The 55838-nt window shown below is 45.5% G+C and carries 70 protein-coding genes (2 of these 70 cut by a window edge); 14 read left to right on the top strand and 56 right to left on the bottom strand.

The annotated features are described in order from the left end of the window. From A136_RS00865 to A136_RS00850, 4 genes are all read left to right on the top strand, one after another. Positions 1 to 1043, top strand: the 3' portion of a protein-coding gene (locus A136_RS00865) for a lysophospholipid acyltransferase family protein (RefSeq protein WP_017058880.1). It extends 712 nt beyond the left edge of the window; only the last 1043 of its 1755 coding nucleotides appear in the window; the start codon falls outside the window, past its left edge; the stop codon is at positions 1041 to 1043. A 71-nt stretch (positions 1044 to 1114) separates the two neighbouring features. Further along, positions 1115 to 1681: a Crp/Fnr family transcriptional regulator gene (locus A136_RS00860; RefSeq protein WP_017058879.1), complete on the top strand. Its 567-nt coding sequence runs from the start codon at positions 1115 to 1117 to the stop codon at positions 1679 to 1681. A 57-nt stretch (positions 1682 to 1738) separates the two neighbouring features. After that, positions 1739 to 2191, top strand: coding sequence for a GNAT family N-acetyltransferase (locus A136_RS00855; protein WP_017058878.1), 453 nt, complete (start codon positions 1739 to 1741; stop codon positions 2189 to 2191). Continuing rightward, positions 2191 to 3039 carry a DMT family transporter gene (locus tag A136_RS00850; RefSeq protein ID WP_017063713.1) on the top strand — a complete coding sequence of 283 codons (849 nt, stop codon included), beginning with the start codon at positions 2191 to 2193 and terminating at the stop codon, positions 3037 to 3039. The genes A136_RS00855 and A136_RS00850 overlap by 1 nt, the downstream gene beginning before the upstream one ends. Before the next feature lie 59 nt (positions 3040 to 3098). On the opposite strand, the gene A136_RS00845 is transcribed toward A136_RS00850, so the two are convergent. Further along, positions 3099 to 3683, bottom strand: a complete 585-nt coding sequence (locus A136_RS00845) for a LysM-like peptidoglycan-binding domain-containing protein (protein ID WP_017058876.1) — start codon at positions 3681 to 3683, stop codon at positions 3099 to 3101. Positions 3684 to 3895: 212 nt separating this feature from the next. Here A136_RS00845 and A136_RS00840 point away from each other — a divergent pair, with 212 nt between their 5' ends. Both A136_RS00840 and A136_RS00835 read left to right on the top strand, forming a co-directional pair. Further along, positions 3896 to 4516, top strand: coding sequence for an FKBP-type peptidyl-prolyl cis-trans isomerase (locus A136_RS00840; protein ID WP_008220519.1), 621 nt, complete (start codon positions 3896 to 3898; stop codon positions 4514 to 4516). 134 nt (positions 4517 to 4650) lie between these two features. Then, the gene (locus A136_RS00835) at positions 4651 to 5145 is read left to right on the top strand and encodes a DUF2780 domain-containing protein (protein WP_017058875.1); all 495 of its coding nucleotides are present in this window, start codon (positions 4651 to 4653) and stop codon (positions 5143 to 5145) included. Between the two features lie 286 nt (positions 5146 to 5431). On the opposite strand, the gene rplQ is transcribed toward A136_RS00835, so the two are convergent. The 38 genes from rplQ to fkpA all read right to left on the bottom strand — a co-directional run bounded on the left by rplQ (position 5432) and on the right by fkpA (position 28286). Beyond that, positions 5432 to 5812: a 50S ribosomal protein L17 gene (gene rplQ / locus A136_RS00830; protein ID WP_004729812.1), complete on the bottom strand. Its 381-nt coding sequence runs from the start codon at positions 5810 to 5812 to the stop codon at positions 5432 to 5434. A gap of 24 nt (positions 5813 to 5836) precedes the next feature. Continuing rightward, positions 5837 to 6829 (bottom strand): DNA-directed RNA polymerase subunit alpha, encoded by a 993-nt coding sequence (locus A136_RS00825; RefSeq protein WP_004729813.1) that lies wholly within the window; start codon positions 6827 to 6829, stop codon positions 5837 to 5839. 22 nt (positions 6830 to 6851) lie between these two features. Then, positions 6852 to 7472, bottom strand: coding sequence for a 30S ribosomal protein S4 (rpsD, locus tag A136_RS00820; protein WP_004738777.1), 621 nt, complete (start codon positions 7470 to 7472; stop codon positions 6852 to 6854). A gap of 31 nt (positions 7473 to 7503) precedes the next feature. After that, on the bottom strand, positions 7504 to 7893 hold the full coding sequence (rpsK, locus tag A136_RS00815) for a 30S ribosomal protein S11 (protein ID WP_004738778.1): 390 nt from the start codon (positions 7891 to 7893) through the stop codon (positions 7504 to 7506). A 19-nt stretch (positions 7894 to 7912) separates the two neighbouring features. Then, complete coding sequence (gene rpsM, locus A136_RS00810; protein WP_004738779.1) at positions 7913 to 8269, bottom strand: 30S ribosomal protein S13; 357 nt, start codon at positions 8267 to 8269, stop codon at positions 7913 to 7915. Positions 8270 to 8417: 148 nt separating this feature from the next. Beyond that, positions 8418 to 8531, bottom strand: coding sequence for a 50S ribosomal protein L36 (gene rpmJ / locus A136_RS00805; RefSeq protein ID WP_000868186.1), 114 nt, complete (start codon positions 8529 to 8531; stop codon positions 8418 to 8420). Positions 8532 to 8572: 41 nt separating this feature from the next. Next, the gene (gene secY / locus A136_RS00800) at positions 8573 to 9907 is read right to left on the bottom strand and encodes a preprotein translocase subunit SecY (RefSeq protein ID WP_004738781.1); all 1335 of its coding nucleotides are present in this window, start codon (positions 9905 to 9907) and stop codon (positions 8573 to 8575) included. 20 nt (positions 9908 to 9927) lie between these two features. Continuing rightward, positions 9928 to 10362 (bottom strand): 50S ribosomal protein L15, encoded by a 435-nt coding sequence (rplO, locus tag A136_RS00795; RefSeq protein WP_004736758.1) that lies wholly within the window; start codon positions 10360 to 10362, stop codon positions 9928 to 9930. Positions 10363 to 10367: 5 nt separating this feature from the next. After that, a complete protein-coding gene (gene rpmD / locus A136_RS00790) occupies positions 10368 to 10544 on the bottom strand; it encodes a 50S ribosomal protein L30 (RefSeq protein ID WP_004736756.1) in 177 nt (58 codons plus the stop codon). A 7-nt stretch (positions 10545 to 10551) separates the two neighbouring features. Continuing rightward, the gene (rpsE, locus tag A136_RS00785) at positions 10552 to 11052 is read right to left on the bottom strand and encodes a 30S ribosomal protein S5 (RefSeq protein ID WP_017061307.1); all 501 of its coding nucleotides are present in this window, start codon (positions 11050 to 11052) and stop codon (positions 10552 to 10554) included. Between the two features lie 14 nt (positions 11053 to 11066). Beyond that, the gene (rplR, locus tag A136_RS00780; protein WP_004738784.1) at positions 11067 to 11420 is read right to left on the bottom strand and encodes a 50S ribosomal protein L18; all 354 of its coding nucleotides are present in this window, start codon (positions 11418 to 11420) and stop codon (positions 11067 to 11069) included. 9 nt (positions 11421 to 11429) lie between these two features. Continuing rightward, on the bottom strand, positions 11430 to 11963 hold the full coding sequence (rplF, locus tag A136_RS00775; RefSeq protein WP_017063712.1) for a 50S ribosomal protein L6: 534 nt from the start codon (positions 11961 to 11963) through the stop codon (positions 11430 to 11432). Between the two features lie 10 nt (positions 11964 to 11973). Beyond that, a complete protein-coding gene (rpsH, locus tag A136_RS00770; protein WP_017061309.1) occupies positions 11974 to 12366 on the bottom strand; it encodes a 30S ribosomal protein S8 in 393 nt (130 codons plus the stop codon). A 29-nt stretch (positions 12367 to 12395) separates the two neighbouring features. Then, positions 12396 to 12701, bottom strand: coding sequence for a 30S ribosomal protein S14 (gene rpsN / locus A136_RS00765; RefSeq protein WP_004738789.1), 306 nt, complete (start codon positions 12699 to 12701; stop codon positions 12396 to 12398). A gap of 16 nt (positions 12702 to 12717) precedes the next feature. Continuing rightward, positions 12718 to 13257, bottom strand: a complete 540-nt coding sequence (rplE, locus tag A136_RS00760) for a 50S ribosomal protein L5 (RefSeq protein ID WP_004738790.1) — start codon at positions 13255 to 13257, stop codon at positions 12718 to 12720. Between the two features lie 24 nt (positions 13258 to 13281). Further along, on the bottom strand, positions 13282 to 13599 hold the full coding sequence (gene rplX, locus A136_RS00755) for a 50S ribosomal protein L24 (RefSeq protein ID WP_004738792.1): 318 nt from the start codon (positions 13597 to 13599) through the stop codon (positions 13282 to 13284). An 11-nt stretch (positions 13600 to 13610) separates the two neighbouring features. Further along, positions 13611 to 13982: a 50S ribosomal protein L14 gene (rplN, locus tag A136_RS00750; RefSeq protein WP_004736740.1), complete on the bottom strand. Its 372-nt coding sequence runs from the start codon at positions 13980 to 13982 to the stop codon at positions 13611 to 13613. Between the two features lie 162 nt (positions 13983 to 14144). Next, positions 14145 to 14399: a 30S ribosomal protein S17 gene (gene rpsQ / locus A136_RS00745; protein WP_004736739.1), complete on the bottom strand. Its 255-nt coding sequence runs from the start codon at positions 14397 to 14399 to the stop codon at positions 14145 to 14147. Beyond that, a complete protein-coding gene (gene rpmC / locus A136_RS00740) occupies positions 14399 to 14590 on the bottom strand; it encodes a 50S ribosomal protein L29 (RefSeq protein ID WP_004736737.1) in 192 nt (63 codons plus the stop codon). Before rpmC ends, rpsQ begins: the two co-directional genes overlap by 1 nt. After that, positions 14590 to 15000, bottom strand: coding sequence for a 50S ribosomal protein L16 (gene rplP / locus A136_RS00735; protein ID WP_004736736.1), 411 nt, complete (start codon positions 14998 to 15000; stop codon positions 14590 to 14592). Before rplP ends, rpmC begins: the two co-directional genes overlap by 1 nt. An 11-nt stretch (positions 15001 to 15011) precedes the next feature. Further along, entirely contained in the window at positions 15012 to 15710 is a 699-nt protein-coding gene (gene rpsC, locus A136_RS00730; protein WP_004736734.1) for a 30S ribosomal protein S3, read from the bottom strand. Between the two features lie 18 nt (positions 15711 to 15728). Then, entirely contained in the window at positions 15729 to 16061 is a 333-nt protein-coding gene (gene rplV / locus A136_RS00725) for a 50S ribosomal protein L22 (protein ID WP_004736732.1), read from the bottom strand. Positions 16062 to 16071: 10 nt separating this feature from the next. After that, a complete protein-coding gene (rpsS, locus tag A136_RS00720) occupies positions 16072 to 16350 on the bottom strand; it encodes a 30S ribosomal protein S19 (protein WP_004736729.1) in 279 nt (92 codons plus the stop codon). Positions 16351 to 16369: 19 nt separating this feature from the next. After that, positions 16370 to 17194 (bottom strand): 50S ribosomal protein L2, encoded by an 825-nt coding sequence (rplB, locus tag A136_RS00715; protein WP_010435149.1) that lies wholly within the window; start codon positions 17192 to 17194, stop codon positions 16370 to 16372. A gap of 14 nt (positions 17195 to 17208) precedes the next feature. Further along, positions 17209 to 17511 carry a 50S ribosomal protein L23 gene (gene rplW, locus A136_RS00710; RefSeq protein ID WP_004736765.1) on the bottom strand — a complete coding sequence of 101 codons (303 nt, stop codon included), beginning with the start codon at positions 17509 to 17511 and terminating at the stop codon, positions 17209 to 17211. After that, entirely contained in the window at positions 17508 to 18110 is a 603-nt protein-coding gene (gene rplD, locus A136_RS00705) for a 50S ribosomal protein L4 (protein ID WP_004738803.1), read from the bottom strand. The genes rplW and rplD overlap by 4 nt, the downstream gene beginning before the upstream one ends. A gap of 16 nt (positions 18111 to 18126) precedes the next feature. Next, positions 18127 to 18756 (bottom strand): 50S ribosomal protein L3, encoded by a 630-nt coding sequence (rplC, locus tag A136_RS00700; RefSeq protein WP_004736763.1) that lies wholly within the window; start codon positions 18754 to 18756, stop codon positions 18127 to 18129. 14 nt (positions 18757 to 18770) lie between these two features. Next, complete coding sequence (rpsJ, locus tag A136_RS00695; protein ID WP_004736761.1) at positions 18771 to 19082, bottom strand: 30S ribosomal protein S10; 312 nt, start codon at positions 19080 to 19082, stop codon at positions 18771 to 18773. A 446-nt stretch (positions 19083 to 19528) separates the two neighbouring features. Beyond that, positions 19529 to 20713, bottom strand: a complete 1185-nt coding sequence (gene tuf / locus A136_RS00690) for an elongation factor Tu (protein ID WP_010435158.1) — start codon at positions 20711 to 20713, stop codon at positions 19529 to 19531. A 147-nt stretch (positions 20714 to 20860) separates the two neighbouring features. Next, entirely contained in the window at positions 20861 to 22957 is a 2097-nt protein-coding gene (gene fusA / locus A136_RS00685; protein ID WP_017061101.1) for an elongation factor G, read from the bottom strand. 166 nt (positions 22958 to 23123) lie between these two features. Further along, entirely contained in the window at positions 23124 to 23594 is a 471-nt protein-coding gene (gene rpsG, locus A136_RS00680; RefSeq protein WP_010435163.1) for a 30S ribosomal protein S7, read from the bottom strand. A 107-nt stretch (positions 23595 to 23701) separates the two neighbouring features. Continuing rightward, on the bottom strand, positions 23702 to 24076 hold the full coding sequence (rpsL, locus tag A136_RS00675; protein ID WP_004737194.1) for a 30S ribosomal protein S12: 375 nt from the start codon (positions 24074 to 24076) through the stop codon (positions 23702 to 23704). A 182-nt stretch (positions 24077 to 24258) separates the two neighbouring features. Next, the gene (gene tusB, locus A136_RS00670; RefSeq protein WP_017063711.1) at positions 24259 to 24534 is read right to left on the bottom strand and encodes a sulfurtransferase complex subunit TusB; all 276 of its coding nucleotides are present in this window, start codon (positions 24532 to 24534) and stop codon (positions 24259 to 24261) included. A gap of 8 nt (positions 24535 to 24542) precedes the next feature. Next, complete coding sequence (tusC, locus tag A136_RS00665) at positions 24543 to 24899, bottom strand: sulfurtransferase complex subunit TusC (RefSeq protein WP_017063710.1); 357 nt, start codon at positions 24897 to 24899, stop codon at positions 24543 to 24545. Then, a complete protein-coding gene (tusD, locus tag A136_RS00660) occupies positions 24896 to 25285 on the bottom strand; it encodes a sulfurtransferase complex subunit TusD (RefSeq protein WP_017063709.1) in 390 nt (129 codons plus the stop codon). The genes tusC and tusD overlap by 4 nt, the downstream gene beginning before the upstream one ends. Then, positions 25279 to 26004 (bottom strand): helix-turn-helix transcriptional regulator, encoded by a 726-nt coding sequence (locus A136_RS00655; RefSeq protein WP_004729851.1) that lies wholly within the window; start codon positions 26002 to 26004, stop codon positions 25279 to 25281. The genes tusD and A136_RS00655 overlap by 7 nt, the downstream gene beginning before the upstream one ends. A gap of 144 nt (positions 26005 to 26148) precedes the next feature. Next, positions 26149 to 27342, bottom strand: coding sequence for an ISL3 family transposase (locus tag A136_RS00650; protein ID WP_017063708.1), 1194 nt, complete (start codon positions 27340 to 27342; stop codon positions 26149 to 26151). A gap of 167 nt (positions 27343 to 27509) precedes the next feature. Further along, positions 27510 to 28286 (bottom strand): FKBP-type peptidyl-prolyl cis-trans isomerase, encoded by a 777-nt coding sequence (fkpA, locus tag A136_RS00645; RefSeq protein ID WP_017061105.1) that lies wholly within the window; start codon positions 28284 to 28286, stop codon positions 27510 to 27512. A 131-nt stretch (positions 28287 to 28417) separates the two neighbouring features. On the opposite strand from fkpA, the gene A136_RS00640 reads away from it, so the two are divergent. Then, positions 28418 to 29395 carry a WD40 repeat domain-containing protein gene (locus tag A136_RS00640; RefSeq protein WP_017063707.1) on the top strand — a complete coding sequence of 326 codons (978 nt, stop codon included), beginning with the start codon at positions 28418 to 28420 and terminating at the stop codon, positions 29393 to 29395. A gap of 5 nt (positions 29396 to 29400) precedes the next feature. Then, complete coding sequence (locus tag A136_RS00635; RefSeq protein ID WP_009848930.1) at positions 29401 to 29628, top strand: SlyX family protein; 228 nt, start codon at positions 29401 to 29403, stop codon at positions 29626 to 29628. Positions 29629 to 29808: 180 nt separating this feature from the next. Here A136_RS00635 and A136_RS00630 read toward each other — a convergent pair whose 3' ends face one another. The 5 genes from A136_RS00630 to kefG form a co-directional block, all read right to left on the bottom strand. Next, positions 29809 to 30774: an isoaspartyl peptidase/L-asparaginase family protein gene (locus tag A136_RS00630; protein WP_017063706.1), complete on the bottom strand. Its 966-nt coding sequence runs from the start codon at positions 30772 to 30774 to the stop codon at positions 29809 to 29811. 189 nt (positions 30775 to 30963) lie between these two features. Next, the gene (gene slyD / locus A136_RS00625) at positions 30964 to 31554 is read right to left on the bottom strand and encodes a peptidylprolyl isomerase (RefSeq protein ID WP_017063705.1); all 591 of its coding nucleotides are present in this window, start codon (positions 31552 to 31554) and stop codon (positions 30964 to 30966) included. A gap of 94 nt (positions 31555 to 31648) precedes the next feature. Further along, on the bottom strand, positions 31649 to 31849 hold the full coding sequence (locus A136_RS00620) for a YheV family putative zinc ribbon protein (RefSeq protein ID WP_029235155.1): 201 nt from the start codon (positions 31847 to 31849) through the stop codon (positions 31649 to 31651). A 156-nt stretch (positions 31850 to 32005) separates the two neighbouring features. Continuing rightward, positions 32006 to 33802, bottom strand: a complete 1797-nt coding sequence (kefB, locus tag A136_RS00615) for a glutathione-regulated potassium-efflux system protein KefB (protein ID WP_017063703.1) — start codon at positions 33800 to 33802, stop codon at positions 32006 to 32008. Next, a complete protein-coding gene (gene kefG / locus A136_RS00610) occupies positions 33789 to 34373 on the bottom strand; it encodes a glutathione-regulated potassium-efflux system ancillary protein KefG (protein WP_017061111.1) in 585 nt (194 codons plus the stop codon). Before kefG ends, kefB begins: the two co-directional genes overlap by 14 nt. Positions 34374 to 34547: 174 nt before the next feature. Between kefG and A136_RS00605 the strand changes: the two genes are divergently transcribed. From A136_RS00605 to crp, 6 genes are all read left to right on the top strand, one after another. Next, on the top strand, positions 34548 to 36470 hold the full coding sequence (locus A136_RS00605; RefSeq protein WP_017061112.1) for an ABC transporter ATP-binding protein: 1923 nt from the start codon (positions 34548 to 34550) through the stop codon (positions 36468 to 36470). Next, complete coding sequence (locus tag A136_RS00600; protein WP_017061113.1) at positions 36467 to 36937, top strand: TIGR02444 family protein; 471 nt, start codon at positions 36467 to 36469, stop codon at positions 36935 to 36937. Before A136_RS00605 ends, A136_RS00600 begins: the two co-directional genes overlap by 4 nt. A 206-nt stretch (positions 36938 to 37143) precedes the next feature. After that, positions 37144 to 38136, top strand: coding sequence for a hydrolase (locus A136_RS00595; protein WP_019825349.1), 993 nt, complete (start codon positions 37144 to 37146; stop codon positions 38134 to 38136). Between the two features lie 95 nt (positions 38137 to 38231). Then, entirely contained in the window at positions 38232 to 38444 is a 213-nt protein-coding gene (locus A136_RS00590) for a YheU family protein (RefSeq protein ID WP_010435208.1), read from the top strand. Between the two features lie 77 nt (positions 38445 to 38521). Next, a complete protein-coding gene (locus A136_RS00585) occupies positions 38522 to 39391 on the top strand; it encodes a phosphoribulokinase (protein WP_010435210.1) in 870 nt (289 codons plus the stop codon). A gap of 239 nt (positions 39392 to 39630) precedes the next feature. Then, on the top strand, positions 39631 to 40263 hold the full coding sequence (crp, locus tag A136_RS00580) for a cAMP-activated global transcriptional regulator CRP (protein WP_004729651.1): 633 nt from the start codon (positions 39631 to 39633) through the stop codon (positions 40261 to 40263). Positions 40264 to 40440: 177 nt separating this feature from the next. On the opposite strand, the gene A136_RS00575 is transcribed toward crp, so the two are convergent. The 12 genes from A136_RS00575 to aroB all read right to left on the bottom strand — a co-directional run. Next, positions 40441 to 41232: a DUF1338 domain-containing protein gene (locus A136_RS00575; protein ID WP_017063701.1), complete on the bottom strand. Its 792-nt coding sequence runs from the start codon at positions 41230 to 41232 to the stop codon at positions 40441 to 40443. 213 nt (positions 41233 to 41445) lie between these two features. After that, positions 41446 to 42903: a succinylglutamate-semialdehyde dehydrogenase gene (astD, locus tag A136_RS00570; protein ID WP_017063700.1), complete on the bottom strand. Its 1458-nt coding sequence runs from the start codon at positions 42901 to 42903 to the stop codon at positions 41446 to 41448. A gap of 39 nt (positions 42904 to 42942) precedes the next feature. Next, positions 42943 to 43962: an arginine N-succinyltransferase gene (gene astA, locus A136_RS00565; protein WP_017063699.1), complete on the bottom strand. Its 1020-nt coding sequence runs from the start codon at positions 43960 to 43962 to the stop codon at positions 42943 to 42945. Positions 43963 to 44069: 107 nt separating this feature from the next. Beyond that, positions 44070 to 45281: an aspartate aminotransferase family protein gene (locus tag A136_RS00560; RefSeq protein WP_017063698.1), complete on the bottom strand. Its 1212-nt coding sequence runs from the start codon at positions 45279 to 45281 to the stop codon at positions 44070 to 44072. 464 nt (positions 45282 to 45745) lie between these two features. Beyond that, a complete protein-coding gene (locus A136_RS00555; protein WP_009848915.1) occupies positions 45746 to 46324 on the bottom strand; it encodes an aminodeoxychorismate/anthranilate synthase component II in 579 nt (192 codons plus the stop codon). Between the two features lie 200 nt (positions 46325 to 46524). Then, positions 46525 to 49119: an ExeM/NucH family extracellular endonuclease gene (locus A136_RS00550; protein ID WP_017063697.1), complete on the bottom strand. Its 2595-nt coding sequence runs from the start codon at positions 49117 to 49119 to the stop codon at positions 46525 to 46527. Between the two features lie 385 nt (positions 49120 to 49504). Beyond that, a complete protein-coding gene (gene trpS / locus A136_RS00545) occupies positions 49505 to 50521 on the bottom strand; it encodes a tryptophan--tRNA ligase (RefSeq protein ID WP_016796005.1) in 1017 nt (338 codons plus the stop codon). A gap of 150 nt (positions 50522 to 50671) precedes the next feature. Beyond that, positions 50672 to 51358, bottom strand: coding sequence for a phosphoglycolate phosphatase (locus tag A136_RS00540; RefSeq protein WP_017061120.1), 687 nt, complete (start codon positions 51356 to 51358; stop codon positions 50672 to 50674). A gap of 102 nt (positions 51359 to 51460) precedes the next feature. Beyond that, positions 51461 to 52135 carry a ribulose-phosphate 3-epimerase gene (gene rpe, locus A136_RS00535; RefSeq protein WP_010435263.1) on the bottom strand — a complete coding sequence of 225 codons (675 nt, stop codon included), beginning with the start codon at positions 52133 to 52135 and terminating at the stop codon, positions 51461 to 51463. Between the two features lie 200 nt (positions 52136 to 52335). Next, a complete protein-coding gene (locus tag A136_RS00530) occupies positions 52336 to 53184 on the bottom strand; it encodes a Dam family site-specific DNA-(adenine-N6)-methyltransferase (RefSeq protein WP_017061122.1) in 849 nt (282 codons plus the stop codon). 69 nt (positions 53185 to 53253) lie between these two features. Next, entirely contained in the window at positions 53254 to 54771 is a 1518-nt protein-coding gene (locus A136_RS00525) for an SPOR domain-containing protein (protein ID WP_017063695.1), read from the bottom strand. Positions 54772 to 54850: 79 nt separating this feature from the next. Beyond that, a protein-coding gene (gene aroB / locus A136_RS00520) for a 3-dehydroquinate synthase (protein WP_017061124.1) crosses the window boundary here: on the bottom strand, positions 54851 to 55838 show its 3' portion. It continues 101 nt past the right edge of the window; the window shows 988 of its 1089 coding nt (coding positions 102-1089); its start codon lies beyond the right edge, outside the window; the stop codon is at positions 54851 to 54853.

The following is a 55838-nucleotide window of genomic DNA, read 5'->3' as shown; positions in this document are numbered from 1 at the left end:
CGTATTCAGAGATAAAATCGTTTGAAAAAGAGATGGATATCGTCAACTACCTACGACTTAATACCTATCTAATGAGTCAACAAGATAGTCCGAACACGCCAATCCACGCGCCCTCTTTCGATACCCAAGTGATAGCGCCTATTCCACCAGAAGTCTTATCAATAGAGATAGACTCACTCCCTGAAGAGATGAAACTGCTCGAGCAAGGGAACTTTGAGGTCTACTGCACACCAAGCCAATCCATTCCTAACTTAATGCGCGAGATTGGTCGAGTAAGAGAAGAAAGCTTTAGAGAAGTCGGAGAAGGCAGCGGGCTGGCCTGTGATTTAGATGAGTATGACCTTTACTACCATCAACTGTTTGTGTGGAATAAAACCAAGGCAGAACTGGTTGGCGCGTATCGACTCGGTATGGTCGACAAACTCATCGCTGAGCACGGGCTTGATCAGCTCTACTCTCGTAGCCTGTTTAACTACAACCAAGAATTCATTGATACTCTAGAAAACAGCATTGAGCTTGGGCGATCGGTAGTAAGTAAACCTTACCAAAAGAGCCTGAACTCACTGTTACTATTGTGGAAAGGCATTGCGACCTTTGTGTCTCGTCACCCTCAATATACCCATCTGTTCGGCCCAGTCAGTATCAGCAATGATTACAGCCACAATGCGCGTCTGTTGATCGCGACCACGTTATCAATCCACCATTATGATGAGGAAAAGGCGAATTTGGTTTCACCTTCGTCACCACTCAATACCAGCAGTCATGTGTTCTGGCAAAATCACCTGCTCTCTTCACTGGCGAGTGTGCCTCTGCTCTCTAAAGTGTTAGCACGCATGGAGCAAGGTAAAGGCCTGCCGGTACTGCTGCGCCAATATCTAGGGATGAACGGTAAACTGGTGTGTTTTAATGTCGACCCATCGTTTAATGATGCCTTGGATGGCTTGATTGTGGTGAACCTTAAAAAGGTACCACTGAAGACTCTGGGTAAATACATGGGCAGAGAGCTTGCTCAAGATTACCTAGAGCAACACGCACGCCGCTGATTTATCCCGCTCTGTACCTCTCTCCAAATAAGTGCGATGATTTCGGCACTTATTTGGGTTAGGTTATTTTCATGCACACCTCTTTTATCGAACAACTACAAAGCTTCGACTTCTCTGAAAGCCAGATTGAATCTCTAGTTGCTGTCGCCAAGCCACTTGAGTTGCCAACCAGACACATCTTGATCAATCAAGGTGAGATGGCGAGTTCAATCTACTTTGTACTTGAAGGCTTGTGCCATGCCTGCTACCTCACTGATGATGGTAAGCAATACAGTAAAGAGTTCTATTGGGAACAAGATTGGATCATCGGCTTTGAGAGTCTGATAAAAAGCCAAGCGTCCCCTTACCTATTAGAAACGCTGACTCCCATCACCATGTTAGAGCTGCCAATGAATGCGGTTATCGAGTGGCGTGCATCAAATAATCCTTTGTATTTAAAGCTGTTAGAAACACAGCTGATGCATAAGGAAAACAAAGAACGCTTCATGCTGCTCTATACACCAGAGCAACGTTATCAGCTGTTCTGCGAGCACTATCCCGACCTTGAGCAGCGCTTAAATGACAATCAAATTGCCGCTTATCTAGGAATCACCGCAATCAGCCTGAGCAGAATTAAAGGTCGAATTAACAATAGTTAATGCCAACAATCATCACGCATAGTACATTCAGAGCATCGATAATCTCTGGATGTAAACATGATCACTTGGCACTCAATTCCTTTTTCTGAACTCTCAACACAACAGCTTTATCAACTACTTAAATTAAGAGTCGATGTATTTGTGGTCGAGCAGACTTGTCCTTATCCAGAGCTGGACGGTAAAGATACACTCGCGGGTGTTGAGCACCTGCTTGGCTATGCTGATGAAGAGTTGGTAGCGTGTGCACGTTTATTACCACCAGGTACCTCTTACGACAACACCAGCATCGGTCGAGTCGCAACCAAGCAATCGGCAAGAGGTGGTGGCTTGGGGCATCAATTAATCAAAGAAGCATTAACACGCTGCGAGGCTCTTTGGCCAAATACGGCCATTGATATTGGCGCGCAGCAACACCTAGAAAACTTCTATGCGAGCCACGGCTTCAACACCATCTCGGATATGTATCTCGAAGATGACATTCCTCATATAGACATGAGATTAGAAAAATAATGACGAATATCACTGCCGGTATTCTATTGTTGGTTGCAGGTAACTTGTTTGCCTCGCTTTCCGACGTAGCGGTAAAGCTGTTAAATGGCGAAGTACCGCCCTTACAGTATATTTTTTTCCGACAGTTGATATCTCTGGTCATCATCACCCCTTTGTGGCTACAGCAGAAAAAAGAACAACGGCGCTTACAGCAGGCTAAGGTAACCTTCATTCGAGGTCAGTTAATTCTGATCGGCAGTGGGTGCATGGTGGTCGCGATCACTCACTTGTCTTTGGCAACCGCCAACGCAGTATTTTATGTCGCGCCTTTACTGATGTTGCCGCTCTCAATGTTGCTATTGAAAGAGCAACCGGCACTCGGCAAGGTTATCGGCACAACCATAGGTTTTATTGGTGCATTGATTGTCTTGAGGCCATCACAATTTCATTGGGCGGCACTGTTTGCTTTGGGGACAGCACTCACCCTAGCACTATTTAATGTACTCGTAAGAAAGCTTCCTAGTGAGCAAACGGTGGTCACTACGCTGTGGTGGACAACCTTATTCTCTATTCCAGCCTCATTAGTACTGTGCTTCTTATACTGGCAGCCAGTGTCTGTGGAGCATTTGGGATACATAGCCCTGAGTGCGACGCTAATCTTAAGTTACAACGGCCTTGCGGTTGCTGCCTATCAAAAAGCACACTCTAGCCAAATTGCCTTGGCTGAGTATTCAGGATTGGTGTTTGTCGCGCTAATAGGTGCAATATGGTTCGATGAGATTCCGGATACATTAACCTTTATCGGAATCATGCTTATCATCTTGCCACTCGCCCCTTTCAAGCGACCAAAAAAAAGAGCTAATGCTTAGCTCTTTTCTATCGTTTATCTGTGTCTGGTGAAGCGCTTTAACTCAGGCTCACTATTCATCTACTTACTGCGACCAAAGCCACCATCGGATAAGCGGAAGAACATCACCGAAGTGTCGCCTTTCTCTAGCTGAAGAATGTCCAACTGCCCAGTTTCAGCAAGTTTGAAACGAACCAGCTGGCCTTTACGAATCTGACTGAGCGGCTTATCTGCACCTTCAATTCGCACTAACGCATTCAAGTCAGACAATGGCAAATCGTTGTTTCGAAAAACCTGCGCTAACGTATCCCCTTGCTTAACAAGGTACTCCTGCCAATTTTTGTTACTCGGTTCTAATGAGCCGTTCTTGGCATTTTGCTGTTCGCTTAAGCCGACGGTGTTTATTTCAAGCTCAACGCGCGATGTTGTTGGAGCTGTGTCTACTTTAGGTTCTGGTAGCGGCACAAAAAGTAATATCAGTACGATCGGAGAAATCACCATCAACAGTCTTTGGTGTAACTTCGGCAATGAACCCCAAGTTTGCGCTGTCGAGGTTTTCATTTTCTTCACATCGATCGAACTCAATTTCTCTTTGACCTGATTCAGTCGATCCTTGAATTCTGCTAAGTGGTCAACTTTCTGTTTTTTCTTTTGACGACGATTCATACCACTGCGTCCTATACATTGAATAACTACAGTATAAAAACCAAAGTACCAACAGTATAGATCTTTCCGTCACAACAAGGCCCAAAGCGAGAAAATTGACATGGCTGTGATTTGGGCACGGTAAAGCGCAAGTGATCAGGACTAGCCGTTTCTTCACGCTGCTAATACTGGTATTCTTACCCTTTTCGTACTGACAAAAAGAGTGACTTTTCATGTCTGAAGTAAAATTTGAAACTGTAGAGCAAAAAGCTAGCTACGGTATCGGTCTACAAATGGGCCAACAACTTGCTGGTTCTGGTCTTGAAGGCCTAAACGTTGACGCAATCGCTGCTGGTATCGCAACAGCTCTAGTTGGCGACATGCCAGCTATCGAAGTTGACGAAATCAACAACGCACTACAAGAGCTACACACTCGTGGTGAAGCTGCACGTCAAGAACTAGCTAAAGCTGCTGCTGCTGACGGCGAAGCTTTCCTAGCTGACAACGCTCTTCGTTCAGAAGTAACGGTTCTTGAGTCTGGTCTTCAGTACGAAGTACTAACTGAAGGTACTGGCGAAATCCCAACTGCAGACAAGCAAGTACGTGTTCACTACCACGGCGAACTAACTGACGGTACTGTTTTCGACAGCTCTGTATCTCGCGGTCAACCTGCTGAATTCCCAGTAACTGGCGTAATTCAAGGTTGGGTACAAGCTCTACAAATGATGCCTGTTGGCTCTAAGTGGAAGCTATACATCCCTCAAGATCTAGCATACGGTGAGCGTGGCGCAGGTGCTGCAATCCCACCATTTGCTGCTCTAGTATTTGAAGTAGAACTTCTAGCAATTCTTTAATTTTTATAAAAACCTTTAGTAAAACAAAATACTATAGGTAAATAAAATTGAAATAATCCAACGGCGATGTGACTACATCGCCGTTTTTCGTTTATAGTGAAAGAGTAAATTACTTTATTACTTAAGGACGAATAATGAAGAAAGTACTCATCACAGTTTTAAGCAGCCTTGCTGTTGTCTCTTGCGCTAGCACTAGCGACTCTGAACAAACCAGTTCATCATCAGATACCAACTATTCCCAACTATCCCAAACTGCACTGATGGCTGCAGTGAATATGTGGTCTCAGCAGAACGAAACAACACCGCTTGTGGATACGGTAGCTGACCAAGCTTCTGTTACCAGCGACCAAGCAGTTGGCGGTATTGGTTCAATGTTAGCCCTTGCACAAAACTCTCTTGGCACAGCCGACAACAAAGAACTCGCGACACTTATTCCGGGTATGTCGAGCCTTGAGTCTACTGGTCTATCATCGCTACTAAGCTCACAAGGTGCCGTTGAAAGTGCGTTTTCTGGATTAGGTATGGATCCATCAATGGTTACAACATTTGCACCCATCATTCTTCAAGCACTGCAGTCACAAGGTGCAACGAGCGGCCTGATGGATTCACTTTCAGCTATATGGCAATAATCGTTAGTTATTAATAGCTAGCTTAAAATCTAATAAGGGCACTTCGGTGCTCTTTTTTGTGCGTGGAAGAAAAGATATTTGAGATACGAGATACGAGATACGAGATACGAGATACGAGATACGAGATACGAGATACGAGATACGAGACATTTTTGAAAATTGGAGCAGATAAGACAAGCAAAAAGTGCCAAACATCATGGTGCAATTTCTATTATCTTTTCCTTGTTCTACAGACACAAAAAAGCCGAGCTAATGCTCGGCTTTTGTATTAAGAATCTAGTATAGATTACTCAGCAGCTTCTTCAGCAGCTGGGCGGTCTACAAGCTCAATGTAAGCCATTGGAGCTTTATCACCAGTACGGAAACCACATTTAAGAATGCGAGTGTAACCACCTTGGCGAGCCGCGAAACGCGGGCCTAGTTCATTAAATAGTTTTGCCACAACTTCGTTATCACGAGTGCGAGCAAATGCAAGACGACGGTTAGCAACACTGTCTGTCTTAGCTAGGGTAATCAATGGCTCAATTACGCGACGTAGTTCTTTTGCTTTAGGCACGGTAGTTTTAATAACTTCGTGACGAACAAGAGAGCTAGCCATGTTGCTGAACATCGCTTTGCGATGACTGCTGTTGCGGTTGAGTTGACGACCACTTTTACGATGGCGCATGACCTAATCCTTCTAACTTTTCGATTAATCTTCAGCGATTGACGCTGGTGGCCAGTTTTCTAGACGCATGCCTAGAGAAAGACCACGTGAAGCAAGCACATCTTTAATCTCTGTAAGAGATTTCTTACCAAGGTTTGGCGTTTTAAGTAGCTCAACCTCAGTGCGCTGTACAAGATCACCGATGTAGTGAATCGCTTCTGCTTTCAAACAGTTAGCAGAGCGAACTGTTAGTTCAAGATCGTCTACAGGACGTAGTAGGATAGGATCGAATTCTGGCTTCTCTTCCTTCTCCTCAGGTACACGTACATCACGAAGATCTACGAACGCATCCAATTGTTCAGCTAAAATAGTAGCTGCACGACGGATTGCTTCCTCAGGTTCTAGAGTACCGTTCGTTTCCATATCGATAACAAGCTTGTCTAAATCAGTACGTTGTTCTACACGTGCCGCTTCTACAGCGTAAGCGATTTTATCAACCGGGCTGTAAGTAGCGTCAACTAGTAGACGACCGATAGGACGCTCATCTTCTTCAGTATGGATACGAGCTGAAGCTGGAACGTAACCACGACCACGTTCTACTTTGATACGCATAGCGATCTCAGCGTTGTCATCCGTTAGGTGACAAATTACGTGCTCAGGGTTAGCGATCTCTACATCACCATCGTGGGTGATGTCACCTGCAACAACAGGGCCTGAGCCTGATTTGTTCAGTGTAATAAACACTTCATCTTTGCCTTCAGCAACGCGTACAGCCAAACCTTTAAGGTTTAGAAGGATTTCCAGGATATCTTCCTGAACGCCTTCTTTAGTGCTGTATTCGTGTAGCACACCTTCAATTTCAACTTCTGTTACGGCACAACCCGGCATAGAAGATAGAAGAATGCGGCGAAGAGCATTACCTAGAGTGTGGCCGAAACCGCGCTCTAATGGCTCAAGAGTTACTTTCGCGTGTGTCGTATTGATCTGTTCAATGTCAACAAGACGCGGCTTAAGAAATTCTGTTACAGAACCCTGCATTGTGTCCTCTCTTTTTTTAACCTTACTTAGAGTAAAGTTCGACGATCAAGTGTTCATTGATGTCAGCTGATAGGTCAGAACGCTCAGGCATACGCTTGAATGTACCTTCCATTTTGCCAGCATCTACTTCAATCCAAGTTGGCTTTTCACGTTGTTCAGCAACTTCTAGAGCCGCTTTAATACGAGATTGCTGTTTAGCTTTCTCGCGGATAGAAACAACGTCGTTTGCCGCTACTTTGAAAGAAGGAACGTTTACAACTTTACCGTTAACTAGAATAGACTTGTGGCTAACTAGTTGACGAGATTCAGCACGAGTGGCGCCAAAGCCCATACGGTAAACTACGTTATCAAGACGACCTTCAAGAAGCTGAAGCAGGTTTGCACCTGTGTTGCCTTTAAGACGTGCAGCTTCTTTGTAGTAGTTGCGGAATTGTTTTTCTAGAACGCCGTAGATACGACGAACTTTTTGCTTCTCACGAAGCTGAACGCCATACTCAGATAGACGACCGCGACGAGCGCCGTGTACACCTGGTGCGTTATCAATTTTACACTTGGTATCGATCGCACGGACACCAGACTTAAGGAATAAGTCAGTACCTTCGCGACGGCTAAGCTTAAGCTTAGGACCCAAATATCTTGCCATGATCTTTCTCCAATATTCCTAGAAACGAAACTTAAACGCGACGTTTCTTAGGTGGACGACAACCGTTATGAGGGATTGGTGTCGCATCAACAATGTTAGTGATACGGAAACCAGCAGCGTTCAGTGCACGAACAGTAGATTCGCGACCTGGACCTGGACCCTTAACCATAACTTCCAAGTTCTTTAGGCCATATTCTTTAGCCATTTCACCACAACGCTCAGCTGCAACTTGTGCTGCGAACGGAGTAGATTTACGAGAACCACGGAAACCTGAACCACCTGCTGTAGCCCATGCAAGAGCGTTGCCTTGACGGTCAGTGATAGTTACGATTGTGTTGTTGAAAGAAGCATGAATGTGCGCTACGCCATCAGCTACTTGCTTGCGTACGCGCTTACGCGCGCGAGTTGGTTGTTTTGCCATTGTACTCTACCTTATCCGACTATTTCTTGATCGGCTTGCGCGGACCCTTACGGGTGCGAGCGTTGGTTTTAGTACGCTGTCCACGTAGTGGTAGACTGCGACGATGACGAAGACCGCGGTAACAGCCAAGGTCCATAAGACGCTTGATGTTCATCGATACTTCACGACGTAGATCACCTTCTACAGTGTACTTAGCTACACCATCACGCAGTTGATCGATCTGCTCTTCAGTTAGTTCACTGATCTTAGCATCTTCAGCAATACCCACTTCAGCTAGAATAGCTTGAGAGCGAGTTTTACCGATACCGTAGATTGCAGTAAGTGCAATTACAGAATGCTTATGATCAGGAATGTTAATGCCGGCTATACGGGCCATTATTCACTCCTAAGGGGTTCATAAAAGAATTATCCGCAGCAAAGCCCGTTATGGATACGCTGCGGCATACTACTTCTTTTGCACGCAAAAGGTAGGCCGAGGAATATACTCGACTCTACCTTGTATTTCAAGTAAAAATTTCTGCTAATTAGCCTTGGCGTTGCTTATGCTTTGGCTCACTGCAAATCACGCGAACGACACCGTTACGCTTGATAACTTTACAGTTACGGCAGATTTTTTTAACGGAAGCACGAACTTTCATTGCTAAACTCCGTAAATGGAATCGAAATTGTTACCACCGAATTAACGGCCGTAACCCTTCAGATTCGCTTTCTTTAACACAGAATCATACTGTTGTGACATCAGATGAGTCTGTACCTGTGCCATGAAATCCATGATAACTACCACTACGATTAGTAGTGATGTGCCGCCAAAGTAGAAACGAACGTTCCACGCGACCATCATGAACTCAGGAATCAGACATATAAAAGTAATGTATAGAGCGCCCGCAAGGGTTAGTCTAGTCATCACTTTATCGATATATTTCGCTGTCTGCTCACCTGGGCGGATACCGGGTACGAATGCACCAGACTTCTTCAAGTTATCAGCTGTTTCACGTGGGTTAAACACCAACGCTGTATAGAAGAAACAGAAGAAGATTATAGCTGCTGCATAAAGCATTACATACAAAGGTTGACCTGGGCTAAGAGCTAATGACACGTCAGTTAACCAACCGAACGCGCTGCTTTCACCATTTTGACCAAACCACTGCGCTAATGTTCCTGGGAACAAAATAATACTTGATGCGAAAATCGCTGGAATAACACCTGCCATATTAATCTTAAGAGGCAAGTGAGAGCTTTGTGCTGCAAAAACTTTACGACCTTGTTGACGTTTCGCATAGTTAACGACGATACGACGTTGACCACGTTCCATGAAAACTACGAAGTAAATAACAGCAAAAGACAATACAGCAATCAACAGCAGAAGAAGCACATGCAATTCACCTTGACGCGCTTGCTCGATTGTTTGACCGATTGCAGAAGGCAATCCAGCAACAATACCTGCAAAAATCAGAATGGAAATACCATTACCGATTCCTCGCTCAGTGATTTGTTCACCTAACCACATTAAGAACATGGTACCAGTTACTAAACTCACGGTAGCAATAAGCGTAAACATGGTTTGGTTGATAACAACCAGATTGTCGACCATGTTTGGTAAGCCTGTTGCGATACCAATAGCTTGGAATGTTGCAAGTACAAGCGTGCCGTAGCGTGTATATTGGCTTATCTTACGACGGCCTGCTTCACCCTCTTTCTTGAGTTCCGCTAACGCTGGATGAACTACAGTTAGCAATTGGACTACGATCGATGCCGAAATGTACGGCATGATACCCAATGCTAATATAGATGCACGCTCAAGAGCACCACCGGAGAACATGTTAAACATTTCTACGATGGTACCTTTTTGCTGATCGAACAAATCGGCAAGTACAGCTGCGTCAATACCAGGGATCGGCACAAAAGAGCCGGCTCGGAATACTAAAAGTGCACCAATTACGAATAATAAGCGCGACTTTAGTTCACTTAAGCCGCTCTGAGCACTACGAAAATCTTGTCCTGGTTTCTTAGCCATCTGTACCTCGTTCCTCGAGATTATTCCTCGATTTTACCGCCTGCAGCTTCGATTGCAGCTTTAGCGCCTTTAGTCACGCGTAGACCTTTAACAGTCACAGCTTTGCTTAGGTCACCAGAAAGAACGATCTTAACAAACTCGATGTTCTTAGTGATAACGTTAGCAGCTTTAAGGCTGTTAAGATCAACTACGTCACCTGTTACTTTCGCTAGCTCAGCTAGACGAACTTCAGCAGACACTAGGCTCTTACGAGAAGTGAAACCGAATTTAGGTAGACGTTGTTTTAGAGGCATTTGACCGCCTTCAAAACCTGGACGAACAGAGCCGCCAGAACGTGACTTTTGACCTTTGTGACCGCGGCCACCTGTTTTACCAAGGCCAGAACCGATACCACGACCTACACGCTTCTTAGAAGGTTTAGAGCCAGCAGCCGGTGATAGAGTATTCAAACGCATTCTGATTACTCCTCAATCTTAACCATGTAGTAAACCTTGTTGATCATACCGCGTACGCACGGTGTATCTTCAAGTTCTACTGTATGGTTGATGCGACGAAGACCTAGACCTTTAAGACACGCTTTGTGCTTAGGTAGGCGACCAATTGAGCTTTTAGTTTGAGTTACTTTAATAGTTGCCATCGTGTGCTTACTCCGAAATAGATTCAACAGTTAGACCACGTTTAGCAGCAACCATTTCTGGTGACTTAACGTCTACTAGAGCACCAATCGTTGCACGAACGATGTTGATCGGGTTCGTTGAACCGTATGCTTTAGAAAGTACGTTATGTACGCCCGCAACTTCAAGTACAGCACGCATTGCACCGCCGGCAATAACACCTGTACCTTCTGCAGCTGGCTGCATGTAAACTTTAGAGCCCGAATGACGACCTTTCACCGGGTGGTGAAGAGTGCCTTCGTTAAGCGATACTGTAACCATGTTACGGCGCGCTTTTTCCATTGCTTTTTGAATCGCAGCAGGTACTTCACGAGCTTTGCCGTAACCGAAACCTACGCGACCGTTACCGTCACCAACTACTGTTAGTGCAGTAAAGCTCATGATTCGACCACCTTTAACCGTCTTAGATACACGGTTAACTGCGATCAGCTTTTCTTGCAAATCATTAGCTTGTTGTTGTTCTTTAGCCATCTTCCAACCCTACCTTAGAATTTCAGACCAGCTTCGCGAGCAGATTCTGCTAGCGCCGCTACTCGACCGTGGTATTGGAAACCAGAACGATCAAATGCAACTGAAGCTACGCCTTTTTCAAGAGCGCGCTCAGCAACAGCTTTACCAACTGCTTTAGCTGCATCAACGTTACCAGTGTTCTTAACTTGCTCACGGATCGCTTTTTCTACAGTAGAAGCAGCTGCGATAACCTCAGAGCCGTTTGCCGCGATAACTTGTGCGTAAACATGGCGAGGAGTACGGTGTACTACCAGGCGAGTTGCACCAAGTTCTGCAATCTTACGACGTGCACGTGTAGCACGACGGATGCGAGATGCTTTCTTATCCATAGTGATACCTTACTTCTTCTTAGCTTCTTTAGTACGCACATTTTCATCTGCGTAACGAACACCTTTGCCTTTGTAAGGCTCAGGAGCACGGTAAGAACGAATGTCAGCCGCAACTTGACCTACTACTTGCTTATCGCAACCAGTAATGATGATCTCAGTTTGGCTAGGGCACTCAGCTTTAATACCTTCAGGTAGAGCGTGCTCTACTGGGTGAGAAAAACCAAGAGTTAGAGCTACAGAGTTGCCTTTCATAGCAGCACGGTAACCAACACCCTTAAGAGTTAGCTTCTTAGTGAAGCCCTCAGTAACACCCACAACCATGTTATTAACTAGAGCGCGAGCTGTACCAGCTTGTGCCCATGCGTTAGTAACACCTTCTTTCGGACCGAAAGTTAGGTTGGTTTCTTCCTGTGCAATAACTACGGCGCTGTTAAGAACGCGAGTAAGCTCACCTTTGCTACCTTTTACAGTAACTTCTTGGCCGTTTAGTTTCACCTCTACGCCAGCTGGAATAGCGACAGGTGCTTTAGCAACACGAGACATAATCTACTCCTTAAGCTACGTAACAGATGATTTCACCGCCAAGACCTGCTTTACGAGCAGCACGGTCAGACATCAGACCCTTGGAAGTAGAAACAACTGCAATACCAAGACCACCCATCACTGTAGGTAAAGAGTCTTTATTTTTATAAACTCTTAGACCAGGACGTGATACACGCTTGATTTGCTCGATTACAGGTTTAGCTTGGAAGTACTTAAGAGTAACTTCTAGCTCAGGTTTTGCTTCGCTGTTAACAGCGAAGTCTACGATGTAACCTTCAGCTTTAAGTAATGCAGCAATTGCAACTTTAAGCTTTGAAGAAGGCATTTTTACAGCAACTTTGTTTGCTGCCTGACCGTTACGAACTCGGGTCAGCATATCCGAAATCGGATCTTGCATGCTCATAAGATTTACTCCAAATGATTAAGTGGCAATTACCAGCTAGCCTTACGAAGACCCGGAATCTCGCCTTTCATGCAAGCTTCACGAACCTTAATGCGGCTTAGACCGAATTTACGTAGGTAACCGTGTGGACGACCAGTTTGGTTGCAACGGTTGCGCTGACGTGATGCACTTGAATCACGTGGAAGAGATTGCAGTTTAAGAACCGCATTCCAACGATCTTCTTCAGATGCGTTTACATCGCTAATGATAACTTTTAGCGCAGAACGCTTTTCAGCGAACTTAGCTACTAGTTTTGCACGTTTAGCTTCACGTGCTTTCATTGATTGTTTAGCCATAACAGTAACCCTACCCTTACTTACGGAATGGGAAGTTAAAGGCAGCCAGCAGAGCTCGGCCTTCCTCATCGGAACCCGCAGAAGTCGTGATAGTGATATCAAGACCGCGGACACGATCGACTTTATCGTAGTCGATTTCCGGAAAGATGATTTGCTCGCGAACGCCCATGCTGTAGTTACCGCGACCGTCAAAAGACTTAGCGCTAACACCACGGAAATCACGTACACGTGGAAGTGCGATAGAGATTAAACGCTCTAAAAATTCCCACATGCGCTCACCACGCAAGGTTACTTTACAACCAATTGGGTAGCCTTCACGAATTTTGAAACCAGCTACAGATTTACGCGCTTTAGTGATAAGTGGCTTTTGACCAGAGATCGTTGCCATATCAGCTGCTGCGTTTTCTAGCAGTTTCTTATCGTTGATTGCTTCACCAACGCCCATATTTAGGGTGATTTTCTCAATCCTAGGGACTTGCATGACGCTTGTGTAGCTGAACTCTTTGGTAAGCTCAGCGACTACAGACGACTTGTAGTAATCATGCAGTTTCGCCATAGTAGAACTCCAAATTACTTCTAATTAGTTAGAAACAGTTTCGCCGTTAGATTTGAAGAAACGAACTTTCTTGCCATCTTCGATACGGAAACCGATACGGTCTGCTTTACCAGTAGCCGCGTTAAAAACAGCAACGTTAGAAGCATCAATAGCTGCTTCTTGTTCAACGATGCCACCTTGTTGACCTAGAGCCGGAACCGGCTTTTGGTGTTTCTTAACAAGGTTGATGCCTTCAACGATAACTTTACCAGTTGTCAGAACCTTAGTTACTTTACCTTTCTTGCCTTTATCTTTACCAGCAAGAATGATTACTTCGTCATTACGACGGATTTTAGCTGCCATATTGCCGCTCCTTACAGAACTTCAGGTGCTAGTGATACAATCTTCATGAATTTCGCGTTACGAAGTTCACGAGTCACAGGACCAAAGATACGTGTGCCGACTGGTTGCTCAGTAGTGTCATTTAACAATACACAAGCATTACTGTCGAAGCGAATGACAGAACCGTCTGGGCGACGAACGCCTTTACGGGTGCGCACTACTACCGCCTTCAGAACATCACCTTTCTTTACTTTACCGCGAGGAATCGCTTCCTTCACTGTAACCTTGATGACGTCACCGATATGTGCATAACGGCGGTGAGAGCCACCCAGAACCTTAATACACATTACCTTGCGCGCGCCAGAGTTATCTGCTGCGTCAAGTGTACTTTGCATCTGGATCATTGTTAGTGCTCCGCTAAATATTAAAACTAGACCCTCTCGGGTCGGGCTGCCTCTTTAAAAGGGACGCGAATTGTACCACCCTTTTTTTAAATTGGGTAGACAAAAAACAAGCGGCTCCAAAAAATTATTTGGAGCCGCTTATAAGTTATAGAATTACAAAGATTAAATCTTCGCTTTTTCTAGAACTTTAACCAATGTCCAAGACTTAGTCTTAGACAGAGGACGACACTCAGCGATTTCAACTTTGTCGCCTAGGCCACAAGTGTTGTCTTCGTCGTGTGCGTGTACTTTAGTCGTGCGTTTGATGAACTTACCGTAAATTGGGTGTTTTACAGTGCGCTCAATAGCAACAACGATAGACTTGTCCATCTTGTCACTTACTACACGGCCTTGCTGGATGCGGTTAGTTTCGCTCATTATGCGCCTGCCTTTTCAGTCAAAACAGTTTTCACACGTGCGATGTCACGGCGTACAGCTTTTAGAGTATGAGTTTGCTGTAGTTGACCAGTTGCAGCTTGCATGCGCAAGTTGAACTGTTCACGTAGCAAATTCAATAGCTCAGCGTTAAGCTCTTCAACGTTCTTTTCGCGTAGATCTTGTGCTTTCATCACATCACCTGCTTAGTTACAAAAGTAGTTTTAACAGGCAGTTTACGTGCCGCTAGGCGGAACGCTTCACGTGCCAACTCTTCAGGTACGCCATTCATCTCGTACATAACTTTGCCTGGTTGGATTTGAGCAACCCAGTACGCAACTGAACCTTTACCTTTACCTTGACGAACTTCAAGAGGCTTTTCAGTAATCGGTTTGTCTGGGAATACACGGATCCAGATTTGACCTTGACGCTTAATGTGACGTGTCATAGCACGACGTGCCGCTTCGATTTGACGTGCAGTCAGACGACCACGGCCAACAGCTTTAAGACCGAATTCGCCGAAGCTTACTTCAGTACCTTTAGCTAGACCACGGTTACGACCAGTCATAACCTTGCGGAACTTAGTACGTTTTGGTTGTAGCATCGTTCGACTCCTTACTTACGGCCTTTACGCTGCTTCTTAGGCTTATCGCCTTTTGGCTCTACTGCGTTAGCAGCTGGCATACCGCCTAGAATCTCACCTTTGAAGATCCAAACTTTAATGCCGATCACACCGTATTGAGTGTGAGCCGAAGAAGTTGCGTAATCAATGTCTGCACGTAGAGTGTGTAGAGGCACACGGCCTTCACGGTACCACTCAGAACGTGCGATTTCAGCACCGCCAAGACGGCCGCCTACTTGTACTTTGATGCCTTTAGCGCCTAGACGCATAGCATTTTGTACCGCACGCTTCATTGCACGACGGAACATAACACGACGCTCTAGTTGAGACGCGATGCTATCAGCTACAAGCTGACCATCTAGCTCAGGCTTACGTACTTCAGCGATGTTAATTTGCGCTGGTACACCTGCGATTTTAGCTACAGCTGCGCGTAGCTTCTCTACGTCTTCACCTTTCTTACCGATAACAACGCCAGGACGAGCAGTGTGAATAGTCACACGGATGCTCTTAGCTGGACGCTCGATAACGATACGAGATAATGATGCTTTTTGTAGTTCCTTTGTAAGGAACTGACGTACCTTGAAGTCGCCGTCTAGGTTGTCAGCGAATTCGTTGGTATTAGCAAACCATGTAGCATTCCAAGGCTTAACGATGCCAAGACGAATACCATTAGGATGTACTTTCTGACCCATTGCTTACTCTCCTAGTCTTTAGCGATCTGCTACAACAATAGTGATGTGGCTTGAACGCTTCAAGATACGATCCGCACGACCTTTAGCACGAGGCATAATACGCTTCATGATAGGGCCCTCATCTACGAAGATTTTAGCGACATTTAGATCGTCGATATCTGCACCTTCGTTATGTTCCGCGTTAGCGATAGCTGACTCAAGAACCTTCTTAACTAATACAGCAGCTTTTTTGTTGCTGAAAGTTAGAATTTCTAGAGCTTGGTCTACCGACTTACCGCGAATTTGGTCTGCAACTAAGCGAGCTTTCTGTGGAGAAATACGAGCAAAGTTATGTTTAGCTAAAGCTTCCATCATCTACTCCTTATTTCTTCTTAGCTTTCTTATCTGCAGCATGACCGCGATAAGTACGAGTTGGTGCAAATTCGCCCAGTTTGTGACCGATCATTTCTTCGGTAACGAAAACTGGAACGTGCTGACGACCATTATGGACAGCGATGGTCAAACCAATCATTGTTGGGATGATCATTGAGCGACGGGACCAAGTCTTAATAGGCTTTTTGTCTCCGCTTTCCACCGCTTTCTCTACCTTCTTCAGCAAGTGTAGGTCAATAAAAGGACCTTTCTTGAGAGAACGTGGCATGGCGATTCCTCTTTATAAATTATTTAGTGCGACGACGTACGATGTACTTGTCAGTGCGCTTGTTCTTACGAGTCTTGAAGCCCTTAGTAGGAACGCCCCAAGGAGAAACTGGGTGACGACCACCAGATGTGCGGCCTTCACCACCACCATGTGGGTGATCCACCGGGTTCATTACTACACCACGTACGGTTGGACGTACGCCGCGCCAGCGTGAAGCACCAGCTTTACCAAGTTCACGTAGCATATGCTCAGAGTTACCAACTTCACCGATCGTTGCACGACCTTCAGAAAGAACTTTGCGCATCTCACCAGAACGTAGACGGATAGTTACGTATGCACCATCGCGAGCGATGATTTGAGCATAAGCACCAGCCGAACGAGCTAGTTGAGCACCTTTACCAGGCTTAAGTTCAACACAGTGTACAGTAGAACCTACTGGGATGTTGCGCATCGGCAGAGTGTTACCTGCTTTGATTGCAGCATCTACGCCAGATTGAATCTGGTCGCCTGCGTTAACACCTTTAGGTGCAATGATGTAACGACGCTCACCGTCTGCGTACAGAACTAGAGCGATGTTAGCACTACGGTTTGGATCGTATTCTAGACGCTCAACTTTCGCTGGGATGCCATCTTTAGTACGTTTGAAGTCAATTACACGGTAATGGTGCTTATGACCACCACCGATGTGACGTACTGTAATACGACCGTTGTTGTTACGACCACCGTTCTTAGAGTTTTTCTCTAGAAGTGGTGCGTATGGCTTACCCTTGTGTAGGTCAGCGTTAACAACTTTAACGACGTGACGACGACCAGGGGAAGTCGGCTTACATTTAACAATAGCCATTTTTACTACTCCTGTTATTCCGCGCCGCCAACGAAGTCAAGATCTTGACCTTCTTTCAAAGTAACGTAGGCTTTCTTAACGTCTGAACGACGGCCTTCACGCATACCTTGACGTTTGGTCTTACCCTTTAATACAAGAGTATTTACAGACTTAACTTCAACTTCAAATAGCTTTTCTACAGCTGCTTTGATCTCTTTCTTAGTTGCATCTTTAGCTACTTTGAAAACGATAGTGTTCGCTTTCTCAGCTGCCATAGTTGCTTTTTCAGAGATGTGCGGAGCACGTAGAACTTTTAAGATACGCTCTTCAGTGATCATGCTAGCATCTCCTCAACTTGCTTAACTGCGTCAGCAGTCATTAGAACCTTGTCGAAAGCGATTAGTGATACTGGATCAACACCAGCAACATCACGTGCATCTACTTTGTATAGGTTACGAGCAGCTAAGAATAGATTTTCATCTACTTCGCCAGTCACAATCAGAACGTCGCTTAGCTCAAGCTCTTTAAGCTTAGCTACAAGTTCTTTTGTTTTTGGTGCTTCTACAGAGAAGTTATCAACAACGATTAAACGCTCTTGACGAACTAGCTCAGAAAGAATGCTCTTCATAGCACCGCGGTACATTTTTTTGTTTACTTTTTGGCTGTGATCTTGTGGTTTCGCAGCAAAAGTAACACCACCTGTACGCCAGATTGGGCTACGAATTGTACCAGCACGTGCGCGGCCAGTACCTTTTTGACGCCATGGCTTAGCGCCACCGCCAGATACTTCAGAACGAGTCTTTTGAGCACGAGTACCTTGACGAGCACCTGCTGCATATGCAACAACTACTTGGTGTACAAGAGCTTCGTTGAAGTCACGTCCGAAAGTAGTCTCGGAAACAGTTAGTGCATCAGCACCTTTAACCATCAATTCCATTACTTACTCCTAGACGTTATGCTTTAACAGCAGGTTTTACGATCACGTTTCCGCCTGTTGAGCCCGGTACTGCACCTTTAATAAGGAGTAGATTGCGCTCAGCGTCAACACGTACGATCTCTAGGTTTTGAGTCGTTACACGCTCAGCACCCATGTGACCTGCCATTTTCTTGCCTTTAAACACGCGGCCTGGAGTTTGACATTGGCCAATTGAACCCGGTGCGCGGTGAGACAAAGAGTTACCGTGAGTCATATCTTGAGTAGAGAAGTTCCAACGCTTGATAGCGCCTTGGAAGCCTTTACCTTTAGATGTACCAGTAACGTCTACTTTTTTAATTTCGTTGAAAAGTTCTACGTTTAGCTCAGCGCCAACTTCAAACTCTTCGCCGTTTTCTAAACGGAATTCCCAAAGACCGCGACCTGCTTCTACACCCGCTTTCGCGAAGTGACCAGCTTCAGGTTTAGTTACACGGTTAGCTTTCTTAGCACCAGTAGTTACTTGGATTGCTGCGTAGCCGTCTGTCTCAAGAGTTTTAACTTGAGAAATACGGTTCGCTTCAACCTCAACAACAGTTACTGGGATAGAAACGCCTTCTTCAGTAAATACGCGGGTCATACCCACTTTACGTCCGACTAGACCAATCATTATTCTTATCTCCCTTAACCTAGGCTGATTTGAACATCAACGCCAGCTGCAAGATCAAGACGCATTAGAGCATCAACAGTTTTATCTGTTGGCTCAACGATGTCGATCAAACGCTTGTGAGTACGGATTTCGTACTGATCACGTGCATCTTTGTTGACGTGTGGAGAGGTAAGAACAGTGAAACGCTCTTTACGAGTAGGAAGTGGAATAGGACCACGAACCTGTGCGCCAGTACGTTTTGCTGTTTCAACGATTTCCGCAGTTGAAGCATCGATTAGCTTGTAATCAAACGCTTTAAGGCGGATACGAATACGTTGGTTCTGCATGAGACAGAGCTCCAATTATTAAAAATTACACAAACAATATCGCCACTCAAACCCGATAAAACGAGAGAATGCCGATTGATTTATGTGAAACCGTAGCACCCAAAATTAGGACGCATTGTCAGTTAACTTTTGAAGTAAACAAGAAGTTTACTATTTTTATTAACCGCGAACATAAGCTGAGTATACATTACTAGGTAAGACCTACTCCTCAGTGCTCATTGGTTCACAACCAGCGTTAGCCAGTGCGATGCATTATACAGATCACACTTTAGTATGCAAGTAGTGTTGGAAAAATAATCGCAATTTATTGGAAGTTGGTTTTGTATCGAGAGGGAAGAAGATAGATGGAAGGTAATATTTCTTTTGAGAAAACAAAAGGGAAGCCGAAGCTCCCCTTTTCAGATGCGTGCTCTTCTAATGAAGAGAGTGCAAAAATCTAAATGCTATTAAGCGAAGATTTTAGCTACAACACCAGCACCAACTGTACGGCCACCTTCGCGGATTGCGAAACGTAGACCTTCGTCCATTGCGATTGGAGCGATTAGCTCAACAGTCATTTGAACGTTGTCACCTGGCATTACCATTTCTACGCCTTCTGGTAGAGTGATGTCGCCTGTTACGTCAGTTGTACGGAAGTAGAACTGTGGACGGTAACCTTTGAAGAAAGGAGTGTGACGGCCGCCTTCGTCTTTAGAAAGTACGTATACTTCAGACTCAAACTTAGTGTGTGGGTTGATAGAACCTTTCGCAGAAAGTACTTGACCACGTTCAACGTCATCACGCTTAGTACCACGTAGAAGTGCACCAACGTTCTCACCTGCACGACCTTCGTCAAGCAGTTTACGGAACATTTCAACACCAGTACAAGTAGTAAGAGTAGTCTCTTTGATACCAACGATTTCTACTTCGTCACCTACACGTAGGATACCGCGCTCGATACGACCAGTTACAACAGTACCACGACCTTGAATTGAGAATACATCTTCAATTGGTAGTAGGAACGGTTGGTCAACTGCACGCTCTGGCTCAGGAATGTAAGAATCTAGTGCTTCTGCAAGCTCAACGATCTTGTCTTCCCACTGCTTCTCGCCGTTTAGTGCGCCAAGTGCAGAACCTTGGATAACTGGTAGGTCATCACCTGGGAAGTCGTATTCAGAAAGAAGTTCACGAACTTCCATCTCAACTAGCTCAAGTAGCTCTTCGTCATCTACCATGTCACATTTGTTCATGAATACGATGATGTAAGGGATACCAACTTGACGACCAAGTAGGATGTGCTCACGAGTTTGAGGCATAGGGCCGTCAGTCGCAGCAACAACTAGGATACCGCCGTCCATTTGTGCAGCACCAGTGATCATGTTTTTAACATAATCCGCGTGTCCTGGACAGTCTACGTGTGCGTAGTGACGTGCTGGAGTATCGTACTCAACGTGAGAAGTTGCGATTGTGATACCGCGCTCACGCTCTTCTGGAGCGTTATCGATAGATGCGAAATCTTTAGCAACACCACCGTACACTTTTGCAAGAGTAGTACAGATAGCAGCAGTTAGAGTTGTTTTACCGTGGTCAACGTGGCCGATAGTACCAACGTTTACGTGCGGTTTCGTACGTTCAAATTTTTCTTTAGACACAATCGTGTTCCTTCCTAGTTATGATTCGCCACGTTCATTATTGAGCGAGACGCGCCAGAAATTGCTATTTTATGCGCCAACTCTCGTTAGCGCAATATTTGGACGCATTGTTCTTTCAAAAAATGAAAAAAAATGCCTTCCTTTTGTTTAACCACGCTCTGCAATGATTGCTTTTGCAACATTGTTAGGCACTTCAGCGTACTCACTAAACTCCATAGAGTAAGAAGCACGACCTTGTGTCGCAGAACGTAAATCAGTTGCGTAACCGAACATGACAGACAACGGAACTTGTGCACGAATTATCTTCAGGCCAGCTGTCCCCTCGTCCATACCTTCGATGATGCCGCGACGACGGTTAATATCGCCAACAACGTCACCCATCCAGTCTTCTGGAGTAGTTACTTCAACTTTCATCATAGGCTCAAGCAGAACCGGTTGCGCTTCAAGTGCACCCGTTCTGAAAGCCATAGAGGCAGCGATTGTAAACGCCATCTCACTTGAATCTGTTTCATGGTAAGAACCATCATATAGTGTAGCTTTGATATCCAAAACTGGATAGCCAGCAAGCACACCATTGTTCATCTGCTCTTCAACGCCTTTAGCAACTGAAGCGATAAACTCTTTCGGTACGATACCATTGGCAATTTCATCCACAAAGACAAAGCCTTCGCCAGCTTCTGATGGTTCTAGTTTCAGCCATACGTGACCGTACTGACCTTTACCACCATGTTCACGGATAAATTTACCTTCCGCTTTCGCTGTACCACGAATAGTCTCACGGTAAGCCACTTGCGGGTTACCAACGTTGCAGTTCACGCTAAATTCGCGCTTCATACGGTCAACGATGATATCTAAGTGTAGTTCACCCATACCAGAAATCAGAGTCTGGCCAGTTTCCGCATCCATATCAACGCGGAACGATGGGTCTTCCGCTGCTAGTTTACCTAGAGCGATAGTCATTTTATCTTGATCAGCTTGAGAGCTTGGCTCTACAACGATCTGAATAACTGGGTCTGGGAACTCCATGCGCTCAAGAACAATCTTATGGTTCTGGTCACAAAGGGTTTCACCAGTAGTCACATCTTTCAGGCCAATGATGGCTGCGATGTCACCTGCTCGTACTTCTTTTACTTCTTCTCGCTTGTTTGAGTGCATTTGAACAATGCGACCCAAGCGTTCACGTTGTTTCTTCACAGAGTTATAAGCTGTTTTACCGCTTTCAACAACACCAGAGTAAACACGGATGAAAGTTAAAGTACCAACGAATGGGTCTGTTGCAATCTTAAATGCTAGCGCTGAGAACGGTTCTTTGTCGTCTGCGTGACGCTCTGCTTCGTTCTCATCTTCATCGATACCTTTAATTGCAGGTACATCGACTGGAGAAGGAAGGAAATCAACAACTGCATCTAGAACAGCTTGTACACCTTTGTTTTTGAATGCACTACCACAAGTAGCAAGTACGATTTCATTATTAAGGGTACGAGTACGAAGACCTTGTTTGATTTCAGCTTCTGTTAGTTCACCTTCTTCAAGGTACTTATCCATCAGCTCTTCATTTGCTTCTGCAGCAGCTTCAACAAGTTCTGTACGATATTCTTCAGCCATTTCTTGCATGTCTGCAGGAATATCTTCGTACGTGAAAGTCATGCCTTGGTCAGCTTCATTCCAGTTAATTGCCTTCATCTTGATAAGATCGACAACGCCTTGGAAGTTTTCTTCAGCACCAATGTTCAGTTGAATTGGAACAGGAGTTGCGCCTAAGCGGTCCTTGATCTGTTCAACTACGCGCAAGAAGTCAGCGCCGGTACGGTCCATTTTATTAACGAAAACCATACGTGGAACTTGGTACTTATCAGCTTGACGCCATACTGTCTCTGACTGAGGTTCAACACCAGATGAGCCACAGAACACAACAACTGCACCATCAAGCACACGCAGAGAACGTTCTACTTCGATTGTGAAGTCAACGTGTCCAGGAGTGTCGATGATGTTAATACGGTGGTCCGAGAACTGAGCTTCCATACCACGCCAAAACGTAGTGGTTGCTGCTGAAGTGATCGTAATACCGCGCTCTTGCTCTTGCTCCATCCAGTCCATGGTTGCTGCACCATCGTGAACTTCACCGATTTTGTGAGAAAGACCGGTATAGAACAGAATACGTTCACTTGTGGTTGTTTTACCTGCATCTACGTGAGCAACGATACCGATATTACGGTATTGCTCTATAGGAGTTTTACGAGCCACGGTTGAATCCTCTTATTAGAGACTTAGGGACTATTGCTATGTCTAGATTAGGCGTTAAAAGCGATGCTTCGCTAAAAATTGCTTGCCCTAGAAATAGCAATAGTTCCTAGCATAAGCATAGGAACTAAAGAAGTGCTGCAAGGAACCTTGCAGCACTAAAAAGGTATTACCAACGGTAATGTGCGAACGCTTTGTTTGCGTCAGCCATGCGGTGAACGTCTTCACGTTTCTTAACCGCAGTACCTTTGTTCTCAGACGCGTCTAGCATTTCAGCAGCTAGGCGTTGAGCCATAGATTTTTCACCACGCTTACGCGCAGCTTCAACTACCCAACGCATAGCAAGAGCGTTACGGCGAACCGGACGAACTTCTACAGGTACTTGGTAAGTTGAACCACCTACACGGCGAGATTTAACTTCTACCGCTGGGCGAACATTTTCAAGAGCTTCTTCAAATACAGCTAAGTGGTCTTTACCAGACTTCTCAGCCATTGAATCTAGTGCAGTGTAAACGATTTTTTCTGCAGTAGATTTCTTTCCGTCAACCATAAGGATGTTAACGAATTTTGCCAGCAATTCAGATTTGAACTTAGGATCTGGAAGGATCTTACGCTGACCTATTACGCGACGACGTGGCATGGATATTCTCCGTTGTCTTCTTCAGGTTTTTTCCAAAACTTTTCAGAATAATAAATAAAATAGTGTTTGGCCTTACTTAACGATTTCTTTTTAAAAAAGAGAATCAATTAAGACTTAGGACGTTTCACACCGTACTTAGAACGACCTTGTTTACGGTCGTTAACGCCAGCACAGTCAAGTGCGCCGCGAACAGTGTGGTAACGAACACCCGGAAGGTCTTTTACACGACCGCCACGGATTAGTACAACACTGTGCTCTTGTAGGTTGTGGCCTTCACCGCCGATGTACGAAGTTACTTCGAAACCGTTAGTTAGACGTACACGACATACTTTACGTAGTGCCGAGTTAGGTTTTTTAGGTGTAGTAGTGTAAACACGAGTACATACACCACGTTTTTGTGGGCACGCTTCTAGTGCAGGCACGTTGCTTTTAACAACTTGCTTTACACGAGGTTTGCGAACCAACTGGTTAATAGTTGCCATTAACTAGCTCCTGAAATTTACTTGAAAGTAAGCTTTGTGAAAAATCTATCCCTAATCACAAGTCGTAATTAGGGACGCAAAATTCTATTCAGCAGTGGGAGGTGTGTCAAGAAATATACAGATCTTTTTTAGCCGTCTAGAGCTCAGGATGGTCTACTTTTAACCAAACTGATAAAACACAGCTACCAAGTGACTGATTTGTCGTTCAAAACCGTCAGTTTAACGAAGCCATCGAAGTCAACTTGATCAATGGTACTTGAGACAAGTAGTTGTAAACCTCGGCTATCGAGATCTGGTTTTAACACCGACACCTGCTCTACTGCGCAGATTTGAGTGAATAACTCATGATTGGGAAGGCAAACATACACCGCATCTTCCACCAAAAGATACTGATCTTGTGGCTGAGAATAGGTCAATGCGAGTTTAAGTTTGTCGACTGATTTTACAATATGAAGCATAGCGTCCCCTAGAAAGTCAGTATCTGTTGGCACTGAGCTAACTTCTGCGTTAACTCGTCGGCTTCAACGGTGGTCACATCGATCAGCAGGTTGTCTGCTGAAAGACCAAACTGACTCAGACTACGCTGACACACATACACCTGTTCGATGTCGTACAGGTCCATAAGTTTGAATGCAGAGATGTAGTCACGCGATAGTGTTTCGTCGGGCTGCTGCGCTTTGAGAAGCTGTGTCACGCCATCGCCAACAAAGAACACGGCAATGTCTTCACTATATGCGGACGCAGCAAGCAGGGCGTCTAACCCTTCTCTACCCGCAGCGGTCGTATGAGGGAAACTGTTAAATATAAAGGCTAACTTTCTCAAAACTGCACAACCCTATCTTGCGTTAGTAGCGCTTCCGATAAGCTCCCTAATCCGGCTTGAGTAAATCCAGTGGCTAGGTTAGAGGCACTTAGTTGATGTTGCTCTGCTTCTTCAGAGCTAATCACTCCGCGTCTTAGCGCAGCTGCCACACAGGTTTCAAGGCTAACATCGTGTTCATCAGCCAGCTTTTGCCAAGCAGAAGCTAAATCAAATTCATCGTTAGCCGGTACGGTAAGGTCTGAGCCGTTACTGACGCCATCTTGATAGAAGAACACACTGTGAAGTTTGTGGCCCTGTTTAATCAGAGCCACGGCAAACTGGTAGGCACTTCTTGCTGACTGTGAGCCATAGACTGGCCCATTCACTAGGAGTGTATAGCTTAGCAACCCTCTTCATCCTCTGTTTTACGTTGGCGGATGTATAGGTACACGGTGTGCTTAGAGATGTTCAGTCGCTCAGCAACGCGGTTGATCGCGTCTTTAATATCGAAAATACCTTTGTCGTACAGCTCCATCACGATCTGACGGTTCTTAGTATTGTTCGATACCGATTTGTCAGCGTTAATTTCTTCAATGGTGCGTTCAACCGTTTGGTCGACAAGTTCTTCAACGTCACTAGCGAAGTTAACCGATGATGCGGCTTCGTCTGCGTCTTGTGTAGGCATGAACGATTGCAGCACTTGTGAGAATGGCGCGTCTAGATTCACGTTAATACACAGTAGGCCAATCACTCGGTCTTCACCGTTGCGGATAGCAACCGTGATCGACTTCATCAACACTCCGCCTTTAGCGCGAGTGAAGTATGAACGTGAGAAGTTACGCTTAGAACCTTCAATATCTTTTAGCATCTTCAATGCAAGATCGGTGATCGGCGAGCCAACCTGACGACCTGTATTTTCGCCGTTGGCAATTTTAATCGCAGAAGTATTGAGGTCTTCTAAAGAGTGCAAAACGATTTCACAAAACGGACCAATAAGGCTCGCAATACCGTCAACAACGGCCTCATAAGATCTTAGAATGATTTTATCGTGTTCACTGAATGGCATAACGTGGACTGATTCCATTTCAAGTAACACATCTGCATTGACTGTTTCTGTAGTAGTCACTTATTCCTTACCTTCGTGTGAAAAATCAACAAATTTATGTAAGTTTATCAGAAAATTTTAATTGCACACCTAGCTAACATTGCAACTAGTGATTTAGAACAAGTTTAAAAATCAAATACTCATCTTCAAATCATAAAAAAAGGTTCATCGCGGCTTTCCGGGGAAAGCCGCTTTTATCTTCAAGAAGAAGTAGTCGGTATCTCGATACCCATACCCCATTCGCTTGATTAGCTTTATCTTGTTGTTTATCCCTTCTAGGGTGCAGGTGTTTAGCGGATAACTTGCCGATGCGATAATACCGTGAAGATAAGGACTCAGTTTTCGTGCGAACTCTTTCAATGGCTTAATTCCACTCTCTTGTACTTGTGCCCACCAAGCCTCCCAGAGCCCTTTAGCATGTGCTTCTGATTCACAATACCAAAGCTCTTTGAGTTGTGCCCCGAGTATATAAGTGGTCATTAAGTCCTTATTGATATTCAATATTTCTGTAAGATAGCTGTCTTGCCGTGGATTTAAGTTGCCTCTATTTTTCAACAACACCCAGCGTGAGCGCTTGACCCATTGCCTCGCTTTTTTATCTTGCTTGAGTTTGTTGGCTTGGTCGACTCTGACTCTATCCATTACCTCACGACCGAACTTAGCAACAACATGGAATAAGTCGTAAACGATTTTTGCGTTCGGGCAGTGCGCTTGAACTTCAAGGTCAAAAGCCGTATTCATGTCCATCGCGACCGCTTCGATATTATTGCCATGCTTGCCTAACAGCTCGAAGAACGGTCGTATGTCCTTGCGGCTACGGCCTAACCCTATCCAAATGACTTGATGAGTCTTAGCGTCAGCAATGACCGTGGCATACCTATGCCCTTTAAAGATAGCGAACTCGTCCATGACGAGTTGCCTTAGCTCTTCCCATTTCACTGACGGCACCACTTGTCGAAGTCGGCGTTTATCTATCTCTTTAATGGTGTGCCAATGTACGCTCGTTAACTGGGAGATATGCTTAATGGGAAGAAGAGGCAGCAGTTGTTCTATATAACTTTTTAGGCGCTTCGTTATACGAGCATAAGGCTCTAACCAAGATAGAGACTCTGTTTTGATGCCGCAGTCACGACACTTAATTCTTCGTGTTTGAACGGAAAGTTCAACAGGAACACCGAGCAACATGGCTTCTTTCACATGACGCCATTGATACTCGTGGATAGCTTCGGCTTCAAGACCACAAAGGCACTTAGCCTCAGAGTTAGGTTTAAGAGTCAGGGTAATAAGTGATGCTGTCTGGTGAGACTTTACTATTTGAAAGCCTTCCCAGAATGAAGATAGGAAAGTATGATTCGGCATGAAAACGGTAGTTTGTGTATGATTTTTGTTTGGCGACTAAACCATATCACTTACTACCGTTTTTGTTTTTAGTTCCCGCTAATCCGCGATGAACCTAAAAAAAGCCTAACTCAAAGTTAGGCTTTTTATTCAATCAACGTATTTTAGTACGAGGCTTTTAACCGATATTACTGTGCAGGAGCTGCTTCAGCATTATCGATGTTTAGTAGTTCTACTTCGAATACTAGCGTTGAGTTAGCAGGGATAGTCGGTGTGTCTTGCTCACCGTATGCTAGCTCTGGTGGGATAACGAACTTGTACTTAGAACCAACTTGCATCAGTTGTACGCCTTCAGTCCAGCCTGGGATTACGCGGTTTAGTGGGAATGTTGCTGGTTCGCCACGATCGTAAGAGCTGTCGAACTGAGTACCGTCTGTTAGCGTACCTTTGTAGTGTACTTGAACGGTATCAGTGTCTTTTGGAGAAGCGCCTTCACCAGCAGTCATTACTTGGTAAAGTAGACCAGATTCAGTTTGCTTAACGCCTTCAGTTTTAGCGAACTCAGCGCGGAAGTCATCACCGGCTTTCTTCACTTCTGCAGATTTTTCTGCCGCTTGTGCTTGCATCGTTTCAGCAACACGCTTGTCTAGAGCTTCAAGAGCTGCGCGAGTTTCTTCTTCGTTAAGTGCTGTTTTCTCTGCGAATACGTCTTCGATACCTTGAAGAACCATATCTTTGTCTAGGTTGATACCTAGCTCGCTTGGCTTATCAATGCTTGTGCTTAGGTAGTTAGCGAAAGATACACCGATTGCGTAAGCCGCTTTGTCATCTTCTGTTTTAAAGTTTACTGCTTCAACTTTAACTTCTTCTACCTGTGGAGCTTCTGCCTTTGGTTCTTCTTTCTGACAACCAACTGCTAGCATAACCGTTGCGGCAAGCAGTGATACTTTTAAAACTGATTTCATTGAATTCTCCAATTAATGGCCAAGCCATTGGTTATTGTGCACAAATCTAATGATTAGATTGGTGTGAATACGTTAGTTATAACAATATACTAGTCATATGTCTTTCGACACAAACCGGATTATTAGATGTGATGCGAATATTTTTCCACTCATTGCTATGTACAATTGTCATCACCTTGTTAAATGGTTGCTTTTTCTTCCAAGATGATGAGCAGCGTTGGGAAATTGAGCCCAATGGTGCCACCAGCTTTGCACTCAGCAGAGATGGACGCTTCGCCCTGCTCTACTCTCAGCAAAAGCAACTGCTCCTTTGGGACCTCGCCGAAGACCAAGAGTTGGCTCAGCTTGGTCCACAAGACCAGTTAGAAAACCAAGTATCGCGTATCCGTATCTCGGACAATGGCCGTTTTGCCATTACCGCTAGCCAGATGAACTTCGCCGTTTGGGACTTATCTTGGACTCAAGCACAAGGGCTCTGGTCTATCTCCGACGGCTTGATTCGCGATGTCGATATCTCTAGCAATGGTGAAAAAGTACTGCTTGGCCTTTCTAATGGAAAAGCCATCTATGTGGACTTAGTCACCGGACGCCGTCTGGAGTTCCTTGCTCACCGAGAAAAAGTGAATTCAGTCTCCCTCTCTTCTAATGGCCGCTACGCATTATCAGGCGGCAACGACTATAAAGCCTACCTGTGGGATACCGAGTCAGGCTTGGTATTACGCACCTTTGAGCATGAACAAAGAGTAGTACGAGTCGCGCTACAACGCGATGGCGAGCTGGCTTTTACCTCTGATGGCGGCAATCAAGCGATGATTTGGGATCTTGAAACGGGCGAACCTCAAGCGCAATTGCAAAGCTGGTCTCGACAGTTGATTTTCTCGAGTGCGCGTTTTTCTGATGACGGCAGTATGTTGGTGACGGGCACACCATCCAGCCAAGTGAGTGTGTGGAATACTCAGGATGGCAAGCGAATTTCTCGCCACGATGCTGAGCCATTAAAAGATGCTCGCCCTCCTCGTGCGGTAGTGTATGATGCAGCCTTTGATGATAAGAACCGTGTGATATCGGGCACCTCTGCGGGCATTGCCCAAGCTTGGAATGTGGATTAAGAACGATGACAGAAAAGCGAGTTGAACAACTAGAAAGCCGCGTAAATGACCTAGAGTGTCAGCTAGCTTTCCAAGAACAGACCATTGAAGAACTCAATGAAGCGCTTAGCCAACAACAAATGTTAATCACGAGAATGCAAGATCAGATGAAGTTCGTGGTTGGCAAAGTAAAAAATATGGATGGCTCTAATCTAGCTGACGCATCAGAAGAGACGCCACCTCCACACTATTAAGTGCGGTTCAAAATAACCAATTAAATCTAACGACGCATATCGTTAGTTTCTCGTCCTCAATGTGTAAACACATTTCAGGACGGGACATAGAAAACTAAGAGGGCGACAGATACTTATCTGTCGCCCTTTTGTTTATTTCATCTCAGTGAATAAGCTAAAGCCAATTAAGCCGATACCAACTTAGTCGTCGGCATAAATCTTCACTTCAACACGACCTTGAGTATCAACGCTTGCACGATACATTCCTGAGCTGTTCATACCAAAATGAATATCGCCTTGGCCATCGATCGCGATCAAGCCACCTTCTCCACCCATGGTTTTCAATTCACCTTGAATGATCGTTTCACAAGCGGTGTGCACATCTTCTTTCAGATAACGCATTCGGGCTGCGACATCGCTGGCGACCATTTTACGTAGGAAGAACTCACCCATCCCGGTTGTTGAGACGGCAACGTTGCCATTTTCAGCGATGGTTCCCGCCCCAATAATCGGAGAATCACCCACGCGACCGTATTTCTTATTGGTCACGCCACCGGTACTGGTTGCTGCTGCTAAGTTACCCGCTTGGTCTAATGCGACTGCACCGACCGTGCCGTACTTTTTGTCATCTGGGTATTTCTCAGCTTGCTGTTCATCATATTTCGCTTCAGACAGAGCAAAGATGCCTTTCTCTTTCATCGACTGAAGTTGATCATAGCGGCGCTCAGTAAAGAAGTAGTCTTGCTCAGTAAAGGTGTACTCATGCTCAAACGCAAACTTCTCGGCACCTTCACCAATCAGCAGCACATGGTCGATTTTCAGCATCACATCACGCGCAAGCTCTATTGGATTTTTGATATGGCGAACCCCTGCAATAGCACCCGCATCCATTTCGCGGCCGTGCATCACAGAAGCGTCCATCTCAACAAATTCATCATGCGTTAAAACAGAGCCCTTACCGGCATTAAAGTGCGGGCTGTCTTCCATCACCTTAACCGATGCCACTACCGCATCCAGAGCATCACCACCCGCTTGCAATATTTGATAACCAGCCAAAACCGATTTTTCCAAAGCCTCGGTAATACCCGCTTTTAATTCATCGCTCATTTGCTCTCGCAAGATGGTTCCTGCACCACCATGAATGGCAATTGAAAAAGGTTGTGACATGCGAATTCTCCACTGACGTCGTCTTATAATGTTGTGCTATCAATACCACATCCATGGTTCTATGTCTGATAGCGAAAACCAAACTTTTTGCGAATACTTGGCTCAGTAGATAAATGCGAGACTCCTAAACGCAAAAAGCCTCCACAAGGGAGGCTTTCAAGATTCTTAAACTAAACCGTTAATTCGGTATTAGTGAGAACCACAGCTACCGCCGCCGCAGCAGCCGTCTTTTTTCTCTTCACCGTGGTCATGGCCTTCGCCACCACAGCAACCGCCTTCGTGGTCATGATCGTGGTCGTGACCGCCACAGCCGCCTTCTTGGTGTACGTGACCGTGTTGAACTTCTTCTTCAGTCGCTTCACGAACCGCTACAACTTCAACGTCAAACGTTAGAGTTTGGCCAGCTAGCATGTGGTTACCATCAACAACAACTTCGTCGCCATCTACTTCAGTAACTTCAACTGGGATTGGACCTTGGTCAGTATCAGCTAGGAAACGCATGCCAACTTCGATTTGCTCAACACCTTGGAATACGTCTGCAGGAACACGTTGAACTAAGTCATCGTTGTGCTCGCCGTAAGCGTCTTCTGGAGTAACCGTTGCTGAGAACTTGTCGCCAGCTACTTTGCCTTCAAGCTCTTTTTCAAGACCTGTAATTAGGTTGTTGTGACCGTGAAGGTAATCTAGTGGAGCTTCTGCAGTTGATTGGTCAACTACTACGCCATCTTCAAGTTTCACTTGATATGCAACACTAACTACTACGTTCTTTTCAATTTTCATGAGAGCTCCAAGGAGGTTTGGACTAAGCTCGAACAGTTGAGCTTAGGAAAAATTCTGTACCGGGATATTATGGGGATCAATTAACGAAACTCAATCATTCTGGCTTAAAAATACCGATCATTTCTTGATTCGCGTGTTCAGATTTCTCTACAGTTTTCGGTTTACGCTGTTCTGTGAAGTCACAATCGACACATTCCACCAGCTCGATATTATTTTCAATCCACCAACGGAGTGCGTCTTGAGTACTGCAACTTGGGCAGCTTGCCCCTGCGATAAAGCGTTTTTTCTGTTTCACGTTCATATCCTTTACTACTCTGGATTCGCGGTTCTTCCCACTCACTTTATTGATAAGTTAAGCAGAGACCGCGTTTATTATTAGGTTAGTTCTATAGTCTGTTATTTCTATGCCCAAGCTCTATTTCTAAGCTCAAGCATGAGTTATCACTTCAAGCTACTGCCAATAGTTTCGAGATTGGTGATCGTTTTCCATCTCGTGTCCAAAGATCTCTTCAAGTTCTTTACGAGCCTCTTTCGCTCTTTGGGCTAACTCGGCATCTTCGTTATGCTGAGGCAGCAACTCTTTCAGCATACCATTATCCAACTTTCTAAAGTGTGCTTCTGCTCGCTTCGCTTTATATGGATGCATGCCAAGTTCAGTCAATGTTTGACGACCTAAATCCAATGCTCCAAGGAAGGTTTCACGCGAATAGTTACTCACACCGTGGTTAAGTAGTTGATACGCTTCAACACGGCTTCGTGCACGCGCCAAGATCTTTAAGCGTGGGAAGTGCTGCTTACATAAATCGACGGTTTTCATGATTTCATCAGGGGAGTCAGTACACAACACAATCGCCTCTGCTTTATCAGCACCGGCTGCGCGTAATAGCTCTAGGTGAGTCGAGTCTCCGTAAAACACCTTGTAGCCGAACTTTCTAAGGATGTGTATTTGGCTGGCATCACTTTCAAGGACAGTGATACGAATCTTGTTGGCATACATCAGACGACCAATGATCTGACCAAAACGACCAAAGCCCGCAATAATCACTCGAGGGCTGCGATCAACCACATCCGAAGACATCGCACTTTCACTGATTTGATTAAGCTGACGTGCAAAGAATCGGTCTTGCAGTTTAAGCATCAATGGCGTGGTCACCATAGAAAGGCTCACAACCACCAGTAAGAACGACACTTGTTCGCCACTTAAGATGCCTTGCGCACTCGCCGCAGTAAAAATAACGAAAGCGAACTCACCACCTTGGCTAAGGATCATCGCCATTCGGCTGCGTGCTTTAGCTTGAGTGCCGAAGATACGAGCCAGCGCATACAGCACCAAACCTTTCAATACGACTAGCGACGACACTGCAATAAGTATTGCGAATGGGCTTTCTGCCAGTAGACCTAGGTTTACCGCCATACCCACAGAGATAAAGAACAGACCAAGCAGTAAACCTTTGAATGGATCAATCGCGATCTCAAGCTCGTGTCGATATTCACTTTCAGCCAGAAGTACGCCCGCTAGGAAGGTACCTAATGCCATCGACAAGCCAATCCGTTGCATGATCACAGCAATACCAATCACAAGTAACAGCGCCGCGACGGTGAATAACTCACGCACACCACTCATCACTACGTATCGGAAAAGTGGTCTCAACAAGAAGTGGCCACCGACCAGTAGGCCAATCACGCCACCCAGCATCCACAGCATGTCAGCCCAGCTACCGCCGGTATTACCCGCAAGTAGAGGCAACATTGCTAGCATTGGAATAACAGCGATATCTTGGAAAAGCAGTACTGCAAAGCCCGACTGCCCTGCTTCTTTGCCGCCGAGCTCTCGCTCTTCAATAACACGCAAGGCAATCGCAGTCGAAGACAGCGCCAAACCCATACCTATCACGAGACTGGTTTGCCAGGTTAATCCAAATAGACAGGCGATGGCGGTAATAATTAGAGTGGTGATCAGCACTTGCGCGCCGCCCAACCCGAGAATGGGGGCTCGCATCTGCCACAGTTTTTTCGGGTTAAGCTCTAAACCAATCAGGAAGAGCAGCAGTACCACCCCGAATTCGGAGAAGTGCAGAATCGCCTCTACATCACTGATTAAGCCCAGCCCCCATGGGCCAATTGCCACACCTGCTAATAGGTAACCGAGTACTGAACCCAAACCGGCGCGCTGTGCGATAGGAACCGCAACCACAGCAGCCGCTAAAAATATAACGCTACTTTGTAGAAAATCATTAGTCAGAGCCATCATCTGCTCCTATATCTTGTAGCGGGTCTCGCAACCAATTTCGATACGCTTCGGCGTGTTGGTAACGCGTCATATCGGTGACATTTCTTGCCCAGTGTAAAACCAAAGGGGATATCCAGTTCATTTGACACAAAGCAGCGGTGAGCTCGAATGGTTGCAAGATCTCTTGTAATGGATATTTATTATAACCTGCGGCACCAAACGCCTCTTCTTTACCACCGGTAGTAATCACACTGCGCCAGTGTTTGCCTTTAAGCGCACTTTGCTCACCAAAAGCAAAGCCCTTGCCTAACACGCGATCAAACCACTCTTTTAACAATGAAGGACAGGAATACATGAACAGAGGATGCTGAAACACGATCACATCGTACTGAAGGAGCAATTCATGCTCATAAGGCACATCAATAAAGAAGTCAGGGTAGATGGCGTAGAGATCATGAACTTTGACATGACCGAGCGACTCTACCTTCTTAACCATCATCTGGTTAGCAATAGAGGTTTGCGGCTCTGGGTGCGCGTAGATGATCAACACCTTTGGCACGACTTTGTCTGTCGAGGGAGTATTACTCATTCCTTTGAAACATTCCTTTGAGGGCTAAACGGTGGCAAGGCCACAAGAATTTAAGCAAAAGTTATTAATATGTTATTGGCATCATAACGCAAATTGCATTGTGATCGACTTTTATCTGGTTTCAGCCTACTATGCAGGCGTCTGTTCACCTCTAATTTCTATGCTATTTCAATTATGATTACTTTCTCTGATATTCAATTGCTACGCGGCGGTAAGCCACTCCTCGACCAAGCATCTGCGACTTTTCACCCTGGCGACAAGATCGGTTTGGTTGGTAAAAACGGCTGTGGTAAATCTACGCTATTCGCCTTAATTAAGGACGAACTGTCTATTGATGCGGGTTCATTCAGTAAACCAGCCCATTGGGAAATGGCTTGGGTTGCTCAAGAAACACCTGCATTAGAAAGAACAGCAATTGAATACGTGATTGATGGCGACCGTGAATACCGCGGCCTTGAAGATCAACTAGAGAAAGCTGAACAAGCCGACAATGGCACATTGGTAGCAGAGATCCACGGCAAGATTGAAACCATTGGTGGTTACAGCATAAAGGCACGTGCTGCCGAGTTACTGGATGGCCTAGGCTTTAGCCAAGAACAAATGACATGGAACCTGACTCAATTCTCAGGTGGTTGGCGTATGCGTTTGAACCTAGCGCAAGCCCTACTGTGTCGCAGTGACCTACTGCTACTCGATGAGCCTACCAACCACTTGGATTTAGACGCAGTAATGTGGCTCGAGCGTTGGTTACAAAGCTACCCTGGCACGCTAGTGCTTATCTCGCACGATAGAGACTTCTTAGACCCTATCGTCAACCGCATCGTGCACGTTGAAAACCAACAGCTCAATGAGTACACGGGTAACTACTCATCGTTCGAAACCCAACGAGCGCAAAAACTGATTCTGCAACAAGCGATGTACCAAAAGCAGCAGAAACAGATGTCTCACATGCAGAGCTACATTGACCGTTTCCGTTACAAAGCTTCAAAGGCTCGCCAAGCGCAAAGCCGTATTAAAGCGCTAGAGAAAATGGAACAAGTGCTGCCTGCTCAGTTTGATAACCCATTCAGCTTTGAATTTAGAGAACCAGACGCACTACCAAACCCAATCATGATGATGGATGAAGTATCAGCGGGCTATGATGACAATCTGATTCTAGAAAAGATTCGCTTGAACCTAGTACCGGGCAGTCGTATTGGTTTGCTTGGCCGAAATGGTGCTGGTAAATCAACACTGATTAAACTGCTTTCTGGCGAACTTAAACAGCAAGGCGGTGAACTGAGTTATTCGCAAGGCGTTAAGATTGGTTACTTTGCACAGCACCAGTTAGAAACGTTGCACCCAGAAGAAACACCGCTGCAGCACATGATGCAGATTGCCCCTAAACACACCGAGCAACAATTGCGTGATTACCTAGGTAGCTTCGGTTTCCAAGGTGAAAAAGCGCTCGATAAAGTAGCACCCTTCTCTGGTGGTGAAAAAGCGCGTTTAGTATTAGCGCTACTGGTATGGCAAAAACCAAACCTGTTGCTACTCGATGAACCAACCAACCACTTGGATCTCGACATGCGTCAAGCGCTGACTTTTGCCCTGCAGACATTTGAAGGCGCAATGGTTATCGTATCGCACGACCGTTACCTACTGCGTGCGACTACCGATGATTTATACCTTGTACACGACCGCCAAGTAGCACCGTTTGATGGTGACTTAAGCGATTACTACAAGTGGCTAACCGAACAGCAGAAAGTTGAGCGCAAAGAAGCACAAGCATTGGCACCAGCAAAAGACGGCGCCAACAGTGCAGCAGCGAAAAAAGAGCAGAAACGAAAAGAAGCCGAGTTCCGTAAACTGACGGCACCACTTCGTAAAAAGCTCACTCAATTTGAAAAGCAGATGGATAAATTAACGCAGGCTCTTGAAGAAGCCGAACAAGAATTATCCGACACTTCACTGTATGAAGCTGAAAATAAGGCTAAACTGAATAAAGTACTCGCTCTCCAAGCGAGCAGTAAGTCACAGCTAGAAGAAGTTGAAATGGATTGGATGTCCACTCAAGAAGAGCTTGAGCAGATGGAACAGGATATGGATAGCTTATGAGTCCAGAGCACGCCCCAATATCACTAACACTGGAACGACTATGGCAATTTAGCCTTCAGTATTACAGTGTGCGCGGTGTAAAGGATGCGTGCCTAGCTTTGCAAAACCAGTTCCACGGCAACGTCAATCTACTGCTGCTTCTCAAATGGCTTGATGAGCAGCAATTGTCTTTTGCTGAAGAGGAGTGGCACAAGGTTCAACAGTGCTTGAGCCGCTCTGAAACCCTGCTTCATAGCTATCGAGAGCTACGTAAACATCTCAAAGCACACGTTGTCGACTCTCTATACCGTGAAGCGCTAAAGTTTGAGTTACAGCTTGAAAAGCAACAACAGTCCGATCTGGTCGACTGTATAAACTCCCTACAGCTGTACGCTAACCAGCAATCACCGCTCACTTTTCAGTACTGTCGTTTATTAGGGGCTGAAAACCTCTACGACGCTTTTTCTGAACCAGCACCACAGCCCTAGCTCATTCTCTTTCCCTTTTATTCAATCAAGATCCAAGCTTAACCTTGATATTATTCAAACGGTTACCCATAGCCTGTTTTTGTATCTCGTATAAGTGAAGCCTTGCGCTTATGCCGAGAATCAACCAAGCTCAAATAAAAACGTGGGCGTTTCGTTACAAACTCAACACGTTATCAAAACCCGTAAAAGAAGCATGGATCGTTTTTATGACAATATTTACCGCAGCTGCTGGTCTCTCTAATCCGCACTTACAAACCTTAGTGCCACGGTTTATTCGAAAGCAGGCGCTGTTTCATCCTCACTGGCAAACCTTAGAAACACCCGATGGTGACTTTCTTGATCTTGCTTGGAGCGAATCACCAGACGGTGACACCTCAAATAAGAATGATCGCAGTAGCAAGCCGATATTCGTTCTATTCCACGGTTTAGAAGGTAGCTTTGAGAGCCCTTATGCCAATGGATTAATGAATGCGTTTGCTAAAGATGGTTGGTTGTCCGTGATGATGCACTTCAGAGGCTGCAGCGGAAAACCCAATCGCCTGGCTCGCGCTTACCATTCAGGTGAAGTCGAAGATGCGCGCTTTTTTCTAAGACACCTGCACGCCCAGTTTCCGAATAACCCTAAGGTTGCGGTTGGCATATCTTTAGGTGGAAACATGCTGGCGAACTATTTGGCTGAGTACGCAGACGACCCATTGCTGTCGGCGGCGACCATCGTATCTGCTCCTTTTGACTTAGCGTGTTGCTCTAGTCGTATTGAGCGTGGTTTCTCCAAGCTCTATAAGAAGTACCTGCTCAACTCTCTAAAATCGAATGCGCTAAAAAAGGTTAACCTGCTGCAGGAAAAACTTGGCATCACCGCTGAAGCCATCAAGAACATCACCAAACTGTATGAGTTTGATGAACGAATCACTGCGCCTCTGCACGGCTTCAAAAATGCCCAAGATTATTATGCGCAATGTTCTGCTCTGCCTAAGCTCAATAAGATCAAACTACCGACTCAGATCATTCATGCCAAAGACGACCCTTTCATGACCGATGATGTGATCCCAAAATTTGTTCTGCCCGATAACATCGATTATCGACTGTTTCAAAAAGGCGGCCATGTTGGGTTTATTACTGGCAGTACACTCAAGCCAAGGTTTTGGTTAGAAGAAGCCTTGCCTGCCTACTATGAAAGTATCCAAGATTCGGCATAATGACCGAGCCTTAGTAAATAGAAGTAAAACAATACTAAGCACACGCATTTCTACATCAATAAACCTATTTATGAACATAAAAGAGAGAAGTATTTATGATCATCCCATGGCAAGACATTGCGCCAGAGACACTGGAAAACCTCATCAAAGAGTTCGTGCTGCGTGAAGGCACAGACTACGGCGACGTAGAGGTTTCACTGCAAAACAAGATTGATCAAGTGAAACATCAATTAGCTTCAGGAGAAGTCAGCATTGTGTTTTCTGAGCTCCATGAAACCGTTGATATTCAAGTCACAAAACGCTTCTAAGCTGCGCTCATAAAGGAGCCGTGTTATAGTGGTAAACGATTGCTAACAAGTAAGTTACTCAAAAGACAAGGGTTGTCATGTCCGCTAAACATCCAATTATTGCGGTGACGGGTTCATCTGGAGCCGGCACCACCACCACCTCAGAAGCCTTCCGTAAAATGTTCAATATGATGGACGTGAAGGCCGCTTGGGTTGAAGGGGATAGTTTCCATCGCTTCACTCGCCCAGAGATGGATGTCGAGATCCGTAAAGCGCGCGAGCAAGGTAAGCACATCAGCTACTTTGGTCCTCAAGCCAACGACTTTGGTGCGCTAGAAGAGTTCTTCCGTAAATACGGTAACGAAGGTACAGGTAAAGTAAGAAGCTACCTACACACCTTCGATGAAGCCGTGCCTTACAATCAAATGCCGGGCACCTTCACGCCATGGCAAGAGATCCCTGAAAACTCCGATGTGATGTTTTACGAAGGCCTGCACGGCGGTGTGGTTGATGGCGACATTAACGTTTCTCAACACGTCGACTTGCTGATCGGCATGGTACCTATCGTCAACTTAGAATGGATCCAGAAATTCGTTCGCGACACACGCGATCGTGGTCACTCACGTGAAGCAGTAATGGACTCGATTGTTCGCTCGATGGATGATTACCTTAACTACATTACTCCTCAGTTTTCGCGTACTCACATCAACTTTCAGCGTGTTCCAACGGTAGACACATCAAACCCTCTCAACGCTAAAGGGATCCCAAGTTTAGACGAAAGCTTCGTTGTTATACGTTTGCGCGGCATCAAAAACGTCGATTTCCCTTACCTTTTAGCTATGATTGATGGCTCATTTATGTCTCGCCACAACACGCTTGTGGTACCAGGAGGGAAGATGAGTTTTGCTATGGAGCTCATTGTAAGGCCGATCCTACAACAACTCATCGAAACCGGAAAAATTGGTTAACAGAGCACCATTCTGGTTGATTACTTTTCATACCGTGATCATGTGCACAATTTTGCGTAAAAAATCGTAGCTTGGTCACGATTAAAATCAAGAAATAGTACCTGAAAAAGGATACTATTCTTAAACGAAACACAAGATAGCTTGCAGCGCTCAACGAGTGCTCTTATCCTACAAGTCAATCCAGGCTTAGCTAAAATACGGAAAGCGGCAAGCATACCCTGCAGAGGAAGTGAGATATTATGGTTCTAGGTAAACCTCAAACCGATCCAACATTAGAGTGGTTCCTTTCACACTGTCATATTCATAAGTACCCATCAAAAAGTACTTTGATTCATGCTGGTGAAAAGGCAGAAACCTTGTACTACATTGTTAAAGGTTCTGTGGCAGTTCTTATCAAAGACGAAGAAGGTAAGGAAATGATTCTTTCTTACCTAAACCAAGGCGACTTCATCGGTGAGCTAGGCTTATTCGAAGAAGACCAAGAGCGTACAGCTTGGGTTCGTGCAAAATCTCCTTGTGAAGTAGCTGAAATTTCTTTCAAGAAATTCCGTCAACTTATCCAAGTGAACCCAGACATCCTAATGCGTCTATCAGCGCAAATGGCAAACCGTCTACAAGTAACTAGCCAAAAAGTTGGTGACTTAGCGTTCCTTGACGTAACTGGTCGTATCGCACAAACGCTACTAAACCTAGCAAAACAACCAGATGCAATGACTCACCCTGACGGCATGCAAATCAAGATCACTCGCCAAGAGATTGGCCAGATCGTTGGTTGTTCTCGTGAGACAGTTGGTCGTATCTTGAAGATGCTAGAAGAGCAGAACCTAATTTCTGCACACGGTAAAACTATCGTGGTATATGGCACTCGTTAATCTCGATTAACTGAGCATAAAATTTGAAAGCCACCAAATGCAAATTTGGTGGCTTTTTTGTTTTCTAAAGATCTACAAAGAAAATACGAATGAAACACCTACAGCTTCGAAGCGCAAACACTCTCGAAGCGAAGCCTATCTGCATCTTTAGGGTAAAGTCCGTACTCGTATCTTTCTTTAACCGTTAGTGCTTTCGAAGATCTTGTCAGCCGATGCTGCCACAAAACCGGTATAAAGCTCACCATTAGCCATCGCATAACGCTTAGCGAACTCATAGAAGCCTCCAGGAATCATCTCATTGCCCTCAACAAATGAAACTGGGACTTTATCTGCCATTGTTGATGATTGCTCTAATAAGACCTCTGGAGAGCCTTTAACCTGGCCACCAGATGCATTGATCGTGAAGCCTGATTCGCTCAAATAATCATTCACTGCCTGCACTTCATCAAAAGCATCGAGTTGATTAACGCTCACTGTAAAGTGGTTGGCACCGTAACCATGAGCTGCGAGCCAAGACGCGTATTCACTCTCTTTTGCAAGCACTTGGAAATCTGCGAAGCTCAAGTCCCATAGACGACCACCAAACAAGAATTCATGGCCTTGAAGCTTGCTTACGTCGACTTGCTCAACCAATTTAGCAACGATCTGTTGTAAGTCACTTGAACACTCTTCGACCTTCAACTCACTAATGAACACTTTAGGTTGATTTGGATCTGGGTGCTCGTAATGCTTCGCGACTAGCTTCTTACTCTCAAACAAGTAATCGCCACACGCTTTATAACCTAGCTCAAGGAAAGGCTTAGCCAATGTTTCAATACCTAGCGGAGCAACATTGAAAGTACGCAGTGCAATGTGATCATTAATCAGGGCTTCGTCTTCTTTCAGCAAGTGATGCACTTTCTCAGCCGATGGACAAAGCCTATGAATGTAATCGTCCCAAAGTGATTTAAAGAGTAGATCGAGCGTCATGGTGACTCCTTGTCAGAGGTTCTAGCAAGCTAGTAGTTTGGATTAGAAAGGGAGAGGCTGAGACACAGAGTCAGCAGCCATCAGCCTGTGACATACTTTTTCTATTATTATCTACCGCCCAATCTAGGTGTCGGACGTGGTGGAAAAGGGAAGTGATAACACCACCTCCCTCTTTCAAGCTTAACGCATGAGCCTAAGACTCATTAGCCTAAATTAAAGCTCAATACCTGGGCTAAACGTTGCTGGAAGTTGAGTTTCGCCACCTTCCATTGAAGCCATAGGGTAAGCACAGTAGTCCGCTGCGTAGTAAGCACTTGGCCGTAGGTTGCCCGAAGCACCCGGACCACCAAATGGTGCATCACCACTTGCGCCTGTTAGCTGACGGTTACGGTTAACAATACCCGCACGGATATGGTCAACGAAGTATTCCCATTCAGAATCATCTGTTGATACAAGACCCGCAGACAAACCAAAACGAGTGTCGTTAGCTAACTCGACCGCTTGCTCTAGCGATTGGTAACGAACCACTTGCAGCAATGGACCGAAGTACTCTTCATCTGGCAGTTCAGCAATATTGGTTGCGTCGATAATACCCGGAGAAACAAACGCCGCTTGACCCGCTTTTGCTTCTACTAGGCTGACTCCACCTAACGATTGCAGATTCGCTTGCGCGTCCAGAATGAACTTAGCCGCAGCTTCAGAGATCTGAGGACCCATGAAGGGTGCTGGTTCAGCGAATGGCTGATCAACACGAATCTTTTGCGTCGCTGCGACCAGCTTATCGAGTAGCAGATCACCCTTCTCGCCAACAGGCACGTACAAACGACGAGCACATGTACAACGTTGACCCGCACTGATGAACGCCGATTGGATAATGGTGTATACCGTTGCGTCTGCGTCACCATATTGGTCACTGATCACCATAGGGTTATTGCCACCCATCTCTAGTGCCAGCATCTTGCCCGGTTGGCCCGCGAATTGACGGTGAAGGATATGCCCAGTATTAGCGCTACCTGTGAACAGCACGCCATCAAGACCTTTAGCATCGGCCAGTGCGATACCTGTCTCTTTAGCGCCTTGTACTAGGTTGATTACGCCAGCAGGAAGACCCGCTTCTTGCCATAATTTCATCGCAAACTCACCCGTCCAAGGTGTCTGCTCTGAAGGCTTAAATACCACGGTATTACCCGATAGCAGTGCAGGAACAATATGACCGTTAGGTAGGTGACCAGGGAAGTTATAAGGACCAAATACTGCCATCACGCCTAATGGACGGTGACGCAGTACAATCTGGTTGCCTGCCGCTTCACGAGAAGCTTCACCGGTACGCTCATGGTAAGCACGAATTGAAATAGCAATCTTGCCCGCCATTGCGCCCGCTTCAGTGCGAGTTTCCCAAATCGGTTTACCCGTCTCTTTCGCGATGATTTGCGCGATTTCTTCGCTGTTCTCTTTAACTTTCTCAGCAAAGTTCAACACGATCGCTTCACGCTCTGCAAAGCTCAGTTTTTTCCAAACCAAGAAGGCTTCACGAGCTGCTGCTACTGCAGATTCAACCTGTGCTAGTGTCGCGCTATCACCCTGCCACACTACTTCATTGTTGTATGGGCTTACTGATGTCATGGCGTCACCTTGACCTGCCACCCACTGTCCTGCTATCCACTGAGTCATACTTCTATCCTTAAAATCTTCGACAGATAATCGCCGCTCTTATTGAGCCAACATGCGAACGAATTCGCCTTCTTTTACTTCAAGAGCGCTTGCTACTTCAGATGATAAAATCACTGTGTCGCTTGCTTGGTCATACGCACCTTTCGCGGCTACTGCGCGGAAGTTCTCAAACGAGGTATTACCAATTAGGAAGTCTTTAGAGCTAGAGTGCTCTGCAATTTGAACCTGTGCTCGAATTGAGTGACGCACAGATTCGATGTTTCTTAGATCACACTCAACCGTTGGGCCTGCATCAAAGATGTCGACATAACCACGGTTGGTGAAACCTTCACGTTCCAGCAACTTAAGTGCAGGGCGCGTATTGTCATGTACCTCTCCGATCACCGCTTGAGCTTCTTTGCTCAGTAGGTTCACGTAGATAGGTAGCTTAGGCATTAGGTCAGCAATGAAGCCTTTCTTACCAATACCGGTTAGGTAATCGGCAAGCGTGAAGTCAATCGAGAAGAAATGTTCTTGCAGCCATTGCCAGAAAGGAGAATTGCCTTCCGCATCTGATACACCACGCATCTCAGCAAAGATCGTTTTTGAGAAACGCTCTGGGTGTTCCGCCATGATCAAAAACCGACACTTCGACATCAAACGACCGTTCAAGCCGCCACGGAAATCTGGACGCAAAAATAGCGTACAGATCTCACTGCACCCGGTGTAGTTATTACCGAAAGTCAGTAGCTTAACGACGTTGTTCACGCCTAGCTTTTGTGATGAGTGGACTACTTTGCTGATGTGGTAAGAATAAAACGGTACATCCCAGCCAATCGAGGCTTCTATGCCGGTCGTACCCGCCACTTCTCCGGTTTCGGTATCGTAGCCAACCATCAGGTAGCCTTCATCACCGGGCTCGGTCACGCCTTGTTTCGCGAAGCTGTATTCAGAGTGAGTAATACGATTGGTTAACAGTTCTTCGTTAACCGGAAGAGATGTGAATCCATGTCCTGACTCAACAGCGCAGGTATGCAACGCGTCGTAATCAGATAGTTTAATTGGGCGAACAACTAGCATCAATATTCCCTCCAGATGCAAAATAGGCCCAAAACCAGAAGCTTGGGCCTTTAGCAAAACGTCATGGGATCGCTCTAATGGCGATCATTCCTATGACGCCGCTTAGGCTAAACTAGCGTAGCGATTGCTTTGTCTAGTTTTGATAAGCCTTCTTCAATTTCTTGTGTAGTAATAACCAGTGATGGCGTAAAACGAACCACGTTTGCACCCGCAACCAGTACCATCAAGCCTTGTTCGCCTGCCGCTACTAATACGTCACGTGCACGTCCTTGCCACTCGTCATTTAGTGCAGCGCCTAACAATAGGCCTTTACCACGAACTTCACTGAATATTTGATATTTGTCATTAATCTTAGCTAAGCCGTCACGGAATAGCGCTTCACGCTCTTTTACGCCTTCTAGAGTCTCAGGTTGGCTAACTACGTCAACCACTGCTTCAGCTACCGCACACGCCAGTGGGTTACCACCGTATGTAGAACCGTGCGTACCAACCTTAAGGTGTGTAGCCAGTTCAGACGTCGTCAGCATTGCGCCGATAGGGAAACCGCCACCTAGAGACTTCGCTGTGCTTAGAATGTCTGGCGTCACGCCCAGACCTTGGTAAGCATAGAAGTTACCAGTACGACCATTACCTGTTTGTACTTCATCAAAAATCAACAATGCATTGTGCTTGTCACACAGTTCACGAACCGTATTCACGAACTCAGCCGTTGGAGAGATGATACCGCCCTCGCCTTGCAGAGGTTCCATCATGATGGCACAAGTGCGATCAGAGATATGCGCTTCTAGAGCGGCAATATCGTTGTAAGGTAGGTGAGTTACATCGCCAGGTTTTGGACCGAAGCCATCTGAGTAAGCTTCTTGACCACCAACGGTTACAGTAAAGAAAGTACGACCGTGGAAACCTTGTTTGAATGCAATGATTTCAGATTTCTCAGGACCGTGAACATCCGCAGCCCAACGACGAGCTAGCTTAAGTGCTGCTTCGTTCGCTTCTGCACCAGAGTTCGCAAAGAATATTTTTTCTGCAAAACATACGTCAGTTAGCTTCTTCGCTAGACGCAGTGCAGGTTCGTTAGTCATTACATTACTTAGGTGCCAAATCTTGTTTGCTTGCTCGGTAACAGCATTAACCATTGCTGGGTGACAGTGACCCAAACAGCTCACAGCGATACCACCAGCAAAGTCGATATACTCTCGGCCTTGTTGGTCCCAAACGCGTGCGCCTTCCCCTTTTACTGGGATCATTTCCATTGGGTTATAACAAGGCACCATCACCTCATTAAACAGACTACGTTCTACTTTATTTTCCACTGTCATCGTACATTCCTTCTCGATACCGCAAGCTTCGCAAATAAGCGTAATGGTTCATAAGTGAGACAAAGATATTTTGTCTCGCCATAATCCCGCTGCAGCATTATATTTACATTTAATTAACCTTTTCAATAGTAGATTATTCTTTAGCCATCCCTTACAACCAGCTAAACGTCACTACCTATGACTATTTATGCATCAATTAATCTGTTTTATGAAGCTTTTTTTACCTAAACGTATAACCAGCAACAGCAAAGCCTTACTGGCATTGCGGTATATTGGGTTCGAGACGAAATAACGCGAATAATTTTGCATAGGCTAAAAACTTAGCCTGACGAGGGAGAAATGTTATAAAAAGTGATCGGCGTCAGAGGGATGAAGACGCGTAGCGCCCGAATTTAAACGCTTAACGGGTAATGGAATACGTTAAACTGGCTTATTTAGACGGAGAAAGAGTCAAATTTAAACACTCAGCGTGCTAGGAAGTTAGCGAGAAGCTGGTGTCCTTGCTCTGTTTTAATCGATTCAGGGTGAAATTGGACGGCATCAATCGGCAAGGTTTTGTGTTGATAACCCATGATCTCATCCATGCTACCATCTTCAAATTCCGTCCAAGACGTCAGCTCAAAACAGTCTGGTAATGTGCCGTTTTTCACCACTAAAGAGTGGTAACGAGTCACAGTCAGAGGGTTATTGAGACCTTGAAAAACACTCTTCCCGTTATGACGAATAGGCGAGGTTTTACCGTGCATCACTTGTCTGGCTCTCACCACTTCACCACCAAAGACTTGAGCAATGGCTTGATGACCAAGACACACACCTAAGATCGGCAGCTTACCAACGAAGTGTTCAATCACCTGCAGCGAAATTCCCGCATCATCGGGCGTACATGGGCCCGGCGAGATAACAAGATGGCTAGGATTTAGCGCTTCGATGCCCGCAATATCAATCTCATCGTTGCGAACAACTTTTACAGTTACCCCTAACTCACAGAAATACTGATACAAGTTATAGGTAAAAGAGTCGTAGTTATCGATGATAAGTAACATGGGTCGAAATCGTTTGCTAAATACTAAAGGATTGGGAGATATAGGGGCGGTATTGTGCAATACCCATAGCGAAAGGCAAGTGGAAACTGCATTTCGCCAATAATTAAGGCCAACCTAAGTTGACCTTAATTGTTTACAGATAGCGTTAAGTTATCTGAATTGGCTTACTTGTATGGCAAGCCAATCTATTTGTGATTGAGCTACTTACGACGACGCCACATTGCTAAGCCAAATAGTGACATAAGAGCACCGAAGCCAAATGAACCGCCTACTCTTAGCTCAAGAACGGCAGGATCATGATCCGATGAACGGAAGTGATCTTGGTACTTAGGTAGGTCACCTTTGTACTCTTCGTTGTAGTCAAACAACGTCGACTCACCACCATTGATGTGCCAATCGGTAGCATCGACAACCCTATCTTTCAGGCTTTCGCTGATCAGCAGGTGGTCTAGAGCGCCAACTTCATCATTGTATGAGTAGCTCCAGCTGTCTGGGTGCTTTTGAGCCACAGCATTGATATAACCGTAGTTCTTCGTAATCACCGCACCGCTATCACCAAACTGCTCAACACCATCAATGTAGGTATTACGAGCTGCTTTGATCTGCTTGCCGTATTTCTCTTCCGAGTAATCGGTTAGCACCAGCATTGGATCTTCCATGCCGTACGAGTTCATATCACCCAGGATCACTTTGTGACCTTTGATGCCATCGAGCGCTTCACCTAATGCAACCGCCGCAGCAACACGGAAGTTCTCACATGAACCTTGCTTATCGGCATCAACGCCGCCTTGGCCGCCCTGCTCAATCGGAGCAGCATCTTCCCAACACTTAGAGCCTTTCGATTTAAAGTGGTTGATCGCTACGGTGAGTTTCTCTTTGGTGCCTTTAACTTTAAAGGTTGGCGCCAATGAGTCACGTTGGTAGTTCTTACCGTCTTCAATCACCTTGCCTGAATCGTCTAACACCTCTGGTGCTTGTTGGCTTGGCATCGCGATAACACGGCTGTCTTTAAGCTTAACCACCTTCTTACGGTAGATAACACCCGTTGTGATAACGTCAGTACCAATAGAGTCCATCTCGTCGGTTACGCCGTCTTCGTTCGAGTCGACAGCCACAAAGGTATAACGGTCTTTCTTACGCTCAATGCGATCATTCAGTTGGTTTACAAGTTGCTGAATGGCAGAGCCTTCACCAAAGCCATTGTTCTCAATTTCCATCAAGCCAATGATGTCTGCATCTAAGCGAAGAATCGCGTTCACAATCTTCTCTTGCTGCATCTCAAACTCAGTGATGGTGTTCGCGCCACGGTTATTGCCGTGCTGATTCGCGTCGCCACCAAATGGAGAGTTGAAGTAGTTCAATACGTTGAAGGTCGCAATACGTAGGTCGCCTTCATCCATGTCTGGTTTGTCGGTACGCGGATCGTTACGCACATAGTTTTCAGCCGAGATCTGGTTAGTCGCAATTAAACGGTACTCACCGTAGCTGTAAGTCAGCACGCCTTCTAGGCCAACAATGGTGTCATCAATGCGGATGTAATCTTCTGTTGAACCATCTTGGTCGATATCAGTGCGGCCAAAATCTGGGTAGAAAGGGACTTGTCCATCAGCCGCTTTTTGATCGGTTTCAACGAAAAGACGGCGGTCTGCGTTGTCTTCAGTTTGCTGCTTCGCTTCGTCAGATCCCGCGACGAAAAGCTGGTTCGGCTGCATGTTAATACGCTCATGCGCCAGTACCATGTTGTTACGACGACCTGCGTAGTCATAACCAAAGGTACGCGTCACACGCATATCAAGCGCTTCGGTTGTTTTCACCAACATGCCTTCGTAGCGTTCAAGCGTTGCAGCGAAGTTCTCGTCACTGTCTAGCACTTCAATCGCCGTAGCTTCAGGTGCCTGCTGCTCGCCCTGTTTTAGCCATTGGTTGTTTTCTACTTTCAGCTGAGTGTGGCTGTAGTATTCTTGAACCTTGCCTTTCACACACACTACATCACCGGCTACTAGCTCTGAGCTCGACTGGTTGGTATGAATAAATAGACCCTCAGAAGTGCTTGAGTTGAAATCATCCTCAAGTGCTTGCAGGTAGAAGCCTTTAGTTAGGCCTGTTGTTACCGCACTTACCACACCTTTTACGAAATATTCATCGTCGGTGATGTATGGGTAGCCATCGATGAATGGCGATGTAGCGCCCTCACCTTGGATTTCTTGAATGGTGGTGAATACTGGGTCAGAGCCATCTTGTGTACAAGTGAACGCTTCTGGCAGTTCAACGCTGTCTAGTGAACCTAGGCCTTCAATGCTGTCTTTTGGTAGCGATACCCATTGTGAAGCATCAAACGTCGCAGAAGGTGTTTGTGTCGCACGAACCAAAGTAACATCTTTGCCCCAGTCCACATCGCCCATCAAACCAACAACATCATGTACCGAGCCGTCTGAATTCAAGATAGCCAGCGGGTCGTCACCATTATGATTGGCGATAGAGGCATTAATGATGTCAGCTTGAGCTTTAATCTCATCACTCGCACTAGAATGTCCGACCACGAGTACTTCACCGGGTGCTAAAACGTGTCCATCTAAAGGTAAAGTGGCACCCCATGATCCGTTGCCATTGGCAGATTTCGCCAATGAGTAACCATCTAAACTAATGCTGCTATCGCCACTATTGGCAATCTCAACCGCTTTGTTATAGCTGCCGCCTTCCACATATTGTGAAATAAACAAATCAGCGTGTGCGCTTGTAGTTAACAAGCTACCAATTGCCACTGCTAGCAATGAAGGTTTGTGTAAAAGAGCCATCCGTTTCACCTGAGTTCATCGAGTTATAGTCACTGCCATCTATGGGCAGTCATGTATTTTGTGGTAACTATCAGGTTTATTTATGAAAGGAATAAGTCAGTAGGCAAGAAAATGAGGAACTTATCACTTTGGAATCATCAATTGTTTGGCACGTTATATATTTCCAACATATATAGAAACGAGTGTAATTTTATAAAGCTTGAGGGTACCAAATAAGATCATCTGCACAGCATTACAGCGATGGATATGCTAGCTAAATACTGGGTAAATTATCAATTCAAACAAGGGGGTTTCGAGGAAGGCAAATGGAATGGGCATGAAAAAGCCCAAAGTAAACAACAGCTACTTTGGGCTCAAATTCTCAAGCGAGTTGTGTTAGTTCACCCTATGGGCGAGTAACAAAACCTACTGCTTCGTATGCTTTTTTCAGTGTCACTGCAGCACGTTCAGAGGCTTTTTCAGCACCGGCTTTCATTACTGCGTCCATGTAGGCACGGTCAGCACGGATACGGTGATATTCAGCTTGAATCGGCTCAAGCATCTCAACCAATGCTGCGCCTACGTCTTTCTTGAACGGACCGTACATTTCAACGCCTTGGTACTGCGCTTCGATCTCTTCGAACGTTTTACCTGTCGCTGCAGAGTACAGACCCATTAGGTTAGAGATACCCGCTTTGTTTTCCCAATCGTGAGCAATGCGTGGTGGTGTTTCTGCATCGGTTTGCGCTTTGTTGATCTTCTTGATGATCGACTTAGGTTCTTCTAGCAAAGTAATCACGTTCTTACGGTTGTCGTCTGACTTAGACATCTTCTTCGTCGCATCTTGCAGGCTCATTACACGTGCATTCACTGTTGGAATGTAAGGTTCTGGTACTTGGAAGATTGGCGTTTCAGGACCGTAGATGTTGTTGAAGCGAGTTGCGATATCACGCGCTAACTCTAAGTGTTGTTTCTGGTCGCTACCTACAGGCACTTGATGAGCACCGTAAAGCAGGATGTCTGCAGCCATCAACACTGGGTAGTCGTATAGGCCTACGTTTACGTCATTTGAGTGGCGTGCAGACTTATCTTTAAACTGAGTCATACGGCTCAGTTCACCCATTTGCGTGTAACAGTTAAGAAGCCAACCAAGTTGAGCATGCTCTGGTACGTGTGACTGAACAAATAGCGTGCTCTTCTTTGGATCAACACCGACAGCAAGACAGATTGCTAGTGCGTCTAGAGTCGCTTCATGCAGTGCTTTCGGGTCTTGGCGAACCGTAATTGCGTGAAGGTCTACAACACAGTATTGGCAATCGTAATCATCTTGCATCTGTTGCCATTGACGTAGAGCACCCAAGTAGTTACCGATACTTAGTTCACCAGATGGTTGAACACCACTCAATACGATGGGCTTGCTCATGGTTTTAATTCCTTTGCTTATTCGCTAAGTTTATTGAACGCTTAGCTTCTTAACTTAAATATAGAAAAGCCGCACAGCTCTTCTGTACGGCTCATCCAGTGTACTCATTGATAAGTATTTTGCTAGTAGGTTAGCTAACTTTTGTCCGCTTTATGCTGAAACTAGAACGACATCTAGTAATTGCGCGACGTTATCCGCGACATAGTCAGGGTTTGATGCTGAAATCGGCTCGCCGTGGTTATAACCGTAAGTCAGACCAAACGAGTGACAACCTGCATTCTTAGCCGCTTTAATGTCGTTGCTTGAATCGCCAACCATCAACATCTCTTCCGCTTTTACATTGTGCTTTTCTAGCAACCAGTTCAGAGCGACTGGGTTCGGTTTTTTCTCTGGGAAAGAGTCGCCACCCAACACATCAACAAAGTACTTATCAATACCGTGTTGCGCCAGTACGTCTGGTACAAACTTCGATGGCTTGTTGGTAACCAGCGCCATAGTGAAGCCGGCTTTATCCAGCTCAGCCAGCGTCTCTTTAACCGATGGGTAAAGGTGACTTAGCTTGTGACCGCCCTGCTCATAGAAATCATCAAACAGGATGCGTGCTTTTTTCAGTAGCTCTGGCTCTAGGCTTGGGTCAACCGTCAAGTTACGGCTGAGTGAACGTCCGATAAGAACATCAGCACCATTACCTACGTAGTCGCGAACTTGTTCTTCGCTCACTGAAGGGAAGCCCAACTCCTGACAAGCTTGGTCAGCAGCAACGGCCAAATCAGGCACGCTGTCTAACAAGGTTCCATCCAAATCAAAGGCGATCAGTTTTATTGAGCTTAATGACATCTTACTTTCCTATTTATTATGTTCGTCTTATGAGTTGAGCTATAAGACGTAAAAAAGGGGCAAATTAGCCCCTTAATATTCAATCTATCTGTAGTTTTACGATTATGCGTTTACTTTTGCAAGCTCTGCACGCATCTCATCAATCACTTCTTTGTAATCTGGTTGATTGAAGATAGCTGAACCCGCAACGAACATATCTGCGCCCGCTTCTGCGATTTCACGGATGTTATCAACCTTCACGCCGCCATCAATCTCAAGGCGAATGTCACGGCCTGACTCATCAATCAGCTTACGAACAGCACGTAGTTTATCTAGCGTGTGCGGAATGAAAGATTGACCGCCGAAGCCTGGGTTCACAGACATCAGTAGAATCATGTCTACTTTGTCTAGGATGTAATCTAAGCAAGAAAGCGGCGTTGCAGGGTTAAGAACCACACCCGCTTTACAGCCGTGCTCTTTGATTAGCTGTAGAGTGCGATCGATGTGCTCTGAAGCTTCAACGTGGAAGGTAATCATTGATGCGCCGGCTTTAGCAAACTCAGGCACGATGCTGTCTACTGGCTTAACCATAAGGTGAACATCGATAGGAGCCGTAATACCGTAGTCGCGCAGCGCTTTACAGATAGGCGCGCCAAAAGTCAGGTTAGGTACGTAGTGGTTGTCCATCACATCGAAGTGCACAACATCAGCACCAGCTGCGAGTACTTTTTCTACGTCTTCACCAAGACGAGCAAAATCTGCAGACAAAATCGATGGAGCGATTAGAAAATCTTTCATACCAAACCTCTTAAGAGTGAGTAAATTGCGAATATCACCGCCTTGTGACATCTCATATACAAATACAAGACTCAATTCCAAGACTATTTGGTGTGCAATTCTACCTAAGCAACTAAGCAGATCCTAGCAGTTCGAAAGATTAGTTTATGAAAGTACCCGTTGGTCACTCAATTTAATGAGTTCGAGGGTTATGTTGGCCGCTACAATTCTTCTGAAGCGTGTTGCTGGTTTTTCTCTTTATGAAAAAGTGCCAGTAACTCATCGACTTTATTGCGCCCTGCGCCATTACGGCTAATGGTGCGCTTAACCTTGACCACGTTCAGTTCTGCACCATGGTATAAACGGCGCGTTAAGGTGGTGTCATGGTTTGAGATCAAGACAGGGATGCCTCGTTCCATCGCTGCTTTTTCAGCAACATCCGCCAGTGCAGCTTGGTCATCTAAGCTAAAGCCATTACCTGCGTAAGAGGTAAAGTTTGCCGTGTTCGACAGTGGTGCGTATGGAGGATCGCAGTAAACCACACAGCCTTTGCGCGCGCGGCTAAAGGTTTCATGGTATCCCTCACAGACGAAGGTGGCTTTTTTCGCTTTCTCGGCAAAAAATTCCAGCTCAGCTTCTGGGAAGTAAGGTTTTTTATAAGAACCAAATGGAACGTTAAAACCGCCCTTCTTGTTGTAACGACATAGGCCATTGAAGCCAAATCGGTTCATATACAAGAAAGCCAATGAACGATACATGACGTTATCTGTACCATTGAACTCAGCGCGAATATCTAAGAAGGCTTCTTTACGGTTGTTCTCAGGACAGAACCAGCGCTTCGCTTCCGTGATATAAGTTTCAGGATCGGTTTTAAGCAGGTTGTACAGGTTGATAAGATCGGGATTGATATCTGCAAGCAGGTACTGTTCAAAGTCAGTATTCAGAAATACTGAGCCGGCACCGACAAACGGTTCTACCAATTTACGAGCAGGTGGCAGGTGACGTTGGATGTCTTCAACTAGGCCATATTTACCACCAGCCCATTTTAGAAAGGCACGCTGCTTTTTCATTTACTGCTCTATCTATCAACTCAAAAATAAGGCTGCGGAATGTAACATATTTTGAGGCTAAGCTCAGGGTTATTTCGCACGTTCTATCTCTCGATGCACTTGATTCATCGATTTTGCCCAAGGTTCCAACTGTTGAAGGGGTTTTGATAACGCACTTACCGCGTCTCTCGCCACTTGAATCGTTGGGTAATCTTGATAAGTGATAATAAACCACTTGGTGTCGTTGCGAAGTGTTGGGTAAATACGAACCTTGTTCTCAAGGTCATACTCTTCAATGAAAGACTGTACGTCGTCCAATGAGGTCATCGCACTCAACTGCAAAGTATAAGCTCGCGGAGAGATAGCTTGTAACTCTTCGCGAGAAAATGAGAATGTAATTTTCTTAGTCGGTGGCGTGGACTGTGTTAGGTCTGTTGCTTCATCGGCTGAAGGCTGTGACTCCACTTTGTCTGCATCTGATTGCGAACTCACCGCGGCACCTGTGTTTTCTTCAACAGCAGCATCAATCGCACTGGTATCGGCACTTTCAGGTTTATCATCAAGCAAGGCATCAACCACATCAGAGGTGATTACGACACGCTGCTGATCTTGTTCGACTTCTCCAACACTCGCGGTATCTTCAACGACAGTCGGTGGCAAAGATGAGCTGTCGTCATCAGCACCTTGATAACTCATGTCAGCTTCGGCTTCAGAATCGTCCATTCCGTCGATTCCAGCTTGCTCGGTACCACTTTCCACTTCAAAAGTTGGGATAGCTGTCTGTTCAATCGGAGCGATAAGAGATTGCGCTTTATCGTCAGGGGTTGGTTGACTGAACATCCACCAATAACCACCACCAATTAAAATCAACAGCAAGGCCACCACAATCGCGATATTGATGGGTGAGCCAATAATTGAGCGAATAATAATCCTTTTTTCCACTTTCAATTCTCCTAAAGCCATTAACTCACCGGGCAGAGGTTGCGCTTTATTAAACGCACGTCGCACGCGAGTTTCAGACTCATCATCAACATATCGAATCACCAGTGATTCAAAGAAATGTTCAGCTTCTGGTTGCGAAAGGTCATCGATCTCAAGATCGATAGGTTTGTGTTGTTGACCGTAACTCAAACGCGTTAATAACGTATCTAAGTGGCCAGGTTCCGAGAAGAGAACGATATTGATCGTCCATTGAGTGTTTGATTGAGCTTCCAGTACCAACATCCATAATTCGGATACCAATAGCTCAGAAAGTCGTTGGGCATCATCAACGACGACAACCACATTACACGGTTCTCCATCCAGTAACCTTGTTAGGCTATCCGATAAAGAATCATGTTGATTAAACAGGGGATCAGAAACAATTTGGCTAAGAATAAGCGCGCGGCGTTGTTGATCGTCTTGGCTTGGATGACAAAGCAGTAAACACTGATTTTTTTCTGTCGACCATGCTTCAAGATAACGCTGAGCCAACCAAGATCGGCCAGAGCCAGCTTTGCCAGCAACCGTCACAAGGTTTGAACCAAAGTTAGTCAAAAGCTGTAAGCGCTCTAGCAGCTCAACTTGAGATTCTAACTCTAATACTCTTAATTCATGAGCCAAACTCATTGGGGATCCCTACTGATAAGATCGATCAGTAAAACGCTTCAATTGCCTAGAGTTTAGCTAGGCAACCTCACAACCAAATTTAAAGAGTACGGCAGAAATCGATCGCTTGTTTAATGATGTCTTGAGGCACATCAGCAACCACTTCAGCAGTACCAATACTTGTTGGTAATACCAAACGCAACTGACCAGACAGCACTTTTTTATCGCGCATCATGTGCTTCATAAAGTCTTCAAAAGACATGCTTTCTGGCGTATGGATTGGTAGTTTCGCATTCTTGAGTATAGAAATAATTCGCTCAAGTTGCTGCTGAGAGATCAGTCCCTGTAATTGAGCTGTTTTAGCTGCCATTACAGTGCCTGACGACACAGCTTCACCATGTAGCCAATTACCATAGCCTAGTTCTGCTTCAATCGCATGACCAAATGTATGACCTAGGTTCAATAACGCTCTGATTCCTGACTCTTTTTCATCTAGAGCCACCACTTCAGCCTTAATTGCACAACAACGAGCAATCGCGGTAATCAGTGCTTCTTCATCAAGTTGATAAAGTTTCTCTAGATTCTGCTCCAACCAATCAAAGAAGGCTTCATCGTAAATGATGCCGTATTTGATCACCTCAGCAATGCCCGCTGCAAACTCACGCTCTGGAAGCGTTGATAAACAGTTGGTATCGATGATCACAGATTTCGGTTGGTAAAAAGCGCCGATCATATTCTTACCAAGAGGATGGTTTACTGCGGTTTTACCACCAACAGAAGAGTCCACTTGAGAAAGAAGGGTCGTCGGGATTTGAATGAAATCAATACCGCGCTGGTAACAAGAGGCAGCAAAACCGACCAAGTCACCGATAACACCACCTCCTAAAGCAATCACCACCACATCGCGGCTGTAATTTCCTTCAAGCATGTAGCTCATCACTGAATTGAACGTTTCAAGGGTTTTGTACTGTTCACCGTCTGGCAGCTCGAGAAGAGATGTCTGACAGCCGACTTGATCCAATAGCGATAAAATTTTATCAGCATAAAGAGGCGCTACTGTCACATTACTGATAACAACAACTTTCTGC

This window comes from Vibrio crassostreae 9ZC13, assembly GCF_000272045.2.
Classification (GTDB): domain Bacteria; phylum Pseudomonadota; class Gammaproteobacteria; order Enterobacterales; family Vibrionaceae; genus Vibrio; species Vibrio crassostreae_C.
Note: the sequence above shows the minus strand (reverse complement) of the source record. Positions and strands in the feature narration are given on the sequence as shown.

Excerpts from the sequence above, each read along its gene's own strand:
- A136_RS00860 (WP_017058879.1), top strand. The coding sequence starts at position 1,115 with ATGCACACCTCTTTTATCGAACAACTACAAAGCTTCGACTTCTCTGAA.
- A136_RS00855 (WP_017058878.1), top strand. The coding sequence starts at position 1,739 with ATGATCACTTGGCACTCAATTCCTTTTTCTGAACTCTCAACACAACAG.
- A136_RS00850 (WP_017063713.1), top strand. The coding sequence starts at position 2,191 with ATGACGAATATCACTGCCGGTATTCTATTGTTGGTTGCAGGTAACTTG.
- A136_RS00845 (WP_017058876.1), bottom strand. The coding sequence starts at position 3,683 with ATGAATCGTCGTCAAAAGAAAAAACAGAAAGTTGACCACTTAGCAGAA.
- A136_RS00840 (WP_008220519.1), top strand. The coding sequence starts at position 3,896 with ATGTCTGAAGTAAAATTTGAAACTGTAGAGCAAAAAGCTAGCTACGGT.
- A136_RS00835 (WP_017058875.1), top strand. The coding sequence starts at position 4,651 with ATGAAGAAAGTACTCATCACAGTTTTAAGCAGCCTTGCTGTTGTCTCT.
- rplQ (WP_004729812.1), bottom strand. The coding sequence starts at position 5,812 with ATGCGCCATCGTAAAAGTGGTCGTCAACTCAACCGCAACAGCAGTCAT.
- A136_RS00825 (WP_004729813.1), bottom strand. The coding sequence starts at position 6,829 with ATGCAGGGTTCTGTAACAGAATTTCTTAAGCCGCGTCTTGTTGACATT.
- rpsD (WP_004738777.1), bottom strand. The coding sequence starts at position 7,472 with ATGGCAAGATATTTGGGTCCTAAGCTTAAGCTTAGCCGTCGCGAAGGT.
- rpsK (WP_004738778.1), bottom strand. The coding sequence starts at position 7,893 with ATGGCAAAACAACCAACTCGCGCGCGTAAGCGCGTACGCAAGCAAGTA.
- rpsM (WP_004738779.1), bottom strand. The coding sequence starts at position 8,269 with ATGGCCCGTATAGCCGGCATTAACATTCCTGATCATAAGCATTCTGTA.
- rpmJ (WP_000868186.1), bottom strand. The coding sequence starts at position 8,531 with ATGAAAGTTCGTGCTTCCGTTAAAAAAATCTGCCGTAACTGTAAAGTT.
- secY (WP_004738781.1), bottom strand. The coding sequence starts at position 9,907 with ATGGCTAAGAAACCAGGACAAGATTTTCGTAGTGCTCAGAGCGGCTTA.
- rplO (WP_004736758.1), bottom strand. The coding sequence starts at position 10,362 with ATGCGTTTGAATACTCTATCACCGGCTGCTGGCTCTAAACCTTCTAAG.
- rpmD (WP_004736756.1), bottom strand. The coding sequence starts at position 10,544 with ATGGCAACTATTAAAGTAACTCAAACTAAAAGCTCAATTGGTCGCCTA.
- rpsE (WP_017061307.1), bottom strand. The coding sequence starts at position 11,052 with ATGGCTAAAGAACAACAACAAGCTAATGATTTGCAAGAAAAGCTGATC.
- rplR (WP_004738784.1), bottom strand. The coding sequence starts at position 11,420 with ATGGATAAGAAAGCATCTCGCATCCGTCGTGCTACACGTGCACGTCGT.
- rplF (WP_017063712.1), bottom strand. The coding sequence starts at position 11,963 with ATGTCTCGTGTTGCTAAAGCACCTGTCGCTATTCCAGCTGGCGTAGAG.
- rpsH (WP_017061309.1), bottom strand. The coding sequence starts at position 12,366 with ATGAGCATGCAAGATCCGATTTCGGATATGCTGACCCGAGTTCGTAAC.
- rpsN (WP_004738789.1), bottom strand. The coding sequence starts at position 12,701 with ATGGCTAAACAATCAATGAAAGCACGTGAAGCTAAACGTGCAAAACTA.
- rplE (WP_004738790.1), bottom strand. The coding sequence starts at position 13,257 with ATGGCGAAACTGCATGATTACTACAAGTCGTCTGTAGTCGCTGAGCTT.
- rplX (WP_004738792.1), bottom strand. The coding sequence starts at position 13,599 with ATGGCAGCTAAAATCCGTCGTAATGACGAAGTAATCATTCTTGCTGGT.
- rplN (WP_004736740.1), bottom strand. The coding sequence starts at position 13,982 with ATGATCCAGATGCAAAGTACACTTGACGCAGCAGATAACTCTGGCGCG.
- rpsQ (WP_004736739.1), bottom strand. The coding sequence starts at position 14,399 with ATGAGCGAAACTAACCGCATCCAGCAAGGCCGTGTAGTAAGTGACAAG.
- rpmC (WP_004736737.1), bottom strand. The coding sequence starts at position 14,590 with ATGAAAGCACAAGATCTACGCGAAAAGAACGTTGAAGAGCTTAACGCT.
- rplP (WP_004736736.1), bottom strand. The coding sequence starts at position 15,000 with ATGCTACAACCAAAACGTACTAAGTTCCGCAAGGTTATGACTGGTCGT.
- rpsC (WP_004736734.1), bottom strand. The coding sequence starts at position 15,710 with ATGGGTCAGAAAGTACATCCTAATGGTATTCGTCTTGGCATCGTTAAG.
- rplV (WP_004736732.1), bottom strand. The coding sequence starts at position 16,061 with ATGGAAGCTTTAGCTAAACATAACTTTGCTCGTATTTCTCCACAGAAA.
- rpsS (WP_004736729.1), bottom strand. The coding sequence starts at position 16,350 with ATGCCACGTTCTCTCAAGAAAGGTCCTTTTATTGACCTACACTTGCTG.
- rplB (WP_010435149.1), bottom strand. The coding sequence starts at position 17,194 with ATGGCTATTGTTAAATGTAAGCCGACTTCCCCTGGTCGTCGTCACGTC.
- rplW (WP_004736765.1), bottom strand. The coding sequence starts at position 17,511 with ATGATCACTGAAGAGCGTATCTTAAAAGTTCTACGTGCTCCGCACATC.
- rplD (WP_004738803.1), bottom strand. The coding sequence starts at position 18,110 with ATGGAATTGATGGTTAAAGGTGCTGATGCACTAACTGTTTCCGAGACT.
- rplC (WP_004736763.1), bottom strand. The coding sequence starts at position 18,756 with ATGATTGGTCTAGTCGGACGTAAAGTGGGTATGACCCGCGTATTTACT.
- rpsJ (WP_004736761.1), bottom strand. The coding sequence starts at position 19,082 with ATGCAGAACCAACGTATTCGTATCCGCCTTAAAGCGTTTGATTACAAG.
- rpsG (WP_010435163.1), bottom strand. The coding sequence starts at position 23,594 with ATGCCACGTCGTCGCGTAATAGGTCAGCGTAAGATCCTTCCAGATCCT.
- rpsL (WP_004737194.1), bottom strand. The coding sequence starts at position 24,076 with ATGGCAACTATTAACCAGTTGGTTCGCAAACCTCGTGTAAAGCAAGTT.
- tusB (WP_017063711.1), bottom strand. The coding sequence starts at position 24,534 with ATGCTTCATATTGTAAAATCAGTCGACAAACTTAAACTCGCATTGACC.
- A136_RS00650 (WP_017063708.1), bottom strand. The coding sequence starts at position 27,342 with ATGCCGAATCATACTTTCCTATCTTCATTCTGGGAAGGCTTTCAAATA.
- fkpA (WP_017061105.1), bottom strand. The coding sequence starts at position 28,286 with ATGAAATCAGTTTTAAAAGTATCACTGCTTGCCGCAACGGTTATGCTA.
- A136_RS00640 (WP_017063707.1), top strand. The coding sequence starts at position 28,418 with ATGCGAATATTTTTCCACTCATTGCTATGTACAATTGTCATCACCTTG.
- A136_RS00635 (WP_009848930.1), top strand. The coding sequence starts at position 29,401 with ATGACAGAAAAGCGAGTTGAACAACTAGAAAGCCGCGTAAATGACCTA.
- A136_RS00630 (WP_017063706.1), bottom strand. The coding sequence starts at position 30,774 with ATGTCACAACCTTTTTCAATTGCCATTCATGGTGGTGCAGGAACCATC.
- slyD (WP_017063705.1), bottom strand. The coding sequence starts at position 31,554 with ATGAAAATTGAAAAGAACGTAGTAGTTAGTGTTGCATATCAAGTGAAA.
- kefB (WP_017063703.1), bottom strand. The coding sequence starts at position 33,802 with ATGGCTCTGACTAATGATTTTCTACAAAGTAGCGTTATATTTTTAGCG.
- kefG (WP_017061111.1), bottom strand. The coding sequence starts at position 34,373 with ATGAGTAATACTCCCTCGACAGACAAAGTCGTGCCAAAGGTGTTGATC.
- A136_RS00605 (WP_017061112.1), top strand. The coding sequence starts at position 34,548 with ATGATTACTTTCTCTGATATTCAATTGCTACGCGGCGGTAAGCCACTC.
- A136_RS00600 (WP_017061113.1), top strand. The coding sequence starts at position 36,467 with ATGAGTCCAGAGCACGCCCCAATATCACTAACACTGGAACGACTATGG.
- A136_RS00595 (WP_019825349.1), top strand. The coding sequence starts at position 37,144 with ATGACAATATTTACCGCAGCTGCTGGTCTCTCTAATCCGCACTTACAA.
- A136_RS00590 (WP_010435208.1), top strand. The coding sequence starts at position 38,232 with ATGATCATCCCATGGCAAGACATTGCGCCAGAGACACTGGAAAACCTC.
- A136_RS00585 (WP_010435210.1), top strand. The coding sequence starts at position 38,522 with ATGTCCGCTAAACATCCAATTATTGCGGTGACGGGTTCATCTGGAGCC.
- crp (WP_004729651.1), top strand. The coding sequence starts at position 39,631 with ATGGTTCTAGGTAAACCTCAAACCGATCCAACATTAGAGTGGTTCCTT.
- A136_RS00575 (WP_017063701.1), bottom strand. The coding sequence starts at position 41,232 with ATGACGCTCGATCTACTCTTTAAATCACTTTGGGACGATTACATTCAT.
- astD (WP_017063700.1), bottom strand. The coding sequence starts at position 42,903 with ATGACTCAGTGGATAGCAGGACAGTGGGTGGCAGGTCAAGGTGACGCC.
- astA (WP_017063699.1), bottom strand. The coding sequence starts at position 43,962 with ATGCTAGTTGTTCGCCCAATTAAACTATCTGATTACGACGCGTTGCAT.
- A136_RS00560 (WP_017063698.1), bottom strand. The coding sequence starts at position 45,281 with ATGACAGTGGAAAATAAAGTAGAACGTAGTCTGTTTAATGAGGTGATG.
- A136_RS00555 (WP_009848915.1), bottom strand. The coding sequence starts at position 46,324 with ATGTTACTTATCATCGATAACTACGACTCTTTTACCTATAACTTGTAT.
- A136_RS00550 (WP_017063697.1), bottom strand. The coding sequence starts at position 49,119 with ATGGCTCTTTTACACAAACCTTCATTGCTAGCAGTGGCAATTGGTAGC.
- trpS (WP_016796005.1), bottom strand. The coding sequence starts at position 50,521 with ATGAGCAAGCCCATCGTATTGAGTGGTGTTCAACCATCTGGTGAACTA.
- A136_RS00540 (WP_017061120.1), bottom strand. The coding sequence starts at position 51,358 with ATGTCATTAAGCTCAATAAAACTGATCGCCTTTGATTTGGATGGAACC.
- rpe (WP_010435263.1), bottom strand. The coding sequence starts at position 52,135 with ATGAAAGATTTTCTAATCGCTCCATCGATTTTGTCTGCAGATTTTGCT.
- A136_RS00530 (WP_017061122.1), bottom strand. The coding sequence starts at position 53,184 with ATGAAAAAGCAGCGTGCCTTTCTAAAATGGGCTGGTGGTAAATATGGC.
- A136_RS00525 (WP_017063695.1), bottom strand. The coding sequence starts at position 54,771 with ATGAGTTTGGCTCATGAATTAAGAGTATTAGAGTTAGAATCTCAAGTT.